This is a genomic window from Methylobacterium sp. WL9 (genome assembly GCF_008040035.1).
Lineage (GTDB): Bacteria > Pseudomonadota > Alphaproteobacteria > Rhizobiales > Beijerinckiaceae > Methylobacterium > Methylobacterium thuringiense.
In genome coordinates, this window is the sequence record NZ_VRVE01000017.1 from 1 (window position 1) to 52,430 (window position 52,430).

The following is a 52,430-nucleotide window of genomic DNA, read 5'->3' on the forward strand; positions in this document are numbered from 1 at the left end:
GGGCGACGGGCGCCGGCGCGGTCGGCGCCCGGCAGAGCAGCGAGAGGCCGGCGACGGCCAGCGCTGTGGCGAGCGTCGGCAGAAACGGGAGTGCCGAGCCGCGGCCCGGCGTCAGCGTCTCCACACCGGGATCGTGAGGGCCACATCCGCTCATCGGCTCAAACCTCCCTGATGGTTCGCGACGTGAGCGCATTTGCCGACCCGTTTGCGGCGGAACCTGGGCCGTTTCGTCTCGGGACCGTAACAATGCTGCACGCGACGTCGCCGTCAGCCGTCGGCGGGCACGCCGCTTGCAATCCCGGCCATGGCCACGCTACCGCCAGCCGCACCGTCCCGAACAGCGAAAAAATCCGGCCTCGATGACCGAGACCAGCCTCACCGTCGCCGTGATCGATCCGAGCCGGGTGCGCGCCGCGATCCTCGAAGAGGGATTGCGCGCGGCCGGCGTCGGCACGGTCGTCCTCGTGTCCGACGGCCCCGACCTGCAGGCGCGGGTCGCGGCACTCAAGCCCGACGTGGTGGTGGTCCATCTCGAGAGCCCGAGCCGGGACATCCTGGAGCAGATGTCGGGCATCTCCCGGCACGTCGAGCGCCCGGTGGCGATGTTCGTCGACCGCTCCGACGCCACCATGATGCAGGCGGCGGTGGATGCCGGCATCTCGGCCTACGTCGTCGACGGACTGCGCACGGAACGGATCCGGCCGATCCTCGACATCGCGATCCTGCGCTTCAACGCCTTCGCCCGGCTCCAGCGCGAGTTGCTGGAGGCCAAGAGCGAACTCGCCGACCGCAAGGTTATCGACCGCGCCAAGGGAATCCTGATGAGCCGCAAGGGCCTGTCGGAGGAGGAATCCTACAAGCTGCTGCGCCGCCAAGCGATGAACGAGAAGCGCAAGATCATCGACATCGCCAAGGCCATCGTCACCGCGGCGGACCTGCTCGGATGAGGGTCGATCTCGGATACGTTCCCCTGACCGATGCCGCCCCGGTCCTGGCCGCGGCCGAACTCGGCTTCGCGCGGGACGAGGGGATCGACCTCGTGCTCACACCCGAGCCGTCCTGGGCGACGCTGCGCGACAGGTTGGCCCTCGGGCATCTCGATGCAGCGCACATGCTGGCGCCGCTGGCGCTGGCGACGCGGCTCGGCCTGTCCGGCCCCCGGGCCGACCTCGTGGCGCCGATGGCGCTGAACCTCAACGGCAACGCGATCACGCTGTCGCTGCCGCTCTGGGAGGCGATGGCGCCGGAGACGGACGACCTCGACACGGTCGCCACCGCCTTCGCGCGCATCGCCCGCGACCGGGCGGGGCAGGGCAGGCCGCTGACCCTCGCCACGGTCCACCCGTTCTCCTGCCACAGCTACCAACTCCGGATCTTCGCCGAACGCGGCGGCCTCGACCTCGCGCAGGCCGTACGCATCGTCGTGGTGCCGCCGCCCCAGACCGTGGAGGCGCTGGCGAGCGGCGAGATCGATGGGGTCTGCGTCGGAGCGCCCTGGAACAGCATCGCGGTCGCCGCCGGTCTCGGCCGCATCGCCGCGCTCGGTTGCGCGATCGTGCCCGATTGCCCGGAAAAGGTGCTGGCCATCCACGCCTCGCAGATCGAGGCGCTGGCGCCGCTGGTCGAGGCCGTCCAGCGGGCCGGGATCTGGTGCGCCGACCCGGCCAATGTCGGCGAACTCGCCGAACTGCTCTCGGAGCGGGGCGGCCTCGGCCCGGATACCGACCTGATCCGGCGCTCGCTCACCGGTCATCTCGTGATGGATTCCGCCGGACGGCGCCACACCGATCCCGATTATCTGCGGCTCGGCGCCGACGTGCACCGGCCGCGGCCCGAGCACGGGCTCTGGCTCGCCGAGCAGATGGCCGCCTCAGGGCAGATCGCGGACGCCGCCGGTATTGCGGCGGCGTGCCATGCCTTCTACCGCACGGATCTGCTCAAAGCGTAGCCATTGACTCCGGCCTGCCGCGGCATTGTGCGGGCCGATGCGCCAGACGCCTCATTTTTGTGCAGCGCACCGTAGAAGGAGGGCCGGTCGGCGCCAGCCCCGCAAATCATGAATTCACTCCGGCGCGACAGCGGCTTGGAGGCGTTCCAGCCTGATGGCACGGTTCGTGCGAGCCTCCCTCCATCCTGTCAACGGCGACGGGTTCTAGCCGTCAGCAAGGCCGCTGATCCGGATCATCCCTCCGCGATGCATCATCGCGCGGACGATCTCGACCAGCGGCTTTTTTCGTTCTTTTTCCGCGTTTCGATGCGGCAGGGCTTGGGGACAGAATGCATTTCGATCGGGGCAACACGCGTCGCGGGCTCCTCAAGGGCGCCGTCGCTACGCTGGCACTGACGGCCGCCGCCCGCGCGGCGCTGCCGGGGGGCGCCTTCGCGCAGGGCGCCGGGCCGGAGGTGAATGGGGCCAAGCTCGGCTTCATCGCGCTGACCGACGCCGGTCCGCTCTTCGTCGCCAAGGAGAAGGGCTTCTTTGCCAAGCACGGCATGCCCGACGTCGAGGTCCTGAAGCAGGCATCGTGGGGCACGACTCGCGACAACCTCGTGCTCGGCTCCGAGGGCAACGGCATCGACGGCGCGCATATCCTGACGCCGATGCCCTACCTGATCACCGCCGGCCGGGTGACGCAGAACAACGTGCCCGTGCCGATGCAGATCCTGGCGCGGCTCAACACCAACGGCCAGTGCATCTCGGTGGCCAAGGAATACCTCGACCAGAAGGTCGCCCTCGATTCGAAGGTGTTCAAGGCGGCGATCGAGAAGAAGAAGGCGTCCGGCAAGTCGGTGAAGGCGGCGATGACCTTCCCCGGCGGCACCCACGACCTCTGGATCCGCTACTGGCTCGCCGCCGGCGGCATCGACCCCGACAAGGACATCGAGACCATCGTTGTTCCGCCCCCGCAGATGGTGGCGAACATGAAGGTCGGCACCATGGACTGCTTCTGCGTCGGCGAGCCGTGGAACGCGCAGCTTGTGCAGCAGGGCCTCGGCTATTCGGCGCTGACCACCGGCGAGCTCTGGAAAGACCACCCGGAGAAGGCCTTCGCCATGCGCGCCTCCTGGGTCGAGAAATATCCCATCGCCGCGAAGGCGCTGACCATGGCCGTGCTCGAAGCCCAGATGTGGTGCGACAAGCCGGAGAACCGCGACGAGTTCGCGGCGATCGTCGCCAAGCGCCAGTGGATCAACATTCCCGTCGGCGACGTCGCCGGCCGGATGAAGGGCACCATCGATTACGGCGACGGCCGCGTCGTCGAGAACAGCCCACACGTGATGAAGTTCTTCGCCGACAACGCCTCGTACCCGTACCAGTCCCACGACCTCTGGTTTCTCACCGAGGACATCCGCTGGGGCAAGTTCGACGCGCAGACCGACACCAAGGCGCTGATCGCAAAGGTGAACCGCGAGGACATCTGGCGCGAGGCGGCCAAGGCGCTCGGCGTCACCGCAATCCCCGCCTCCACGTCCCGCGGCAAGGAAACCTTCTTCGACGGCAAGGTCTTCGACCCGGCCGATCCGGCCGCCTACCTGGCCAGCCTCGGCATCAAGAAGGTGGCGTGATGGCATCCTCCTCCGCTCTCGCCCTCGGCACCGCCGGCCGCGACAAGGCCTCGGCCAAGTCGCGCGGTCCGTTCGTCACGATGAAGGGCATCAAGGGCGTCGCCGCCCGCGTGATCCCGCCGCTCGTCGTGCTCGCCGTCTTCATGCTGCTCTGGGAGATGCTGTGCTCGTCCCCGACGGCCGGCCTGCCGCCGCCCTCGCGCGTCGTCACCGAGGCCTGGGAGGTCATCGCTCACCCGTTCTACGACAACGGCGGTACCGACAAGGGGCTGTTCTGGCACCTCGCGGCGAGCCTCCAGCGCGTGGCGCTGGGCTTCTCGCTGGCGGTGATCGCCGGGGTGATGCTCGGCACGCTCGTCGGCCAGTCCGAATGGGCGATGCGGGGGCTCGACCCGATCTTCCAGGTGCTGCGGACCATCCCGCCGCTGGCATGGCTGCCCCTCTCGCTTGCCGCATTCCGCGACGGACAGCCCTCGGCGATCTTCGTGATCTTCATCACCTCGATCTGGCCGATCATCATCAACACGGCGGTCGGCATCCGCAACATTCCGCAAGACTATCGCAACGTCTCGGCCGTCATCCGGCTGAACCCGATCGAGTTCTTCTGGAAGATCATGCTGCCGTCCGCCGCGCCGTACATCTTCACCGGTCTTCGCATCGGCGTCGGACTGTCCTGGCTCGCCATCGTCGCGGCCGAGATGCTGATCGGCGGCGTCGGCATCGGCTTCTTCATCTGGGACGCGTGGAACTCCTCGCACATCAGCGAGATCATCGTCGCCCTCGTCTATGTCGGGCTCATCGGCTTCGTCCTCGACCGGTTGGTGGCCGGCTTAGGGATGCTCGTGACCCGCGGCACCAGCGTAGCCTGAGGAGACCGAGCATGGCCCATCTCACCCTCTCCCAGGTCGGCATCAGCTTCACCCGCGGCGGCAAGACGTCGGAAGTGCTGCGCACGGTCGACCTCTCCATCGCCAAGGGCGAGTTCGTCTCGATCATCGGGCATTCGGGCTGCGGCAAGTCGACGGTGCTGAACATCGTCGCCGGCCTGCTCAAGGCCTCGACCGGCGGCGTGCTGCTCGGCGGCAAGGAGGTCAACGCCCCCGGCCCCGACCGCGCCGTGGTGTTCCAGAACCACTCGCTGCTGCCCTGGCTCACCGTCCGCGAGAATGTCGCGCTCGCCGTCGACAAGGTGTTTCGCGGCAAGAAGACGCGACCTGAGCGCACCGAGTGGATCGAGCACAACCTCGCGCTCGTGAACATGATGCACGCCGCCGACAAGCGGCCGGCCGAGATCTCCGGCGGCATGAAGCAGCGCGTCGGCATCGCCCGGGCGCTGGCCATGGAGCCGAAGGTGCTGCTGATGGACGAGCCCTTCGGCGCCCTCGACGCGCTCACCCGCGCCCATCTCCAGGACTCGATCATGGAGATCCAGATGCGGCTCAAGAACACCGTTATCATGATCACCCACGACGTGGACGAGGCGGTACTGCTCTCCGACCGCATCGTGATGATGACGAACGGCCCGTCCGCCACCATCGGCGAGATCCTGACCGTGCCGCTGAAGCGTCCGCGCCGCCGTCTCGACCTCGTCGAGGACGCCACCTACGTGCATGCCCGCGCCGCCGTGCTGGAGTTCCTCTACGCCCGCCACGCTCAGCCCGCCGTCCTCGCCGCGTGAGTCTGGAAAGCGGCATGAGAACGAAAGAAAAACTCGTCGTCGTCGGCAATGGCATGGCCTCGCTCCGCTTCCTGGAGCGGCTGACCGAGCGCGCGCCGGGCCGGTTCGACATCACCGTCGTCGGCGCCGAGCCGGTCGCCGCCTACAACCGCGTGCTGCTGTCCTCGCTGCTCGGCGGCGAGGTCGACGAGGCGGCCTGCGGATTCCGTGGGCTCGACTGGTACGCGGAGCACGGCATCCGCCTGATCACCGGCGCGCCGGTCACCGCGATCGACCGGGCCAAGGCCACGGTTCATGTCGGCGACACTTTCGTCACCGGCTACGATCACCTCGTGCTCGCTGTCGGCTCCCTGCCGATCCGCCTGCCGCTGCCCGGCGGCGATCTGCCCGGCGTCGTTACCTTTCGCGATTTCGCGGATGTCACTACGATCCGCAAGGCGGCGGTCGAGCACGCCAGGGCCATCGTCATCGGCGGCGGCCTGCTCGGTCTCGAGGCAGCCGTCGGGCTCGCCCGGCTCGGCGTCGACACCACGCTGCTCCACGTCATGGACCGGGTGATGGAGCGCCAACTCGATCATACCGCCGCCCGCCTCGTGAAGGCGGCGATGGAAGAGCGCGGCGTAAAGATGCTGCTCTCGGCCAACACCGCCTGCATCGAGGGTCACGGACGGGTCGAGCGCCTGCTCCTCAAGGACGGCACGGTGCTGCCGGCCGACCTCGTGGTGATGTCGGTGGGCATCAAGCCCTCCACCGCGCTCGCCGCGGCCTGCGGCCTCGAGATCGGCCGCGGCATCAAGGTCGACGACCGTATGGCGACCTCCGACCCGCGCGTCTTCGCGCTAGGCGAATGCGCCGAGCATCGCGGCGTGAGTTACGGCCTCGTCGAGCCCGCCTACGAGCAGGCCGAGGTGCTGAGCCGCTGCCTGCTCGGCGAGGACGCAGCCTATACCGGGACCTCGCTCGCAACGAGCCTGAAGGTCTCGGGGCTTCCCGTGTTCTCCGCCGGCGTGGTCGACACCCCGGACGGAGCCGAGGCGATCGTGCTGCACGATGCCACCGCCGGCCTCTACCGCAAGCTGACGATCCAGGACGGCCGGCTGGCCGGCGCCGTCTTCGTCGGCGACATCTCCGAGCAGGCCCGGTGCAAGGACCTTATCCGCACCGGCGCACCGCTCGCCCCGCACGACCGGGACGACCTGATGTTCGGGACGCCCGCTCCATCCCCCGCCAAGACATCCCTCGCAGCGTGAAGGACGCAAGGAATGGCTGACGATTCCGTTGCTCTCGACTTCAACGCCGAGCAGAAGCGCTACCTCGAAGGCTTCGCCTCCGGCATCGCCGCAGCCCGCATGACCGGTGGCCTTGCCGGCGGCGGCGCGGCGTCAGGGCCGCCGGCCGAGCCGACGGGGCCGGACGCGATCCACATCAAGGCGCAGGACCGCACGATCAAGGACGGCAGCAAGCTCGCCGATCAGGAGAAGTGGAAGCGCGCGGAAAATCCCTTCGAGGGCCACAACCGGCTGATCGCCGAGGCGGCGACAGGCAAGGCCCCGAAGCCGGAGGACAATTTCCGCTGGCGCTACCACGGCCTGTTCTGGCTCGCACCGAACAAGACCCACTACATGTGCCGCCTGCGCATCCCGAACGGCATCCTGCATCACTGGCAGTTTTCTGGGATTGCCGATCTCGCCGATGCGCATGGCAGCCCGTACGCCCACGTCACCACACGCGCGAACCTCCAGGTTCGCGAGATCGCGCCCGAGCACGGTCAGCCCTTCCTCGATGGCCTGACCGATCTCGGCCTCACGGCGCGGGGCTCGGGTGCCGACAACATCCGCAACGTCACCGGCTCGCCCACCGCCGGCATCGACGCGCAGGAGATCCTGGACACGCGGCCGCTCGCCAAGTCCTGGCACACCTGGATCCTCAACGACCGCTCGCTCTATGGGCTGCCCCGAAAATTCAACGTCGCCTTCGACGGCGGCGGCGTGATGCCGGTGCTGGAGGAGACCAACGACATCGGCTTCCAGGCGATCCAAGTACTGGAGGGCGCGAGCGTCGCGCCGGGCGTCTGGATGCGCCTCGTGCTCGGCGGCATCTCCGGCCATAAGGACCTCGCCCGCGATACCGGCGTGGTGCTGAAGCCCGAGGATTGCAACGCGGTCGCCGACGCGATCCTGCGCGTCTTCATCGAGCACGGCGACCGGACCAACCGCAACAAGAGCCGGATGAAGTACGTCCTCGATGCTTGGGGCTTCGAAAAATACCTCGCCGCCGTGGAGGAGAAGCTCGGGCGCAAGCTCGACCGGGTCGATCCCGCTCATGTCGCGCCGCGCAAGATCACGAACCGCTTCGCCCATGTCGGCGTGCACAAACAGGTGCAAGAGGGCCTGAACTGGATCGGCGTCGTACTGCCCGTCGGCAAGATGACGACCGACCAGATGCGGGAACTGGCCAAGATCTCGTCCGAGTGCGGCGACGGCCAGATCCGGATGACCGTCTGGCAGAACTTTATCTTCTCCGGCGTTCCGGACGCGAAGGTCGCCGAGGTCGAGAGCCGCGTCGCCGCGCTCGGCCTGACTACTGCGGCCTCCAGTATCCGCGCCGGTCTCGTCGCCTGCACGGGCATGAACGGCTGCAAGTTCGCCGCCGCCGACACCAAGGGCGACGCGATGATCATTGCCGCGCATGTCGAGCAGACGGTGATCGCCCTCGACGTGCCAGTGAACGTCCACGTCACCGGCTGCCACCATTCCTGCGCCCAGCACTATATCGGCGATATCGGACTGATCGGGGCCAAGGTCCCCGTCGGCGAGGAGGGTGACACCGTCCCGGGCTACGACATCGTCGTCGGCGGCGGCTTCGCCGAAAACCCGAAGATCGGCTCCGAGATCTGGAAGGCCGTGAAGGCGGAGGACGCGCCGTCCCGCGTCGAGGCCCTCCTCAAGACCTACCTCGCGTTGCGCAGCGACAAGGACGAGAGCTTCCAGGCCTTCACGGCCCGGAAGGGGCCGGACGCCCTGCGTGACGCCGCCGAAGACCAACCTGCCCTCAAGGCCGCCGCATGACCCAACATGTCTCGCCCCCGCTCGTCCTGATCCCCGAGAATGCGCCGTTCAATCCCGACCAGCGCTCGTGGCTCTCGGGCTACTTCGCGGCCCTGCTCGGCCCAGCCGTCGAAGGCGCAACCGCGCTCGCACCGGGTGAAATGCCCGGAGGCGGCCCGCGGCTCGCCGACAACGACGACGCGCCGTGGCACGACCCGTCCATGCCGATCGTCGACCGCATGGACATGGCCAAGGAACGGCCTGAGCCCCAAAAATTCATGGCGGCGATGGCGCAGCAGGATTGCGGGCAATGCGGCTACAACTGTGCCGACTACGCCAACGCGATCTTCTTGAAGAAGGAAGAGCGGCTGAACCTCTGCGCGCCGGGCGGCAAGGAAACGCTCCGGATGCTGAAGAAGCTCGACGAGGAGTTCGGCGCCTCGGGCGGCGCGGCTCCCGCGAAGGCGGATGACGCCGATGCTCCGAAGCCGGCGGCCGATCTCGGTCCCCTCGGATTCTGCCGCGAGAACCCGGTCGAGGCGCTGTTCCTGTCGCGCCGCCGTCTCAACGAGCCGGGCGGCGAGAAGGAGACTTGGCACGTCGAGATCGACCTGACGGACACGCCGATCGACTACGTCGTCGGCGACAGCCTCGGGCTGTTTCCCGCCAACGCCCCGGCGCTGGCCGACGCGGTGATCGCCGAACTCGGCGCGCGCCCGGAGCGGATGATCGGCGGCAAGACCCTACGCGACCGCCTGCTGACCGACTACTCCCTCGGCGCGGCGCCGGACGGGCTCTACCAGCTCCTCTCGCTGCTGACCTCGGGACCGGCCCGCAAGAAGGCGCAGGCGCTCTCGGCCGGCGAGGATCCGGACGGCGACGCCGCCTATCTCGACGTCCTCGGCGCGCTCCACAAGTTCCCCGGCGCCCGCCCCGACGCCGAGGTTTTTTTGGAGTCCCTCGATGAGCTGCAGCCGCGGCTCTATTCGATTTCGTCGAGCCCCAAGGCCGATGTCGGCAAGGTCTCGCTGACCGTCGACGCCGTACGCTACAACCACCGCTCACGCCTGCGCCTAGGCGTCGCCTCGACGCATCTCGGCGAGCGCATCCCCGAGAAGACGAAGGTCAAAATCTACCTGCAGAAGGCGCACGGCTTCGCGCTGCCGGAGGATCCGTCGAAGGATGTGATCATGTGCGGACCAGGCACCGGCATCGCGCCGTTCCGGGCCTTCCTGCGCGAACGTGCGGCCATTCAGGCCCGCGGCCGCAACTGGCTGTTCTACGGCCACCAGCGCCAGGCTTCGGACTTCTTCTACAAGGACGAGCTGAACGCCCTGAAGGACCAAAAGGTGCTCAACCGCCTCTCGCTCGCCTGGTCGCGCGATGGCTCGGAAAAAACCTACGTCCAGGACCGCATGCGCGAGAACGGCGCCGATCTCTGGAAGTGGTTCGAGGGCGGCGCGCATTTCTACGTCTGCGGCGATGCCAAGCGCATGGCCAAGGACGTCGAGCGCGCGATCATCGATGTCGCCGCCCAGCATGGCGGCAAGTCGCCGGACGAGGCCGTGGCCTATCTCGCCGGTCTGAAGAAGAGCGGGCGGTATCAGGCGGACGTGTACTGAGCCGGGCACCTTCCCACTCTCCTCTGCGGGGTAGGGTGCCCCTGCTTCAGCAGGGGTCGGGAGAGGAGAGCGCCCTTTCCGGATGAACCCGAGCGCGTCCCCCTCTCCCGCCTGCTCCGCAGGCACCCTCTCCCACAGAGGGGAGAGGGCTTCGCGGGCAGCCCGGCCCGACTTTTGCTGCCGCAAACCAAGAATCCGCCGAGGCTCACGCCATGACCGTGCCCGCGTCCGACGCCGTCGTGAAAACCACCTGCCCCTACTGTGGGGTCGGCTGCGGCGTGCTGGCCAGCCCGGACGGGCAGGGCGGGGCGGGCATCGCCGGCGACACCGAACACCCGGCGAATTTCGGCCGTCTCTGCTCGAAGGGCTCGGCGCTGGGCGAGACGCTCGGCTTCGAGGACCGGCTGCTGCACCCGATCGTCGACGGGGCGCGCGTGTCCTGGGAAGGCGCGCTCGGCACGGTGGCGGGCGGCCTTAAGAAAATCGCCGAACAGCACGGGCCGGATTCAATCGCCTTCTACCTCTCCGGCCAGCTGCTGACGGAGGACTATTACGTCGCCAACAAGCTCGCGAAGGGCTTTCTCGGAACGCCCCACGTCGACACGAATTCCCGGCTCTGCATGTCGAGCGCCGTGGCGGCCCATCGCCGCGCGTTCGGCTCGGACACCGTGCCCGGCTGCTACGAGGATCTCGACGAGGCCGACCTGCTGGTCCTCGTCGGATCGAACACCGCCTGGTGCCACCCGATCCTCTATCGCCGCATGGCCGACGCAAAGGCCAAGCGTGGCACCACGATCGTCACGATCGACCCCCGCCGCACCCAGACCGGCGAGGAAGCCGACCTGCATCTCGGGCTGAAGCCCGGCAGCGACACCGCCCTGTTCTCGGGGCTCCTCGTGCATCTGGCGGGGCAGGGCGCCGTCGACCGGGCTTACGTCGCCGAGCACACCGCCGGCTTCGACGCGGCGCTGGAGCGGGCCCTCACCATCGCCCCGACCATCGCCGCTACCGCCGCCGCGACTGGCCTGAGCGAGGCCGATGTCGGCCGGTTCTTCGCGCTGTTCACCCGCACCCGCCGGGTCGTGACCTGCTTCAGCCAAGGCGTGAACCAGTCGGCCCAGGGCACCGACAAGGGCAACGCCATCATCAACTGCCACCTCGCCACCGGGCGGATCGGGCAGCCGGGTATGGGGCCATTCTCGCTGACCGGGCAGCCCAACGCCATGGGTGGGCGCGAGGTCGGGGGACTCGCCAACATGCTCGCCGCCCACATGCATTTCGACAATCACGAGGTCGACAAGGTCCGCCGCTTCTGGAGCGCGCCGAACATCATCACCGGCGAGGGCATGAAGGCGGTGGCGATGTTCGAGGCCATCGCGCGGGGCAAGATCAAGGCGCTCTGGGTGATGGGCACCAACCCCCTCGTCTCGATGCCGCGCGCCGACGAGATCCGCGCGGCAATCGCCGGCCTCGACCTCTACGTCGTCTCCGAAGTGCTCGCGACGAGCGACACGGCGCGCGCGACGGCGAAAAAGACCGTGCTGCTGCCGGCTCTGGCCTGGGGCGAGAAGGACGGGACGGTCACGAATTCCGAGCGCCGCATCTCGCGCCAGCGCCGCTTCCTGAAAGCTCCCGGCGCGGCCCGGGCCGACTGGGCGATCATGAGCGATGTCGCCAAGCGCCTCGGCCACGGCGCGGCCTTCGCCTACACCTCCGCCGCGCAGATCTTCCGCGAGCACGCCGCGCTGTCGGCCTTCGAGAACGACGGCACCCGCGACTTCGACATCGGCGGCCTCGCCGATCTCAGCGACCGCGCCTACGACGCGACGGCGCCCGTGCAATGGCCGCTGACGAAGCGCGGCCCGGATCCGCGAAAAGGCCGGGCGCGGATGTTCGCCGACGGGCGCTTCTACACCTTCGACAAGCGCGCCCGCTTCGTCGCCGTGCAGCCGCCGGCCCTGGCCCAGCCGGCGACCGCGGAGCATCCGCTGATCCTCAACACCGGCCGGGTGCGCGACCACTGGCACACCATGACGCGCACCGGAAAGAGCCAGCGTCTCTCCGCCCACCGTGCCGTGCCGTTCGTGGAGATCCATCCCGACGATGCCGCACGCTATCGCCTGACCGAGGGCGGTTTCGCCCGGGTAACGACGGCCAATTCCAGCGCGATCCTGGAGGTGACGATCAGCGACGGCGTGCGGCCTGGCGACATCTTCGCGCCAATGCACTGGAGCGACATGACCGCCTCCAACGGTCGCGTCGTGGCGCTGGTGCGCGGCACGCCCGATCCGGTCTCCGGCCAGCCCGAGCTGAAGGCGACGCCCGCCGCAATGGAGCCTGTCGCCTATCGCTCGCGCGGCTACCTGCTGACCCGCGCGGCGACGGCGGCCCCCTCCGGCTGGTGGTGGACCCGCGCGACGGTGCAGGGCGGCTCGGGGCTGATCTTCGCGACGCAGGACGGTTCTCGCGAAGTCGCGATGGCGCTGCGCGGGCTGTTTCCGGCGCACGAACTCGCCGAATATTCCGACCATGCGCGGGCCCTCTACCGGCTCGCGGCCTATCGCGACGGCCGGCTCATGGCCTGCCTTGCCGTCGAAACGGGCGAGCGGCGGCCGGACTGGGAACTCGCCAAGCAGGTTTTTGCGGCCCCCGAGATCGAGGCGGCCGATCGGCGCAGCCTGCTCTCCGGCCGGACCCAGACGGCGTCGGCCGGTCCGGTGATCTGCGCCTGCCACGGCGTCGGCCTCGACGTCATCACCGCGACGATCGCGGCCGGCGCCGGCTCCGTCGAACAGGTCGGCGCGGCCTGCAAGGCCGGCACGAATTGCGGCTCGTGCATCCCAGAGATCCGCAAGCTGCTCGCCCCGGCGCTTGCGCGCGACGCCGCGTGAGGTCAGGTTCGGGACCGTCACGATGTCGAGACCCACGCTTTCCGCGATGAGCACGCCCCGTCAGCCACGCGAAACCCGCTCCGCCGGCCTCGAGCCGCTGGCGGTGCTGCCCGTCTTCGTGCCGCTGCAGGGCAAGCGCGCGGTGCTCGCCGGCTCGAACGGCGGCGCGCCCTGGAAGGTGAAGCTGCTCGCCGCCGCCGGGGCAAACGTCGATGTCTACGCCCCCGAGCCGAGCGAGGAATTGCTTGCCGTGCCAGGCAATATCGCCGCCGGCTCCGTGACCCTGCATCACCGCGCCTGGACGCCGGCCGATCTGGCGGGCGCGGCCTTCGCCATCGGCGCGATGGAGGATGAGGACGACTGCATCGCCTTCGTCGCCGAGGCACGGAAAACCGGGGCGATCGTCAACGCCGTCGACCGGCCGCATCTCTGCGACGTGAAGTTCGGCGCCATCGTCAACCGTTCGCCGCTGGTGGTGGGCATTTCCACCGAGGGGGCCGCCCCCGTCTTCGGGCAGACCGTGCGCGCCCGCATCGAGGCGATGCTGCCGCGTGGGTTCGCCCGCTGGGTCGGGGCGGCGCGCGACTGGCGCGAGGCCGTCACCGGCCGCTTCCACGGCTTCTCCGAACGTCGCGGCTTCTGGGAGCGGTTCACGGACCGCGCCTTCGCCGAGCCCGATCGGGCGCCGACCGAGACAGACCTCGAAGAGCTCCTGGGCCAGGCTGAGGCGGCCCCGAAGGGCGGCGCGGTGACCCTCGTCGGCGCGGGGCCGGGCGATGCCGAGTTGCTGACCCTCAAGGCGCTGCGTGCCCTGCGCAACGCCGACGTCATCCTCTACGACGACCTCGTCGCCCCCGAGATCCTCGATTATGCCCGCCGCGAGGCCCGCACCATGCTCGTCGGCAAGACCGGGCACGGGCCATCTTGCCGCCAGGACGATATCAACGCGCTGATGGTCTCGCTGGCGAAGGCCGGTAAGCAGGTGGTTCGCCTGAAATCCGGCGACCCGCTCGTCTTCGGTCGCGCCGGCGAGGAGATCGACGCCTGCCGTCTGGCCGGCATTCCCTGCGCCGTCGTGCCGGGCGTGACCGCCGCCCAGGGTGCCGCCGCCTCGCTCGGCATCTCGCTGACGCACCGTGACGCCGCGCGCCGCCTGCAATACGTCACCGGTCACGACCGCCGCGGCGCGCTCCCCGAGGACCTGAACTGGGGGGCGCTGGCCGATCCGAGCGTCACCACCGTGGTCTACATGCCCAAGCGCACCCTCGGCGTGCTGCTGGAACGCGCCATCGCCGAGGGACTCGCCCCCACGACGCCGGCCCTCGTGGTCTTCAATGCGACCCGGCCCGAACAGGCCACGGTCACCGGCACCGCCACCGACCTCGCCGCGCGGATTGAGGCCGCCGGCTTTGAGGGTCCGGCGATCCTGATGGTGGGCGAAGCGCTCGGGCGCCGCGAGGCGGGGGTCATCGTCGAGAGCGGGCAGGATCGGCTGGCGATCTGAGCGGCTCGGGCGAGGGTCGACCGGACGCATGAGGCGGGCCTTGGCGTTCCGTCGCCGCCGCGGGTAGAGGTGCGTCCCTCATCGTCGGACTGCTACCATGATCGCCAAGCCTCGCGCTCTCCTGATCCTGCTCGCCTTCACCGCCGGCCTGGTGGCGCTCTCGGCGGGCGCGGTGATGTACCTCACGCCGAAGAACGACCAGGCGGTTAGGAGCGCCGTCGGCGGACCCTTCACCCTGGTGAACCAGGAGGGTAGGACCGTCACCGAGCGCGATTTCGCCGGGGCGACGCATCTCGTGTTCTTTGGCTTCACCCATTGCCCCGACGTGTGCCCGACGACGCTGCAGCAGATCAGCGACGTGCTCGCCGCCCTCGGACCGAAAGCGGACAAGCTGAAGGTCGCCTTCGTCACCGTCGATCCCGAGCGCGACACGCCGGAGACCCTCAAGACCTACCTGTCGAGCTTCGACCCGCGCATCACCGGGTTGACCGGAACGCCGGAGCAGGTCGCGGCGGCGGTGAAGGCCTATCGCGGCTATTCCCGCAAGGTCGAGGGCAAGGACGGCGACTACGTCATGGAGCACACCGCGCTGGTCTACATCATGGATGGCCGCAACGATTTCGTCGGCGCGCTCAATCTTCAACGGACGCCGCAGGAGACGGCGAAGGAGCTGGCCGGTCGGATCTGACTCTTTTTGCTGGTTCGCAGGCTTTCGACGCAGAGCCGCGAGGCACTTTTGCGAAGCCGGCTCATGGCCCCCGCCGGCGCTTCAGATGCAGCGCGCCGCTGCGGGAGGTGCGCGACAGGCCGTGCTCGGTCTTGTTCCAGCGATGGGGATGCCGGGCGAGTTCGAAGACCGCCAGCCATGCGGCGATGCTGACGAGGGCGAAGTAGATCGGCATCAAGGCGGCGAAGATCAATAGATTGGGCCAGCCGCGCCGAAGGCAGCCGACGGCACCGGGAAGCCACATGGCGACGAAGCCCGCGGAAGCGACCACCAGCGCCCCGGCTCCGGTGAGATGCGCGATCAGCCCCGCACCGGGCTTCGCGTCGAGAGCCGTCCACTCGATCCCCAGCCAGATCGTCAGGAGCGGGTAGAGCAGAGCCGAGAGGACCGTGCCCGGCACGACCGCCACCGCACACAGGCTATCGAGCAGCCCCAGCCTGCGGACCACGTCGAGAGGACGGCGTCCATGGGTGAAGCTCGTCTGCATGAAGCCCTTGAGCCAGCGAGTCCGCTGGCGCAGCCAGGCACGCAGCGTCTTGGGGGCTTCCTCGAAGGTCGGGCTCGGCAGGTCGCCGACGCGATAGCCCGCCAGCGCCAGCCGGATGCCGAGATCGGCATCCTCCGTCACGTTCCAGGCGTCCCAACCGTGCAGTTCCCGCAGCACCCGCGTGCGGAAATGCGTCGAGGTGCCGCCGAGAGGCGTCGGCATCCGCCACGCCGTCAAGGCCGGCAGCAGCACGTCGAAGAGGCCGGCATACTCGATCGCGAACAGCCGAGTCAGCCAGCTCTCGGCACAGTTGTCGATGACGAGCCGCCCCTGGAGGCAGGCGGTCGACGGGGGCTCGTCCGCAAACCGGCTCGCCGCCTCGCGAAGCTGGCCGGGATCGACCTGATCCTCGGCATCGAAGACGACGAGCAACTCGCCGCGCGCCAGCGGCAATCCGACATTGAGTGCCCGCGGCTTGGTGCGGGGTAGACCGGGCGGAACGACGACGACCTCGAAGCGGGCCGGCAACACCGCCGCGCGCAACGCCGCGGCCGTCTCGCCGTCGTCGGCTTCGATCAGGATCTTTATGTCGAGCTTGGCCTCCGGATAGTCGAGCCGCGCCAAGGTGTGGATCAGCCGCGGCAAGATCACGGCTTCGCGGTAGAGCGCGACCAGGACCGTGTAGGTCGGCAACGCGCGATCCGCGAGCCGGCGTGCACCGGCGGCGGGCTCGGTGCGCGCGGGGACCGTCACCGCGGCGAGGCGGAGCGCCAGCATGCCCAGCACGGAGCACTGGCCGAGCGCGATCAGTCCAAAACCGATCGTGTCGGGTAGCCGGCCGGCCATGAGGAACAGCAGGAAGACCAGCCCGAAGAGGCAGAGACTCGGCCAGGCCGGGCCGGGTGTGCAGGACCATTCCGGGTAGTGCCGCGCCAGATCGTTGGCGGCCTCGTCGGCGATCGTCTCCGCGAACCGTTCGAAGGCGGCGAGCCGCAGCCGGCGCGGCGACGTGATGGCCGGCGGCGGCGCCAAGCGCGCATATCCTGCGATCAATCGCGCGATGGCCGCGCCGCGCGGCGCCACGACGAGCGACTGCGCCGAGCCGGTCGCAAGCGGTGCCGCGCCGACTTCGAGGATCTGCGGATAGCGCGCGGTCTCGTCCAGAGAGACACGTTCGAGGAACACCGTGCCCAAGGTCCGTGCGAGGGCACGGTAGAACAGGTCCTCGTCCATCAGCCCGCGATTGACGAGGACCGTCGCGGCGTCGGTTCCGCAGGCGCGGGCGAGGGCGGCTGCCTGGGCGAGCGTGGCATGGGGGACGCCGGCATCCAGCAGGAAGCCGATCTCGGGCGGCAGGGATAGCCGACTTGCCGCTCCCCTTGCCGATCCGCTCTCCGCTTCGCTCGCCACTCGCAGGGACTCGCAGACGTGCTAGGAAGCAAGAGTGAGCCAGACCTCTTCTTCACACGCGCATTGCCGACGAATTTCCGCCTTCGGGTCAAGGCCCCGGCTGCGGCTAGCTGTGGGTCTCTGCCTAGCCGCGACGACACTCCTCGCCGGTGTGGCGGATCGGGCGCTGGCGCAGGATCCGGCGCCGGCGGCCACGCCCGGCGTCGCGATCCCGAACTTCTGGAATCCGCGCGCCCGCGGCGAACGAGTCGAGGCGCCGCAACTCGGACGGGCCGTCCGCTTCCTGACGGACGACGAGTTTCCGCCGCTGCATTTCGCGGGACCGGACGGCAATCCGACCGGCTTTTCGGTGGAGCTGGCGCGCGCGGTCTGCGACCGGCTCGCCGTGACCTGCACGGTCCAGGCGCGGCGCTTCGATACGCTGCTCGATGCGCTGAACGACAAGCAGGGCGACGTGGTCGCCGCAGCGATCCCGCTGACGGCGGGCTTGCGCAGCCGCTTCCTGGCGACACGCCCCTATTTCCGCTGGCCGGCACGATTCGTCGCCCGGACCGACAAGGGGCTGCCGGCCCCCTCGACCCAGGCTCTCGCCGGCAAGAGCGTCGGCGCGATCGAGAGCAGCGCGCACGCGGCCTACGTGACCGCGTTCTTCCCCGGCGCGGCGCTGAAACCCTTCCCCGATCTCGCGGCGGCGGAAGCTGCCCTGAAGCGGGGGGAGGTCGACTACCTCTTCGCCGACGGCCTCAACCTCGCCCTCTGGATCGGCGGCCAGGATTCCGAGCGCTGCTGCGCGTTCATCGGCGGCGACTATCTGGAGAACCGCTACTTCGGCGAGGGGATCGGCCTCGTGACCCGGACGGAGGACGCCGCGCTCTCCCGCGCCCTAGACGATGCGCTCCAGCGGGTCTGGGACGACGGCAAGTACGCGGAGATCTACTTGCGGTTCTTCCCGGTCAGTCCGTTCTAGAGCGCTCTCCGCCGAAGTGGTTGCCGGTTCGTCGAAAGAGAGCGCGACAAAACCGAAAAACCAGAGCCGGGATCCGATCCGGATGGATCGGGCACGGCTCTGATCCCTCGCGTTGACCGGCCCGGAGCCGGTCCATAGGGTGCGGCCCCTCGCGCCGGCCCGCCCGTCGGCGCTCCTGCTTCCTCGCTCAAGCCCCCGATCATGACCGCCCCGCTCGCCCTCGACCCCGACATCCTCGACGCCGCCGCCACGGCCGCCGCCTGGCCGTTCGAGGAGGCGCGCAAGCTCGTGGCGCGGCTGGAGCGCAAGCCGAAATCCGAAGTGCTGTTCGAGACCGGCTACGGCCCGTCGGGCTTGCCGCATATCGGCACCTTCGGCGAGGTCGCCCGTACCTCGATGGTGCGCCACGCCTTCCGCGTCCTGACCAACGACAGCGTGCCGACGCGGCTGATCGCGTTCTCCGACGACATGGACGGCTTGCGCAAGGTGCCGACCAACGTGCCGAACCAGGACCTGCTGGCAAAGGCGCTGAACCTGCCGCTGACCCGGGTGCCCGACCCCTTCGGCACCCATGACAGCTTCGGCGCGCACAACAACGCGGAGCTGCGCCGCTTCCTCGACGCCTTCGGCTTCGACTATGAATTCCGCTCGGCGACCGCGTGCTACGAGGCGGGGCTGTTCGACGACACGCTGCGTCTCGTGCTCGACCGCTACGAGGCGGTGATGGCGATCATGCTGCCGTCGCTCAGGGCCGAGCGCTCGGCCTCCTACTCGCCGTTCCTGCCGATCCACCCGGTGACGGGCCACGTCATGCAGGTCTCGATCGACGAGGTCAGGCCGTCCGCCGGCACCATCGTCTGGCGCGATCCGGCCACCGGCGAGGGCTACGAGACGCCGGTCACCGGCGGCCACGTGAAGCTGCAATGGAAGCCCGACTGGGCGATGCGCTGGGTCGCGCTCGGCATCGATTACGAGATGGCCGGCAAGGACCTGATCGATTCCGTGAAGCTCTCGGGCAAGATCGCGCAGGCCCTCGGCGCCGAGCCGCCGGAGGGCTTCAACTACGAACTCTTCCTCGACGAGAACGGCCAGAAGATCTCGAAGTCGAAGGGCAACGGCCTGACCATCGACGAGTGGCTCGCTTATGGCACGCCGGATTCGCTCTCGCTGTTCATGTACAACAAGCCGCGCGAGGCCAAGCGCCTGTTCTTCGACGTGATTCCGCGCAACGTCGACGAGTACGACAACTTCCTCGGCCGCTACCCGCGGCAGGACGCGAAGCTGCGCCTCGGCAACCCGATCTGGCACCTGCATGCCGGCGCGCCGCCGGCACCGGAGGCGATCGACGCCGCCGGCACGACGATCAGCTTCGCCATGCTGCTCAACCTGGTCTCCGTGGCCAATGCCGAGACGCCCGACGTGCTCTGGGGCTTCATCCGCCGCTACGCGCCCGATGTCGGGCCCGGGACGCATCCACGCCTCGCCGCGCTCGTCGACCGGGCGCTCGCCTATTATCGCGATTTCGTGCGCCCGCAGAAGCAGTACCGCGCGCCCTCCGAGGAGGAGACTGCGGCTTTTCGCGACCTCGCCGAGGCGCTTGGCCAGCACGAAGGCTCGGCCGATCCGGAGGCGTTGCAGGCCGTGGTCTACGAGGTGGGGCGGCGGCATTTCCCCGATCTCTCGGGCAAGTCGAAGAGTCCCGATGGGCGGCCGGGGGTGGCCAAGACCTGGTTCGCCTCGATCTACAACGTGCTGCTCGGCGAGGCGCAGGGACCGCGCTTCGGCTCGTTCATCGCGCTCTACGGCGTAGCCGAGACGCGGGCGCTGATCGGAAAGGCCCTGGAAGGAGCGTTCGTCGGCGAGCCGGCCTGAGGCCGCGCAGCGTTCGGATCAGCGGACGAGCGGGACGCTCGTCCCGCCTGTCCCAGGGCGTCCCACGGTCGCTTGTCCCGGCCGACTCCGCCTCACTTCGCACGTGCGCGAAAACGAGCTTGACGAGCGCGACGCAAATCAGCTAATATTCCTATATTCTCCTAAGCCGTGTCCGATCCGGTCAGGATCGTCGACGGATGCCGGAGTTGGCTTCGGGCTCACCGAATCGGCTGGGTTTTCAACGCGCGGCGTCATCGCCTCTGCCCTGCACGATCAACCCCTGCTGCGACGGCGATGTCCACGGCATAGGCGATGAGGTTCCAGACCGAAAATATCCGGCCGAGCAGGAGCTGGCCGGTGAGCGTGAGGCGGAACGCATCGAGACCGGGCGTGTGAAACAGGCGAAGGCGCTCGCCACGGCGCGGGCGAGCGGCTTTACGCACGCGGGATCGGCACAGTTCGAGCTCTTTCGGAATCTTCAGTTGCGAGAAGGCATTTCAGGAGGCCGTGTCCAGGATCGACATTTGCTGGTAGTCGACGCAGCGGCAGGACTCGAACCTGCGACCTTCTCGCCCGCACATTGCTGTACGTAGGAAGCGAGTGCTCTTTCCGCTGAGCTACGCTGCGACGACGGCCTTCTTTTACAAACTCTCACGGCACGCGGTTGACGCGATTTGGGCGCTAGCTATGAATTGCTGTCAATCGTCGGCGGGATCCTCACGGCGAGACCTTCCCAAGGAAATCACAAGCTTTTTCATCTCCAAGCGCAATCTATCATATTCTTTTATACGATCTTTTGCATCAAGAGAGGGGTTAATCTCAGTGTTTTCTACGAACGGCCCAAATTTCTTCTTTGAATCCTCGCTCAGAGATATCATTCTCTGCCACAGTTTCCAGACTACCATTTTGGCTTCACTTGATGAAGTTGGCACACCCGGCATATTTGTGTATCGAATATACTCATTAGCCAATTGAATTATCGGCAGATTCACTGACCTAAAGTTATTGCTTTGCAGAGCAACGTCGTCATTACCTTCAGATTCTGCATTGTAATTATCGTGCCCTTGCTTCTCTTTGCTTCTTGCAAATCTATTTATCGCACCAGCCAAACTCACATCAGATTTTCCACTGACAATTTCGAATAACACGCTAGCACAGGCAGAAAAGTTTGATCCAGGCGTCGTTCGAAATGGCGGCCCTGAATAATATAAAGACATTGTATAAGCGGTTTCGACAACATGAGTACGAAATTTTGAGTCTGACAGTATCAAGAATTCCCCATCTTCCCGAGCACGTATTGCACAAAGATCAATTACGCCGTAAGCAAATTTTATTTCTACAACTAGATTATCAAAATTCATGTGGGGCGACTGGGAAAGATGAGACTCCTCGAAGACCAGTCGACGAAGATTATTGTATTCAATATCAACAAAGGTTTTTGCATCTCCTAGCGCCCCAATTAATTCAGAAAATTTTTGCCGCGCTAGATCGATCGCCTCGATTGCTTGCCGTCGCGACTTATCACGCCTATTTGACCCTTGAATAATCCAAAAATCATGATGGCAATCGTCAATAATTTCCATGAATGACAAAATTTGCTCGTCTCGTTCAAATTTAAATTATTGCGAAAATTCTGGAAGTAAATCTTGCAATCTCTTGAAATATGATTTTTGCTTTCTTACCTCCTCTATGACAAAATCATCTGAGATATCAGCAGAAACAAACTGCTCCATATGCTTTGAGTTCAAAAAAACCCCTGAATCTGGAACTAATTCGTTGGAAATTTTTGCATAATCTACGTCAATACTCCTAGAAGCTCGCATCAAATCTATCACGTCGCTATTAGATATAATCGGCTTATTTATTATATTCTTTAAAATAGCAACACGCTCGTTTCTTGTGATATCTGTGTTGCTAGACATAGTTCTGTCCCCTCAGCGGCATCATTATGAGGCGATGACGAATGCAACGCCCTTAGATCGCCCCCTTCGCTCGCGATGATTGCGGTCCGCACTCGCCCCTTTTCATCCGTTCCAGGGATCGAGCAGCGGGACGCCGGTCGGATGGAAATCCGCGACGTTGCGGGTGACGACCGTCATGCCGTGAACGAGCGCGGTCGCCGCGATCAGGGCGTCGCGCTCGCTTCGCCTGTCGGGACTGTGCAGCCGGGCACAGCGCCGCGCTACGGCCGTATCGATCGCCAGCGTCCGATCCGCGAACTCGGGCAGCACCTGCTGTTCGAGCCAGGAGCGAAGCAGGGCGCCTTGGGCGGTATCCCGGCGCTCGATCGTGAGGACGCCGAGTTCCAGCTCCAGGATCGTGATGGCCGAGACGAAGAGATCGCCGGCATCGACGGTCTCGAAGAACGCCACGACGTTCGCATTCGCCTTCCCGAGCCGCACTTTTCGCAACTCGGACACGACGTTGGTGTCGAGGACGTACATCACAGCAGGTCGGCCGGCCGCGTCCCGATCTCCACGCGCGGCGGATCGAAGGCGACATCCGCGTGATCGGTCATCGCCAGGGCGTCGGCGATGCTCCGCCTCTGTCCGGTCAGCCGCTGATACGCCTCGATGCTCAGCAGCACGTGAGAGGGCTTTCCGCGATCGGTGATCAACACGGGCCCGGTCTTGGCTGCCTTCTTGGCGCGGCTGACGTCCTGATTGAGCTCACGGCTGGACATGGTCGTGACGGTCATCGCGACGCCTCGCATGGGCCAATCGATGTAGGCACGTTACTACCTCTCGGCGGGCGTCTCAATCGTCCTTCCCAGTCGCGCCCGGCCGACTTGCGTGGTGCGGGCGGCGCGGTGCCGAGCACCGACGGTTTACACCGCCCGGAGCGCTCGCTATCACCCCCGCTCACACCGACAATCGAGTTTCACACCAGATGCGCGCCGAGATCGAGCAGGCCTCGGATGCCGCCAAGCAGTCTATAGGACTGCTGAGGAGGCATCTTTGACTGGGATACAGTCGACAAACGCCTCGCGGAGCTGAACGCCGCTTCGGAGAATCCGGAGCTGTGGAACGACGCCGAAGCCGCGCAGAAGGTCATGCGCGAGCGCCAGCAACTCGACGAGGCCGTCAGCGCCATCCGCAAGCTCGAGCAGGATCTCGACGACGGGGCGATGCTGATCGAACTCGGTGAGATGGAGGGCGACGACGCCTCCATCCGCGAGGGCGAGGCCACGATCAAGGCCGTCGAGAAGGAAGCGGCCGGCCGGCAGGTCGAGACGCTGCTCTCGGGCGAGGCCGACGGCTTCGACACCTATCTCGAAGTCCATGCGGGCGCCGGCGGCACCGAGAGCCAGGACTGGGCCAACATGCTCCAGCGCATGTACGGCCGCTGGGCCGAGCGCCGGAAGTACAAGGTCGACATCGTCGAGTGGTCGGACGGCGAAGAGGCCGGGATCAAGGGCGCGACGCTCCTGATCAAGGGCCACAACGCCTATGGCTGGCTCAAGACCGAGTCCGGCGTGCACCGGCTGGTGCGGATCTCGCCCTACGATTCGAGCGCGCGGCGGCACACCAGCTTCGCCTCGGTCTGGGTTTATCCGGTGATCGACGACCGGATCGAGATCGAGATCAAGGAATCGGACTGCCGCATCGACACCTACCGCTCGTCGGGCGCGGGCGGCCAGCACGTCAACACCACCGACTCGGCGGTGCGCATCACCCACAACCCCACGGGGATCGTGGTGGCGTGCCAGCAGGAGCGCTCGCAGCACAAGAACCGGGCGACCGCCTGGAACATGCTGCGCGCCCGCATGTACGAAGCCGAGCTGAAGAAGCGGGAAGAGAAGGCCAACGCCGAGGCGGCCTCCAAGACCGATATCGGCTGGGGCCACCAGATCCGCTCCTACGTGCTGCAGCCCTATCAGCTGGTGAAGGACCTGCGCACCGGCACGCAGTCGACCGACCCGGACGAGGTGCTCGACGGCGACATCGACCCGTTCATCGAGGCCTCGCTGGCCCAACGGCTCTACGGGGCGACGGAGAACGTCGAGGACATCGACTGATCGTGTCGAAGCCGACGAGGCCTATTGCGGCCGAGCCAGCTTCTGCAACTGGGCCTTCGACCAGGCGACCCAGGATCCGGCCGCCAGACCGTCCTGGCCCGGCGCGGTGTCCGCAGCCTCTCCGGTGAGGGTGGCGCCCGCCCTCAGGAAGCGCTCCGGATCGACGGGCTGCCCGTCGATCCGGACCTCGTAATGCAGGTGGTTGCCGGTCGAGCGTCCCGTCGAGCCGACCCGGCCGATGACGGCGCCGGCCTCGACCCGCTGTCCCGGTGAGACCCCATAGCTCGCCAGATGCGCGTAGCGCGTGACGAAGCCCTGGCCGTGGTCGATCTCGACCATGTTGCCGTAGCCGCCGCCATATTCCGCCGCCGTGACACGGCCGGCCGCCGTCGCGCGGGCGGCGGTGCCGAGATCGGCCCGCATGTCGAGCCCGGTATGCATGGCGAGCCCGCGGGTGAACGGGTCGAACCGGGGGCCGAATTCGCTGGTGAAGACGGCCTCTTCGGCCAGCGGCCGGCGGAAGGGCAGGGCGGACACGCTCCGGCGCAGCCGCCTTTCGTCGTCGGCCGAGCGCTGGGCCTCGGCCAGCGCGCGATCGAAGGCGTCGCCGCTCAGAGGAACCAGCGGGCCGCCGACGCCGCGCTCGGGCCGGTCGAAACGGCCCGGATCGAGGCCGGCCTGCAGGATCGCGCTGCGGAAGCGGGCGGCGTTGCGCATCGCCTTCGCGGCGATGTCGCCGAGCACCTGCGATTGCCGCTGCGCCAGACGATCGAGCCGCCCGTCGAGGCCGGCGATATGACGGTCGAGCCGGTGCTCGGGCACCTCCACGCGGTCGCCCCCGCGCATGCGCAGGTCGAAGGCGCCGCCGGGTTCGCCGGGTGTCGGGAACGGCTTTTGGGGTTGTGCGGCCGGGGCCTGTTCCGGCGCCGGCGCGGCCGGGATCGAGCCCGTGGTCTCGGGCTCGATCGCACCGAGTCCGGCGAGCACGCCCTGCCGCTTCTCGATCAGCACCTGCCGCTCGGCGAGCGCCGCGATCCGGCCCTCGAAGCCCTCGCGGGTCCGCACGCGCTCGGAGACCGAACGCTCGACCTGGGTCTGAAGCGCGCCGACCTGCGCCTCGTAGGCGAGTTGCACTGCCCGCACCTGACCGAAGAAGCGGCCGAGCATCTCGTCGTGGAACACGATGTAGTAGCTCGTGGCCCCGGACCAGATCGTGCTCGCGGCGAGCGCCACCGCCAGCACCGGAACGAGCCGGCTCCCGCGCCGCGATGCCGCAGGGTCGCCCGGACGTCCGCGCCGCCGGGACGTGTCGGCCCCCGGAATAGTCGATGTTGGGATGGGTCGCATGCAGCCCGAACCGGAAAGCCAGGTGCGCCCACCACACAGCGTCAAGGTTAAGGAAGGGGAAAAGCGCGCCCTTCGCCACCGAAAGGATCGGGCGCCTCAGCCGAGCGCGCGGGTCGCCTCCAGCACCTCCTCGGCATGGCCCGGCACCTTCACCTTCGGCCAGATCCGGGCGATCCGGCCTTCCGCGTCGATCAGCATCGTGGTGCGCTCGACGCCCATGTACTTGCGCCCGTACATGCTCTTCTCGACCCAGACGCCGTAGGCCTCGAGCATGCCCTTGGCCTCGTCGGAGGCGAGCGGGAAGGTCAGCCCGTATTTCGCGCGGAACTTGTCGTGGCTCTTCACCGAATCGGGGGAGACGCCGACCACCGTGGCGCCGGCCTCGGCGAAGGCGTCGCCGAGCGCGTTGAAGCCCTGCGCCTCCAGGGTGCAGCCGCTGGTGTCGTCCTTCGGATAGAAATACAGCACGACCTTGCGGCCCTTGAGGCCATCGAGGGCGATCGTCTCGCCTCCTGCGCCGGCTAAGCTGAAATCGGGAGCAGTTTGACCCTGTTCGAGAGGCATCATGCCTTCCTTTCGGCTGATTGATGGTGTGCCTCGGGACCGCGCGCCAGAGTTGCGGCGCGCCACGCCGACAGACGCGACAGCCCAAGGCGTATCGCTCGATTAACCCGGGCGCGTAGGCCGATCCAGCGGCGAAGGATTGATGGACCAGGAAACGGCCCACTCGCTCCTCAAGGAGGCGGTGACCGGCGAGGCGGCGCCGCGATGCGCTCCGCTGGAGCGCGGGCGCACGGCGTCCGGCCGCGTCCGCCAGTCCTGCTTCTGGACCGCGTTCGCACTGGTCCTCGTGCTCGGCCTCGGCGGCGGCCTCGCCGTCTACCGCCTGTCCCAGGGACCGCTGCGGATCGACGGCATGTCCGAGCGGGTCGCGGCCAGCCTCGCCGGCAGCATCGGCCCGGGCTGGCGGGTCGACCTCAAGGACAGTGCGCTCGAACTCGATTCCGAGAATTCCCTGGCCTTGCGCGTGGCGGGGCTCGACGTGTTCAACCCGGAGGGGGCGCTGGTGGTGCGCGCGCCGCTCGCCGTCGTCAGCATCGACACCTGGGGCCTGCTGCGCCTCTCGGTGCAGCCGCGCTCCATCGAATTCCGCGACCTGCGGATGACGGCCCTCGTGCACGGCGACGGCTCGATCGCCTTCGCCGCCTCGTCGCCCTCGCAGGAGGGCGCGGCCAAGCCCCATACCCTGCCGAGCGTCGACGCCGCCCGCGGCACCGTCTCGCCGCTCTCGGCCGCCGTCGCCTCGATCTTCGGCGTCGTGCTCGATTCGGCCGGCGTCGTCGGCGCGCTGGACCGGGCGCGGATCACCAACGGCCGCCTGACCCTGATCGACGACTCGGCCCGCGAGCGCGCGGTGTTCGAGCGCGTCAACGGCCTGTTCCGGCGCGACGCGGTGCGCGACGCCCGCATCTTCGAGCTGCGCATCGACGGCCCGCACGGCGAGTGGCGCTTCGGCGGCAACCTGCACGAAGAGGGCGGCGGCAAGCGCACCGGCACCATCACCCTCGACGACCTGCCCGTCACCGACATGCTCCTGCTCGGCGGCCTCTCGAAGCTGCCCGTCGAGACCGACCTGAAGCTCTCGGCCTCCGCCGACGTCGCGATCGATCAGGGCCGGATCGAGACCATGAAGGCCGGGATCCACTCCAGCGCCGGCAACCTCCTCATCGAGGAGAAGGACTTCAACCCGGTCACCATCGAGACGCTGAACGCCGCCGTGAGCTGGGACGAGGCGCATCGCGCCCTCAAGCTCGATTCCCTGGTCTATGCCGGGGCCGGCAACAGCGCGCAGCTGGAGGGCGCCTTCGCCCAGAGCCCGACGGGCTCCAACAGCGACTGGACCTTCCGCTTCGGCGGCCGCGACGCGGTGATGCGCGGCGCGGCGGCGAGCGATCCGCCGGTCAAGATCGGCGAGATCGAGGGCCACCTCACCGGCCGGGCCGGCGGCATCAGCATCGACACCCTCGCGCTGAAGGGGGAGGGGCTCGACGGGCGCGTCTCCGGCACGATCGGCACCACGGCCGACGACGACGGCGTGACCTTGCACATCGCCGCCTCCGACACCGAAGGGCGGCTCGCCCTGCGGCTCTGGCCCGAGCACATCGCGCCGGGCGTGCGCAATTACCTCGTCGACTACCTGCGCGCGGGCAAGGTCGACACCACCGACATCACCATCGACATGAGCGGGGCCGAGGTCGCGGCGGCCACGAAGGGCGATCCGATGCCCGACCAGGCGCTGAACATCGCCTTCGCCGTGTCGCAGGCGGGGCTCACCGTCTCGAAGGACGCGCCGCCGCTGAGCCGCGGCAAGGTGACGGGCACCATCACCGGCCGCACCACGACGATCACCGGCGCCACCGCCGACATCCGCATGGCCGACAACCGCGCCCTCGGCGTCAGCGACGGCTCGTTCGTGATCCGGGATCCCCAGCCCGGCCGGATCATGGCCCAGATCGGCCTGCGCCTCGGCGGCGGCGCCGACGCGGTCGCGGCGCTGCTACAGACCAAGATGTTCAAGGGGCTCACGGGCACCGACATCGATCCCGGCACCGTGAAGGGCCATGCGGATCTCCGCATCGATTTCCCGTTGAACCTGAAGCACGTGCCGGATCTGGCCGACATCCCGATCACGCTGAGCGGAGCCCTGTCCGACCTCTTCGTCGACAAGGCCATCGGCAAGGAGCGCTTCGAGGCCGGGCACTTCGCCCTGAACTACGACCGCAGCGGCTTCGTCATGAAGGGCGACGGCCGGGTGCTCGGCGCCCCCGTCGCCATCGACCTGAAGCAGCCCAAGCCCGGCGCGCCCGGCGAGGCGCTGGTGACGATCGTTCTCGACGAAAGCTTCCGCGCCAGGAAGGGGCTCCCCGTCGCGCCGCAGCTGACGGGGCCGATCCCGGCGCGGATCACCGTGCCGATCGGCCGCCCCGGCCCCGGAAAGCCGCCGATCCGGATCGAGGCGGACCTCGCCAAGGCCGGCATCGACGGCGTGCTGCCGGGCTGGTCGAAGGCCGCCGGCAAGCCGGGCAAGCTCGGCTTCACTCTGGTCGAGACCGCCTCCGGCGGCTCGGAACTGCGCGACATCGCCCTCGACGCCGCGCCGACGCTGGTCCGCGGCAGCGTCGCGATCACCGCCGAGGGCGGCTTCGACCGGGCCGACATCACCAGCCTTAAGCTCTCACCGGGCGACGACATGCGCGTCTCGGTGGACCGCACCGGCAGCGTCTACAAGGTCTCGGTGAAGGGCGCGGTGGCCGATGCCCGCCCCTTCCTGAAGTCGCTGACCAGCTCGGACTCGAAGAAGGGCAAGGACAAGGACGGCAAGGACGTCGAGGCGGACATCGCCCTCAACATCCTCACCGGCTTCAACGGCGAGGCGCTGACCGGCGCCAACCTCAAGATGACCATGCGCGACGGCGACGTGCGCAGCGCGCAGATCAAGGGCCGCTTCGGCAGCGCCCCCTTGAGCGCGACGATCCGGCCCGAGCGCGGCCAGCCGCTGCTCGCCCTCGATTCGGAGGATTCCGGCGCGACGCTGCGCTTCTTCGACGTCTACAAGCGGATGTACGGCGGCAAGCTCGACCTCGACCTGTTCCTCAACGACGGGCCGCAGGCGGGCGTGGTGAAGATCACGAACTTCGTGCTGCGCGACGAGCCGGCCCTGTCGCGGATCATGGCCTCCGGACCGGCCGCGGGCGACGCCGTCGACGCACGCGGCCGCCGGGTCGCCGCCGCCAACGACGTCGGCTTCGACCGCATGCGCGCGAACTTCTCCCGCGCCGGCGCACGGGTGACGTTCCGCGACGCGGCGATCTCGAACGCGGCGATGGGCTTCACCATGGGCGGTTGGCTCGACACCGCCAAGGAGCGCACCCAGATCGACGGCACCTTCGTGCCGCTCTACGCCCTGAACAACGTGGTGGCGCAGATCCCCGTGGTCGGCCCGCTGCTCGGCGGCGACCGCAACGAAGGCCTGTTCGGCGTCAACTTCGCCGTCTCGGGTCCGATCGCCAAGCCGACGGTGAGCGTGAACCCGCTCTCGGCCGTCGCGCCGGGCTTCCTGCGCCAACTCTTCGGCGCGGGGGGAGGCTCGGGGGAAGCCTCCGCCAACGGCCAGCCGGAGCGCTGAAGGGCTCTTCGCCTCAGCCCTTCCGCAGCAGCACGTGCTTCTTCTTGCCGAAGGACAGCTTGATCACGCCGTCCTTCATGTCGGCGGCGCGCAGCACGGAGCGCTCGTCGCTGACCTGGACGTCGTTGACGCGCAGGCCCCCGCTCTTCACCTGCCGCCGCGCCTCGCTCGTCGAGGGCAGGAGCCGGGCGTATTCCGGCCCGAAGGCGGTGAGCACGCCGATGCCGGCATCGAGCAGGTCGGCCGAGACGGTGACGGTCGGCAGATCCGCCGCGACGGTGCCCTCCACGAAGGTTTTCCGAGCCGTCTCGGCGGCGACGTCCGCCGCCTCGCGGCCGTGCATCAGCGCCGTCGCCTCCGTGGCGAGCGTCTTCTTGGCCTCGTTGATCTCGGCGCCGGCAAAAGCCTCGAGCCGGGCGATCTCGTCCATCGGCAACAGCGTGAACAGCTTGAGGAAGCGGCCGACATCGGCGTCCTCGGTGTTCCGCCAGAACTGCCAGTAATCGTAAGGGCTCAGCATCCCCTCATCGAGCCAGACCGCCCCGGCGGCCGTCTTGCCCATCTTGGCGCCGGAGGCCGTGGTCAGCAGCGGGCAGGTCAGGCCGTAGAGTTGGGGCGTGCCCATGCGCCGGCCGAGATCGAGCCCCATGACGATGTTACCCCACTGATCCGAGCCGCCCATCTGCGCGATGCAGCCGTAGCGGCGGTTCAGCTCGACGAAGTCGTAGGATTGCAGGATCATGTAGTTGAACTCCAGGAACGAGAGTTCCTGGTCGCGCTCCAGCCGCATCCGCACGCTGTCCATCGACAGCATCCGGTTTACCGAGAAGTGGCGGCCGGCGTCGCGCAGCATCTCGATGTAGTTGAGCTTGGTCAGCCACTCGGCGTTGTCGACCATCAGCGCCTCGCCCGGCGCTTCGCCGAAGCTGAGGAACTTGGCGAAGGTCTTGCCGATGCCTTGCTTGTTCGCCTCGATCTGCTCGAGCGTCAGGATCTTGCGGGTTTCGTCGCGGCCCGAGGGGTCGCCGACGCGGGTGGTGCCGCCGCCCATCAGCGCGATCGGCTTGCCGGCCTTCGTCGCTTGGAGCCAGTGCAGCATCATGATCGAGAGCAGGTGGCCGATATGCAGCGAGGCCGCCGTGCAGTCGTAGCCGACATAGGTCGTCAGCCGGCCCTCCAGCGCCGCCGTGTCGATGCCTTCGAGATCGGAGGTCTGGTGGATGTAGCCGCGCTCGGTCAGCACCGCCAAGAAATCGGATTTCGGCGCGAAGGGCTCGGCGGCGGTCATGTCGGGTCGGTCTCGATGCTGGGCGTTGGTGGCGCGACAGGGCCGCGGCCGGCATGGTAGCTCCCCGAAACACGAGGAACGTCGGGCGGCTCTGCGTGCCTCTCACACGACGACCGCGGATCGGGCGTCGTGTGAGAGGCACTTAGCAGGGCCACCCGGGAAAGACGACGGGGCGTCACGGCATGACGATGAAGCGCGCGATCGGCCTGATGAGCGGCACCTCCCTCGACGGGGTCGACGTCGCCCTGATCGAGACGGACGGCGAGCGGGTCCAGATCACCAAGGGCCGCAACAACTTCCTCGATCCGCTGGGGCCGACCGGATACCGCGGCTACGAGGAGGAGGAGCGGGCGCTGCTGCGCAAGGCGACGCGCGATGCCGAGAGCGTGACCCTGCCGAGCGACCGGCCCGGGCACCTGCCGGAGGCCGAAGCCTTCGTCACCCGGGCGCATGCCGAGGCGGTGGAGCGCTTCCTCGCCGATAACGGCCTGAGCGCGGCCGACATCGAGGTGATCGGCTTCCACGGCCAGACCGTGATCCACCGGCCGCAGGCGCGCATCAGCATCCAGATCGGCGACGGACAGGCGCTGGCTGACCGCGTCGGCATTCCTGTCGTCTCCGACCTGCGCCGGGCCGATATCGACGCGGGCGGGCAGGGGGCGCCGCTGGTGCCGATCTTTCATAAGGCGCTGGCCGAGGCCGCCGGCTTCGAGGGCGCCTTCGGCATCCTCAACATCGGCGGCGTGGCGAACGCGACGCTGATCGATTCGAAGGGCGGCGTCATCGCCTTCGACACCGGCCCCGGCAATTCGCTCATCGACGAGTGGATGCAGGAACGCGAGAACAAGAACCTCGACGACGGCGGCCGCACCGCCGCGCGCGGCAAGCCCGACGACCAGCTGCTCGCCTGGCTGTTGCAGCACCCGTTTTTCGCCAAGACGCCGCCGAAGTCGCTCGACCGCAACTGGTTCTCCCACAAGCTCGCCGGCCAGCTCTCCACCGAGGACGGCGCGGCGACGCTCACCGCCTTCACCGCCCGCGCCGTGTTGCTGGCCCTCGATCACGCGCCGGAAAAGCCGACGCGCTGGGTGATCGCAGGCGGCGGGGCCAAGAACGGCGAGCTGATGCGGCTCCTGACCACGCTGCTCGACGCCGAGATCCTGATGGCCGACGCCATCGGCTGGTCCTCCGCCTTCCTCGAAGCGCAGGCCTTCGCCTATCTCGCCATGCGCACGCTGAAAGACCTGCCGATCACGTTCCCGAGCACCACCGGCGTGAGCCAGCCGATCTCGGGGGGCGTGCTGTCGCGGCCGCGGTGAAGCCCGTGCAGCGCAACAGGTCTGCCATCCCCAACGATCCTCATGCTGAGGCGCCCGCGCCAGCGGGCCTCGAAGCACGGCCGACGCTCCTGCAGGCCGACGCGCGGCTCGTGATCCTGGATGAGCGGATGCCGTGCTTCGAGGCCGCTCCGCGGCACCTCAGCATGAGGGGCGTGGTGGGTGCCACTGATGGCTTCGGCTGAGGACAGGGCCTTGCGTTCGGTCACACAAGCGCGATGGGTCTCGCGCCGGATCGCCGCGGCAGCTACGCTTGGCCGAAGGTCGAGCCGGAGACGATGACATGGGGCAGCAGCTTCACACGGGTGCCGGCGCGCTCGGATTGCTCCTCTGCACCGGCCTGACGGCCGCGGCCTTCGACTGCGCCAAGGCCCGGCTCCCGATCGAAAAGGCGATCTGTGCCGACCCCGCCGCCAAGGCCTCCGACGACGCCATGGAGGCGGCCTTCGAGACCCTGCGCCCGGCCCTCGCCGGTCCGCAGAGGCAGGCCGCCCTCGACGACCAGCGCGCCTGGCTCAAGCAGCGCAACGCGAACTGCCTGCAGAACAAGACGCCCGCCTCCTGCGTCGCCGACGCGAACGGCGCCCGCACCGGAGTTCTCACCGCCCGGCCGGAATCCGGTCCCGGCCTCGAGCGGCGGCCGCAGCCGTTCTTCGTCCGTCAGGCCGGCAGCCGCGACAAGGTCGACGTCGCCCTCCAGCTCTACAGGTTCGCGGATCCGGCCACGCCCGGCGAGCGGTTGCTCAACACCCGCGCCGACGAAACCGTCGCCAAGACCGACTTCAAGAAGGAGGAGCCGGAGGATCGCGACTGGAGCCGCGAGGAGAGCTGGTCGATCGCCTACGCCTCGCCCGCCTTCCTCTCGGTCTGGGCCACGAGCTACGAGTACAGCGGGGGCGCCCATGGCGGCGCCGGCGGCCAGGGCATCCACATCGACCTGCGCCGGGGCCGAATCGTCAGCTTCGCCGACCTGTTCGACGCCAAGGCCGCCGCGGAGATCGACCGGCGCTGTCTCAAGCAGATCAAGGCCGAGAAGACCGAGCGCGGCGTCGGCGACGACGAACAGCCCGATCTCGGCAAGCAGGTAGCCGATGTGGTGAGGAACCTCGGCAGCTGGTCCTTCAAGGAGACGGCGGCCTCGGTGTATTTCGGGCAGTACGCCCTCGGCTCCTATGCCGAGGGCACCTATAACTGCGACCTGCCGATGGACGTGCTGAACACGCTGTCGAAGGTGCCTCTGCCGCCGCGCTGACGGCACGCAACGGACAAGGATCCGGCATGACGCGGGCGATACGCTGGGCGATGTTCGGGATCATCGCCGCGCTGGCTTTGGGCGGTATCGTCCTCGCCTATCCGGCAGCCGCCGCGCTGTCCTGTCCCCAATGCTTCGGCTTCGAGCCCGTTGACGGATCGATCTTCGTTGACCGGGAGGCGACTCCGGACGACCGCACGCGCATCGTCAGTCTGGTCGCCGAGGGACGGGGCAACGTCGAAGCGTTCTACGGCCGGCCCGAGCCGCTGCCGCGCATCCTCGCCTGCACCACCGAGGCCTGCTACCGGCGCCTCGGCGGCGGCGGATCGCGCGGCATGGCGCTGATGGATGCCGGCCTCGTCCTCTCCCCGCGCGCCGACGCGACGATCGCCGCGCACGAACTCGCCCACATCGCATTTCACGCCCGGATCGGCCGGATCGCCACCTGGGAACGAACGATCCCGCAATGGTTCGACGAGGGGCTTGCTGTCTTCATCTCGGAGGATGCCCGCTACCTGGCCCCTGCGAGCGTTTCGGACCGCTGTCTGGTCGAGCCCGACGGCCCGCTCCCGACCGACCGCGCCTCCTGGATCGAGCGTGCCGAGAGCCAGGCGCTCTACGCCAAAGCCGCGTGCCGGGTCGGTCGCTGGGTCTCGCGCATGGGCGGCATGCCTCAGGTGCGCGCCGCGATCACGCGCTGGGGGGAGGGCGCGCCCTTCGATGCCGCCCGGCCCTAAGCGGATGCTGGCCTGACGCGCCGCACCGCGCTAGAGCGGGCCTCACGATGTCCCACAACACGTTCGGCCACCTGTTTCGCGTCACCACCTTCGGCGAGAGCCACGGGGTCGCCCTCGGCTGCGTGGTCGACGGCTGCCCGCCCGGCCTCGCGCTGGAGGCGGAGGAGATCCAGGCCGAGCTCGACCGGCGCAAGCCCGGCCAGTCGCGCTTCACCACGCAGCGCCGCGAGCCCGATCAGGTCAAGATCCTGTCCGGCGTGTTTGCCGACGACCGTACGGGCGGGCGCCAGCTCACCACCGGGACGCCGATCGCGCTGATGATCGAGAACACCGACCAGCGCTCGAAGGACTATTCGGAGATCCGGGACAGCTACCGCCCGGGCCATGCCGACTACGCCTACGACGCCAAGTACGGAATCCGCGATTATCGCGGCGGCGGCCGCTCCTCGGCCCGCGAGACGGCAGCCCGCGTCGCGGCCGGCGCCATCGCGCGAAAAGTGCTGCCGGGCGTCACCATCCGCGCCGCGCTGGTGCAGATGGGGCCGCACGCCGTCGACCGCGCGAACTGGGACTGGGACGAGGTCGGCCGCAACCCGTTCTTCTGCCCCGACGCCAAGGCGGCCGCCCTCTACGAAACCTACCTCGACGAAATCCGTAAGGACGGCTCGTCGATCGGTGCGGTGATCGAGGTGGTTGCCGAGGGCGTGCCCGTCGGCCTCGGCGCGCCGGTCTACGGCAAGCTCGATGCGGATCTCGCGGCGGCGATGATGTCGATCAATGCGGTCAAGGGCGTCGAGATCGGCGACGGCTTCGCGAGCGCCGCGCTCCGCGGCGAGGACAACGCCGACGAGATGCGCGCCAGCAACGATGGCCGCCCGAGCTTCCTCGCCAACCATGCCGGCGGCGTGCTGGGCGGCATCTCCACGGGCCAGCCGGTGGTGGTGCGCTTCGCCGTCAAGCCGACCTCGTCGATCCTGACGCCGCGCCGCACCGTCACCAGAGACAACCGCGACGTGGACCTCATCACCAAGGGCCGCCACGACCCCTGCGTCGGCATCCGCGCCGTGCCGGTGGCGGAAGCCATGATGGCGTGCGTGCTCGCCGATCACTATCTGCGCCATCGGGGGCAGGTCGGCGAGCCGGTCCGCGGCGCCTAAGAACTCGGAACAGACAGTGACCCAGCATTCCCGCGTCTCCGAGGCCGTCGAGGCCTTCGCCCGTGGCGAGATCGTCGTCGTGACCGACGACGACGACCGCGAGAACGAAGGCGACCTCGTCGTCGCCGCCTCGCTCTGCACGCCGGAGAAGATGGCGTTCATCATCCGCAACACCTGCGGCATCGTCTGTGCGCCGATCACCTTCGACGAGGCGCGCCGGCTCCACCTCGCGCCGATGGTCGCCTCGAACGACGCGCCGCTCGGCACGGCCTTCACCGTGACGGTCGACGTCAAGCATGGGCTGACCACCGGCATCTCGGCCGAGCAGCGCTGCAACACGGTGCGCGCGCTGGCCAACGGCAACATGGGCGCGGCCGACTTCGTCCGCCCCGGCCACGTCTTCCCGCTGATCGCCCGCGACGGCGGCGTGCTAATGCGCTCGGGCCATACCGAGGCCGCCGTCGACCTCTGCAAGCTCGCCGAGCTGCCCCCCGTCGGCGTGATCTGCGAACTCGCCAACGACGACGGCACCGTGATGAAGGGGCCGCAGATCGACGCCTTCGCCGAGACGCACGGCCTCAAACGCATCTCGGTCGCCGAGATGATCACCTACCGCCAGGCCCGCGACCGGCTGGTCGAGCGCGTCGGCAGCTTCCCGGTGAAGACCGACCACGGCCCGATGACGGGCTACGCCTACGTCACGCCGTTCGAGACCATCCAGCAATTCGCCTTCGTGCACGGCGAGATCGGCGACGGCCGCGACGTGCTGGTGCGCCTGCACCGCTCCAACGTCGTCGCCGACGTGATCGAGGGCGGCCGGCAGATCGATTGCGTGATGCGCCGTTTCGCGAAGGAGGGCAGGGGCATCCTGGTCTACCTGCGCGACGGCACCGCCGGCGTTCCGCTCTCGCGCATCGCGGAGGACGAGGGCGCCGAAGCGCAGCGCGTGCGCCAGTGGCGCGAGGTGGGCCTGGGGGCCCAGATCCTGCGCGATCTCGGCGTCAGCTCGATCCGCAACCTCGCGACTTCGTCGCGCGCCTATGTCGGGCTCTCGGGCTTCGGCATCGAGCATCTGGGGGACGAGCCGCTGGAGGGGTGAAAACCCATCCGGAGTGCGATGCGGTCCGGGCCGTGAGCCTCTCCTCCCCCTTGTGGGGAGGAGCCGGAGGTGGTGCAGACGGCACCGTTCCGCTCGATCCTGCACCACCCCCCACCCCTACCCCTCCCCACAAGGGGGAGGGGATATGCGCTGCGAAGGCGACGATTGGTTCGCCATCTCGCAAGCAAACCCGGAGTCGTTTCATGACCGAACGTCCCGTGTTTCCGGGCCGCCGCTTCGCCGCGTTCCTGTTCGACATGGACGGCACGGTCCTGACCTCCATCGCCTCGGCCGAGCGGGTCTGGTCGCGCTGGGCCGCCGCGCACGGGCTCGACGTCGCGACTTTCCTGCCCACGATCCACGGCGTGCGCACGGTGGAGACCATCGCGCGGCTCGGCCTGCCGGGCGTCGATCCGCAAGAGGAAGCCGACGCGATCATGCGTGCGGAGATGGCGGACGTGGCCGACATCGACCCGATCGCGGGCGCCGCCGCCTTCCTCGCCGCGCTGCCGCGGGAGCGCTGGGCGATCGTGACCTCGGCCCCCCGGAAACTCGCAGAGTGCCGGCTCGCGGCCGCCGGCCTGCCCCCGCCGCCGCTGATGGTCGCCGCCGAGGATGTCGCGCGCGGCAAGCCCGCTCCCGACTGCTTCCAGCTGGCCGCAGACAAGCTCGGCGTTTCGGCAGTGGACTGCCTCGTCTTCGAGGATGCGCCGGCCGGCATCGCGGCGGCCGAGGCCGCCGGCGCGGCCGTTCTCGTGATCACCGCCACGCACACCAAGGCCATCGCAACGCCGCACCCGACGCGGGCGGGCTACGAGGGCCTGGCCTCGCGGTGCGATCCGGACGGACGGCTCGAACTGGTCCCGGTCGCATAGGCGACGGGGCCTACCGCCCCATCAGCGCATCCACATGCGCGGCCACGGAGCGGCTCAGACCTTCGAGGTCGTAGCCGCCCTCCAGCACCGAGACGACGCGGCCGCCGCCGTGCTTGTGAGCCACCTCCATCAGCCGCCGCGTCGCCCAGCCGAAATCTGATTCGTCGAGGCGTAGATTCGCAAGCGGATCGAGGTGATGGGCATCGAATCCGGCCGAGATCACGATGAGATCGGGCGCGAAGGCGTCGAGCCGCGTCAGGATGCCGGCCTCGAACACCTCGCGAAACACCGCGCCGTCGTCGCCGGCCTTCAGCGGCACGTTGACGATGGTGTCGTGGGTGCCGCGCTCTCCCTTGGCGCCGGTGCCGGGAAACAGCGGCATCTGGTGGGTCGAGGCGTACATCACGGCCTTGTCGTCCCAAAAAATGTCCTGGGTGCCGTTGCCGTGGTGGACGTCCCAATCGACGACCGCGACGCGGGTGGCGCCATGCGCCTTGCGGGCATGGCGTGCGGCGATGGCGGCGGTGTTGAACAGGCAGAAGCCCATCGGCGTGGCGCGCTCGGCGTGATGGCCGGGCGGGCGCATCGCCACGAAGGCGTTGGCGCATTCGCCCGTCATCACCGCGTCGACAGCGTGCGTCGCCCCGCCGATCGCATGCAGCACCGCCTTGAGGGTGCCGGGCGACATCAGCGTGTCGGAATCGATCTGGACGAAGCCCTCATCCGGCGAGGCCTTGGCGATCATCTCGACATACTCGGCCGGGTGGGCGAGCTCCGCCGTCGCGAGCTCGGCCCGCGGGGCGAGGCAGCGGACGAGCGCGGAAAAGCTCTCGCGCTCCAGGGCGCGTTCGACCGCCTGGATGCGGGCGGGGCGCTCCGGGTGCCCGTCCGGCATGGCGTGGTCGAGGGCGCAGGGGTGGCTCACGTACAGCGTGGTCACGGATCATCCTCCCGGCAGCGGAGCCGATCCGACGGCCGGCGCGCGCTGTCTCATCTCGGCAACAAGCGCAGCAAATGCGCCACGGTTCCGCTTGGTAGGACCAGCTTGCCACAGTCCTGGCCACGAAGCTCAGCAAGATAGCGCAAACCCCGTCGTGCGATCCGGCGGGGACCTTCGCCTATCGGGGCAACCACGTCATGCGTTCCCATCTCGCGCTCCTCGCCCTCGCCCCGCTCGGCGCGTCGCTCGCCGGCTGCATGTCGGAGCGGGCCGCGCTGCCTCCGGTTCAGCTCGCCGCGCTGACGCCGCCGGGGGCCGTCGGCCCCGGAGGCGTGACGCCGATGGCGGTGCCCCCGCCGCCGCCGTACTTTCCGCCGGGGCCCGAGCGCGACCGCGAATGGCTGAAGCTGGCGCCCTCCGCCCAGATCAACGATCCCGAGCTCCGGCGCACCGTCATCGACTATCCGACGAAGGAGAAGCCCGGGACGATCATCGTGTCGACGGCCGAGAAGCGCCTCTACTTCGTCATGGCCGGCGGTCAGGCGATGCGCTACCCGGTCTCCGTCGGCAAGGAGGGCGCCTCCTGGTCCGGCACGGCCAATGTCGACCGCAAGATGGAATGGCCGGACTGGAACCCGCCCAAGGAGATGCTCGCGCGCAAGCCCGAGCTGCCCACGCGCCTCGAAGGCGGCCCGCTCAACCCGATCGGCGCACGCTCGCTGTTCCTGGCGCAGAACGGCAAGGACACGCTGTTCCGCATCCACGGCACCAACGAGCCCGAGAAGATCGGCCAGTCGGTCTCGTCGGGCTGCATCCGCATGCTCAACGAGGATGCGATGGACCTCTACACCCGCGTTCCGATCGGAACGAAGGTCGTGGTGCTGTAGGCACGGACCCACCGGACATGAGACGCGGATCGACGGGGCGGCACAGGGTGCCGCCCCGATTTGTTTTGGGCTGCACCGTCCTGCACCTGCGCCCGCAGGTGGGAATCGGCAAAAAGCGGCGGATTGCCGACACCATTTCGAAAGCACCAATCGTGATGGCGCTTTAACCTGAAATTCCGTTCAGATTTGCCCGTTAACCTCTGAGAGCAATCCCGGCTCGTACAGTCACGACATAGAGAAACACGGGACCGGCAGAACACAGGCCGGAGGGAAGCAGGACATGAGCAACCTTTCACTTCAACTCTTCTGCAACCGTATTGCCGCGGCCGGCCGCATGACGCGCGACGACGTGCGGAGCCTCAGCGAGGACCACCTCGCCGACGGCCTGGCGCATCGCGACGAAGTCGACCTGCTGCTCGCCCTCGATCGGGCCGTCACCGACAAGGACGCCGGCTTCGCCGACCTGCTCATCGCCCTCGTCGTCGATTTCGTGGTTTGGGCCGAGCGCTCGACCGGCACCGTCGGGAACGATGCCGCGGGCTGGCTCGCCGCCTCGATCGCGGGCCGCTCGGGGCCGACCCCGACGGGTGCGCGGATCGCGATGGAGGTCGTGCGCGAGGCCCAGACGAGCGACGAAGACCTGATCTCCTTCGCCCTGGAGGCGAACAGCTGGACCCGCCAGCCCGTCGCCATGCGCCGCCAGCATTTCGCCCTCGCCGCCTGAGCCGTGGCCTGTCCCTGCCGGCCAGAGCGCGGGGCAGGATTGTATTCACTTTCGCCGGTCGCCCGGCACAGCTTTCGCCGGCTGCGCAAGTGCTTTATCGGAATGCAGCCGGGGCTTTGCTCCGCCACCTGTCCGACGACGCTTCCTCCCACTTGCGGCCTGCGATGTTCGAAAAGATCCTGATTGCCAACCGGGGCGAGATCGCCTGCCGCATCATCAAGACCGCCCGGCGGATGGGCATCAAGACGGTGGCGGTCTACTCGGATGCCGACCGTGACGCCGTCCACGTCGCCATGGCCGACGAGGCGGTGCATATCGGTCCCGCTTCGGCCGCGGAATCCTACCTCGTGATCGACAAGATCATCGACGCCTGCAAGCAGACCGGCGCACAGGCGGTGCATCCGGGCTACGGCTTCCTCTCCGAGCGCGAATCCTTCCCGAAGGCGCTGAAGGCGGCCGGGATCACCTTCATCGGGCCGAATCCGGGCGCGATCGCCGCCATGGGCGACAAGATCGAGTCGAAGAAGGCGGCGGCCGCCGCCAACGTCTCGACCGTCCCCGGCTTCCTCGGCGTGATCACCGACGCCGAGCACGCCGTGAAGATCGCCGACGAGATCGGCTATCCCGTCATGATCAAGGCGTCCGCCGGCGGCGGCGGCAAGGGCATGCGCATCGCGGAATCCGCGGGCGAGGTGAAGGAAGGCTTCGACCGCGCGAAGTCCGAGGCCGCATCCTCCTTCGGCGACGACCGCGTCTTCATCGAGAAGTTCATCGTCGACCCGCGCCACATCGAGATCCAGGTGATCGGCGACAAGCACGGCAACGTGATCTATCTCGGCGAGCGCGAGTGCTCGATCCAGCGCCGCAACCAGAAGGTCATCGAGGAAGCCCCGAGCCCGCTCCTCGACGAGGCGACCCGCAAGACGATGGGCGAGCAGGCCGTCGCCCTGGCGAAGGCCGTGGACTACGACTCCGCCGGCACGGTCGAATTCGTCGCCGGCCAGGACAAGTCCTTCTATTTCCTCGAGATGAACACCCGGCTCCAGGTCGAGCATCCGGTCACCGAGATGATCACCGGCGTCGACCTCGTCGAACTGATGATCCGCGTCGCGGCGGGCGAGGAGCTTCCGCTGACGCAGGACGAGGTGAAGCTGAACGGCTGGGCCGTCGAAAGCCGCGTCTACGCCGAGGACCCGACCCGCAACTTCCTGCCCTCCATCGGCCGCCTCACCACCTATAGGCCCCCGGCCGAGGGGCCGGTCGGCGAGGCCATCGTGCGCAACGATACCGGCGTGGAGGAGGGCGGCGAGATCGCGATCCACTACGATCCGATGATCGCCAAGCTCGTCACCTGGGCGCCGACCCGGCTGCAGGCCATCGAGGCGCAGGGCACCGCGCTCGACGCCTTCGCCATCGACGGCATCCGCCACAACATCCCGTTCCTGGCGACGCTGATGGCGCATCCGCGCTGGCGCAAGGGCGATCTCTCGACCGGCTTCATCAAGGAAGAATTCCCGGACGGCTTCGTCGCGCCCGCTCCCGAGGGTGCGGTTGCCCTGCGGCTCGCGGCCGTGGCGGCGGCGATCGACCACAAGCTCAACGTGAGGAAGCGCGGCATCTCGGGCCAGATGCGCGATCCGGGCCTGCTGCATTTCGAGCGCGAGCGCGTGGTGCATCTGGGAGACGAGACCTTCGACGTCACCGTCGCGAACATCGGCAACGACCTCGTGGTCACGAGCGCGGACGGCACGGTGACTCCGGTGCGCAGCGACTGGCATCCGGGGCAGCCGGTCTGGACCGGCACCGTCGGCGAGGAAAGCGTGGCCATCCAGGTCCGCAGCGTCCTCAACGGCGTCTTCCTGCAGCATGCCGGCGCCGCCGCGAACGCCCGCGTCTACACGCGCCGCGAGGCCGAACTCGCCGCCCTGATGCCGGTCAAGGAGACCGGCGATTCCGGCAAGCAGCTGCTCTGCCCGATGCCCGGCCTCGTGAAGCAGATCCTGGTCGAGGAAGGCCAGGAGGTGAAGGTCGGCGAGCCGCTCGCCATCGTCGAAGCCATGAAGATGGAGAACGTGCTGCGCGCCGAGCGCGACGGCAAGATCGCCACGATCGCGGCCAAGGAGGGCGACAGCCTCGCGGTGGACGAGGTGATCCTGGAATTCGCGTGAGCGTATGCCGCGAGGACAACGGCCGCCCGGAATATCCGACCTCGCCTACAATGAGCAGGCGAAGCTTCTGGCCACGGGACTCAACAACGTGGCTGTTGCGTTCATCGTGGTTGGCGTGGTGACGCCGATCACCGCAGTGAGTTTCGGCGTTCCGTCTGCACCGGCCATCAGCGTCTGGACGGCGATCTTTGCCGGAATTTGGTTCTGCGCCGCAGCAGGCCTACATTGGTTGGGACGACGCGTTTTGCGGAGCCTCAAGCCGTGAATTCCGGGCAGATCTTCGTCACTTTCGTGATTCCGGCTTTCGTTTTGACGGCAGCTTACTTGGCCGTGCTCGCTCACGAGCGCGCCGGCAGGCGGCTCGATCGCAAGCCACCGGGCGAATAGCGGCACGGTCCGCAATCCGCTTACCGTCGATCGATCAGAGCCCTTGCCGCTGCCGGACACCCCGTCTCTGCCGAAGGATGAGAGCGTGCGGATCGTGTGTTCCGCGCCCTGGCGGAGGGCGCGGACATGAGGCTCGAAGCGGCGTCGGCGGTCCCCGATCTCTCGCCCGCCGCTTGCGTGACCTCATCGTGTCCGCGAGGCGCCTCGGGCCCAGCTCTCGCGGCGCAAGGAACGCATGCCCCTCTACTTCGCCTACGGCGCCAACATGGACGCGGCCGAGATGGCGATTCGCTGTCCGGCCTCGCGGCTGATCGGCCGCGGACGTCTCAACCGGCACCGCTTCATCATCATGAAGGAGGGCTACGCCTCGGTGGTGCGGGCGCCCGGCTCCACCGTCTGGGGCGTGCTCTGGGAGCTCTCGCTCTCCGACGTGCCGGCGCTCGACCGCTACGAGGGCGTGGCAGGCGGACTGTACGTGAAGGCCTCGCAGCCGGTGACGACGGATGTCGGGATCCGTCGGGCGCTGATCTATTTCGGCCGCAGCACCGCGCCCGGCATCCCGCGGCCGGGTTATCTCGAGGATGTGCTGGCGGCGGCTCAGGCCGCGCAGTTGCCCGGTCCCTATGTCCAGGAAGTCCGCGGCTGGCTGCGGCGCGCGCGGGCTTGAACGGGCGGCGCTGACGGACCCGAAAATCGCGCTACCTGATCCCCCGAACGCGACAGCCGGAGCGGCCCCTTGAGCGAGACCAAATCGATCCGTGTGGTGATCCGCGGCCGGGTCCAGGGCGTGTTCTATCGCAAGTGGACGCAAGGGCGTGCCCGCCAACACGGCGTTGCCGGCTGGGTCCGCAACCGGGAGGACGGGGCCGTCGAGGGCGTTTTTTCCGGGCCTGCCGACGCGGTCGATGCCCTCGTCGCCGAGTGCCGCCAGGGACCGCCCGCGGCGCGGGTCGAGGGGATCGACGTCACGGCGGCGGAACCGGTGCTTGAGCAGGGCTTCGCGGTCGTCGACTGAGCGTGCATGGCTGGCACGGGCTTGCCGAGAGCCCGCCCGCTCTATAGCCGCCCCTGATGACCGATTCCGCCTGCGCCCTCGAAGGCGCCCGACGCCATGCCTGACATCAGCGTCTTCTCCCTGCTCGACGTCGTCGCCGTGCTGTTCTTCATCGGCGCATGGCTAATCTACGGCTTCGCGGTGCAGGGCCGCAAAGGCCATCGCAGCCTCAGCCGGATCATGCATGCCCAGCGGCGGATCTGGGCCGAGCAGATGATCGCGCGCGACAACCGGGTCGTCGACACCACGATCAACGCCTCGCTGCAGAACGGCACCGCCTTCTTCGCCTCGACCTCGCTGATCGCGCTGGGCTCGGTGCTGACGCTATCGCGCTCGGGCGACGACGTGCTGTCGCTGTTCGGCTCGCTGCCCTTGGGCGTCGTGACCACCCGGGCGACCTGGGAGATCAAGGTCGCGGGGCTGGCGATCGTGTTCGTCTACGCCTTCTTCAAGTTCTCCTGGGCCTATCGCCTGTTCAACTACGGCGCGATCCTGATCGGCGCGGTGCCGCCGAAGGGGTCCGGCGTCGACTACGAGACGATGCAGCGGGCCGCGTATCGCGCCGCGGCCATGAACATCGCGGCCGGCAACCATTTCGACCGGGGCCAGCGGGCCTTCTTCTTCGCGCTCGCCTACCTCGGCTGGTTCGTGAGCCCCGCGGTGCTGATCGCCGCCACCGCCGCCGTCTTCTGCGTGATGTGGCGCCGGCAATTCGCCTCGGAGATCCGCTCCGCCCTGATCGCCGACGAGGATACCCACGATGGCCGATGATGCCGAGATCGAATCGACGATGCTGCGCCTCGTCGCGGAGCGCGGACCGGGCAAGACCTGCTGCCCCTCGGAGGTCGCCCGTGCCCTCGGCGGCCTGCATCCGGAGGGTTGGGGACCGCTGATGCAGCCTGTGCGGCGGGTCGCCGTGCGCCTGACCAAGGAGGGCCGCATCGCGATCCTGCGCAAGGGCAAGCCGGTCGATCCCGACGATTTTCGCGGGATCTATCGGCTCGGGCCTGTCCCGGAGCAGGGCTGACGCTACGGCGCCGGCATCCACGCGTCGGTGTAGCCGGCGAGCTTGTAGGCGACGAGGCCGATCCATTCCTTCACGGCGAGGTCGAGCTCCAGCAGCCCGTCCGAGGCGAAGGTGTTGAACCGCGCGGCGTCGCGCGGGCCGGCCGTACGGTAATCGACCGGATAGGCCGTCACCGGGAACCCCGCCCGGCGGAAGCAGCCGACGGCGCGCGGCATGTGCCAGGCCGACGTCACGAGGAGCCAGCGCTCGCCCGGCTTCGGGGTCGCGAGTTCCGCGCTGAAGCGGGCATTCTCGCGGGTGTTGCGCGAGCGCTCCTCCAGGATCAGCCGGTCACGCGGCACGCCGAGGGTGTCGGCGAAGCGTCCGACCGTGCCGGCCTCCGAGACCGTCCCCTCCTCGATGTTGCCGCTGCCCCCCGAGAACAGCAGGCGGGCCGCGGGATAGCGCCGGGCGAGGTCGGCGAGGGCGATCTGCCGTTCGCCGGCGGCGTTGACCGTCAACTGGCCGCGCTCGTCGGAGATCGTCGTCATGAGGCCGCCGCCGAGGACGATGATCCCGTCGATCGGGGTACCGTCGTCGACGAAGGCCGGAAAACGGTTCTCCAGCGGCAGCAGGGTCACGGCCGCGAGGGGAAGCAGCCCCCCCGCCAGCAGCCCGAGGAAGCCGGTGATCGCGAGGATACGTCCGAAAACCCAGCCTCCCTGCGTGAACAGCAGCAGGCATCCGAGCAACCCCACGAGGATGAAGAAATTCGAGGGGGTGATCAGGAAGAAGATGATCTTCGAGAGCGGGAAGAACATGGCTGTTCCGGATCTTGCGCCGTTGGGCGCGGGGGAATGAGTCTCGGCCATGGTGGTCCGGCGACGATCGGGGTCAGGTCATCGGCCCTGCCAGGGCAACCAAGGCGGCCGGGCGCTGCGCGATCTCACGGTACCATCGCACGAGATTCGGACGCTCATCGCGTGGAATCGGCAGATGCAGCCAGCGATGGACGGCACAACCCACCGCGATGTCGGCGATGCTGAAAAGCTCGCCCGCCACGAAGGCCGTGCCGGCGAGATGGGCGTCGAGGAGCGCGGCTCCCGCTTCGGTCCTGGCGCGCGAGGCCTCGATCGCCGGCAAGTCCCGTTGTCCTTCGGGCACCCGGATCAGCTGCCAGAAGCAGTCGCGCATACTGGGCGTGAAGGTGGTCGCCTGCCAGTCGAGCCACTGGTCGACGCGGGCGCAAGGACGGGGCTCGTCCGGCAGTGCCAGCGGCGAGCCGGGCTGGCGCGCGAGGTAGCGCAGGATCGCGTTCGACTCCCACAGCACGAAGCCGCCCTCCTCGAGGGTCGGAACGAGGCCGTTGGGGTTGAGGGCGCGGTAGGAGGGCTCGCCGACGACGCCGTGCGCCCCACCGGCGTCGCGCCGCTCGTAGGGCAGGCCGAGTTCCTCGAGCCCCCAGATCGCCTTCTGCACGTTGACGGAATTCGCCCGTCCCCACAGCCGCCGCATCACACCGCCTCCACTCGATCGCACCGGGTGCCGTGTCTCTTCCCCTCCCAACGAGGGGGAGGAGAGTGCCCGCTTCGATCGCACCCCTCATCAGGAACTCGCATCAGGCGTCCTCGTCTCGCTCGGGCGGATAGGCGTGCTCGACGCCTCCCGGATCGGTGACGCGGTGGCCCTCGCCGGCCTCCTGCAAATAGCCCGGCCCGACAGGCACCTTGCCGTGGCCGCCGGGGATGTCGAGGACGTAGGTCGGCTGCGCGAGGCCGGACAGGGTCGCCCGCAAGGTCCGCATCAGCGCCTGTCCCTGGGGCAGGCTCGTCCGAAAGTGGCCGGTGCCCGGGGCGAGATCGCCGTGGTGCAGGTAGTAGGGCTTGATCCGGTTCTCGACGAAGCCGCGCATCAGGGCGGTCAGCGTCTCGGAATCGTCGTTGATTCCGGCGAGCAGCACGCTCTGGCTCACCATCGGAAGCCCTGCATCGACGAGCCGGGCGATGGCTTGTCGCGCGGCCGGCGTGAATTCCCGCGGGTGGTTGGCGTGGAGCGCCACGAAGACGGCGCCGCGAAAACCCTTCAGGGCGGCGACGAGGGCGTCGGTGACGCTTGCCGGGTCCACCACCGGCACGCGGGTATGGATGCGAAGCACGCGGACATGCGGGATCGCACCGAGCGCCTCGGCGATCGCCGCGAGCCGGCGCGGCGACAGGGCGAACGGATCGCCCCCGGTGAGCACGACCTCCCAGATACCGGGGTCGCCGGCGATATACGCATACGCTGCAGTCAGTTGCGCGTCGCTCAGGGTCCCGAGCCCGTCGGGTCCCACCATCTCGCGGCGGAAGCAGAACCGGCAATAGACCGGGCAGACATGCAGGGGTTTGAGCAGCACGCGGTCGGGATAGCGGTGGACCAGACCGGGCAAGGGCTCGTGAACGGAGTCGCCGATCGGATCGGCCCGCTCGGTGGGATGCGTCTCCAGTTCATCGGTGCGTGGCACGAACTGGCGCGCGATCGGGTCGGCCGGATCGGCCGCGTCGATCAACTCGGCCATGTCGGCGGTGAGCGAGACGGCGTAGCGCGCCGCGACGGCCTCGAGGCCCGGAAGGTCCTCGGGCCGGGCCAGCCCGGCGCGGGCGAGGTCGGCGGGACTGCGCAAGGCCCGGGTCACGCGTCGCTTCCTCGGGTGACGGGCGTCCAGACCACGTCGTCGATGCGCGGCGCGCCTGTGGCCAGCATTACCAGCCGGTCGAAGCCGAGGGCGATGCCCGACGCCTCCGGCATGATCGCGAGGGCGTCCAGGAAATCTTCGTCGATGGGATAGCGCTCGCCGTAGACGCGGGCCTTCTCGTCCATCTCGGCCTCGAAGCGGCGGCGCTGCTCGGCCGGATTCGTCAATTCGCCAAAGGCGTTGGCAAGCTCGACACCGCAGGCGTAGAGCTCGAAGCGCTCGGCGACGCGCGGGTCCGACGGGCTTGGCCGGGCCAGCGCCGCTTCGCTCACCGGATATTCGCAGAGCAGGGTCGGACGCCCGTCGCCGAGATGCGGCTCGATCAGGCCGACCAGGATGCGGGAATAGAGATCGGCCCAGGTGTCGTCCTCCGCGACGCGCAGGCCGCGTGCGGCGATGGCCGAGGCCAGCGCATCGCGGTCGGTGCCGCCGTCGCGCGCCATCGTGGCGAGCAGATCAATGCCGGCATGACGCGCGAAGGCCTCGGCCACGCTCAGCCGCTCGAAGGGGGCGAACGGGTCGGCCTCGCGGCCCCGATAGGTCAGGCGCGGCACGCCGGCCGTCTCGGCGGCGAGCCCCAGCACCTCGGCGCAGTCGCGCATCAGCGCCGCGTAGCCCTCGTTCGCCCGGTACCACTCGACCATGGTGAACTCGGGATGGTGCAGCGGGCCGCGCTCGCGGTTGCGGAAGACCTTGGCGATGCTCAGGATCTTCGTCTCGCCGGCCGCCAGCAGCTTCTTGCAGGCGAATTCCGGCGAGGTGTGGAGATAGAGTGTCTCGCGCAGGCCGTCGTGCCGGATCGCCTCGGTCGCGAAGGCCGAGAGATGCGCCTCGTTGCCCGGCGAGACCTGCAGGCAGGCAGCCTCGACCTCGACGAAATCCCGAGTGGAAAAATGCGCCCGCAGGGCCGCCTGGATGCGGTTGCGCGTCAGCAGGAGCGGGCGGCGATCCGCATGGATCCGCGGCTGCCACCAGGGGGAGGGGCAGGGGGAGGAAGACGTCACGCTTCGCCGGCTCTTCTGTTGTCGGGTCTCGGCTGGCACGAACGCGGCGGATGGGCTAGGGGCTGCAAGAATATCTCGCTCCGGCGCCGCCGCACCGGCCCGGCGCCCTCGTCAAAACAAGGTCTACGCTCGTGAAGGTGATCGCCTCGACGCTCCGCAAGGGCAATGTCGTCGACAAGGACGGCAAGCTCTACGTCATCCTGACGGCGGAGAACATCCACCCCGGCAAGGGCACGCCGGTGACGCAGCTCGACATGCGCCGGATCAGCGACGGCGTGAAGGTGTCGGAGCGCTACCGCACCACCGAGCAGGTCGAGCGCGCCTTCGTCGAGGACCGCGAGCACACCTTCCTCTACAGCGACGGCGAGGGCTTCCACTTCATGAATCCCGAGACCTACGAGCAGCTTGCGGTCCCCGAGGACGTGGTCGGCTCCTCCGCGCCCTACCTGCAGGAGGGCATGGCCGTGATGCTCTCGCAGCACAACGGCGTGCCGCTGACGATCGAGCTGCCCCAGCGCGTGACCCTCGAGATCGTCGAGACCGAGCCGGCCATGAAGGGCCAGACCGCCTCGTCCTCCTACAAGCCGGCGATCCTCTCGAACGGCGTGCGGACCTCGGTGCCGCCCCATGTCGCGACCGGAACCCGCGTCGTCATCCTGACCGCCGATGGCTCCTACGTCGAGCGCGCCAAGGACTGATTTCTCTAAGAAACCAAGAGCTTACGGCGGAGGCGCGGTGCCCTCCGCCGCCTCGTAGCATTGCCGCGAGAGGTTCTGCGCCTTCGCCCGCTCCTCCAGGGTGAAGGCCGCGCCTGTCGCCCACAATCCCTCCCGGCGGAGCGCGTCGGCAACGCAGCGGCTGGCGATCCGGCAGGCATCGGGACCGCCGCCGGTGCGGACGCAATTGCCCTGGAATTCCTTGCGGAACTCGGCGACGCCCGCCTTCGGATGCGGCCCGGTCAAGCTGACGAGGCCGTAGACCAAGCCGAAAAGTACGGGCTGGTGAACGAGATAGACGGCGAGGCTGTGACGCCCCGCGAAGGCCGCAGCCCGGCCGATCCGCCCCGTTGCCCGCCATGTCGCGAGGCGTGAGCGCAGGAAGACCGGCAGTCCGGCCAGGGCCAGGGCGATGCCGGCGAGGACGATGCCGAACCAGGGAAACAGCGGCACCCAGTCGTTCGTCTGTGGCAGGCGGCTGCCGAGACCCAGGAAAAACAGCTCCGGCGCTTCGAGCAGCGGGTGCCGCAACGCGGTGCTGCCGAGGATGAACACGATGCTCGCCAGGACGCTTGCCGGGAGGCTCACCGCACTGGGCATGAGGAGCAGCGGCAGGGCCAGGATGCTGGCCACGGCGATGCAATGCAGGATCCCGAAGAAGATGAATCCGTCCGGCATGAACCCGTAGGTCACGGCGGTGATCAGGATCGCGGCGCCGCCGATTCGGCCCAAGCGGAGCAGGTAGGGGCGCGGGCGCAGGCCGTCGCGGGTCGCGAGGACGAGGCCGATTCCGACGAGCAGCAGGAAGCTGCCGGCGATCGCGTGGGCGGCGAGGCGGCCGGCGGGGGTCAGCGCGGCGTTGAGCGGCGTGACCTTCAGGAAGCCGAGATCCCAGGTGAGATGGTAGGCCGCCATCGCCAGCAGCGCCGCGCCGCGGGCGGCGTCGATCGCGTCGATGCGGCGGACGGGGCGGGAAACGTGCGGGGCCGGATCGGCCTTGGCGGTCGGGCTGGCGTCGAGCATGGCGTTGCGCCTAGCATTCCTGCGGGGCGCGAGCGATGCCCCGGAGGGGCGGGCGGGCTCTCTCGAAAACGTGACCGGCCTCTCCCACACTCGCCAATACCGCGAGTTCGCGCCGCGAAAACGCGTACCGGTCGTAAGTTATCCCGGCCATGACTGTGGCAAGACTGCCGAATCACCGAAAAATGCAATGTTCGAGGGCAGTCCTGCCGAGCGAACGGGCTTCCGCCGATTCCGGACTTTGTTAATTTACCGTGAGAATCGCACGACGTGATTCGGTTCGGTGCGGGTTGCTTACATGTCGAACGATCACGGAATGGGCGATCTCGGGCTGTTCGGGTCGAGGCTGGCGGACGACGCCGTGCCGTCGGGCCATGACGCCGAGCGTCCGGTCGACCTCGTCGAGGTCGCCGGCCACATCAAGTGGTTCGACGTCTCCAAGGGTTTCGGCTTCATCGTCCCGGACGACGGCTCGCCCGACATCCTGCTGCACGTCACCTGCCTGCGCCGCGACGGCCACCAGAACGCCAGCGAGGGCGCCCGCATCGTCGTCGAGGCCATCGAGCGGCCGCGCGGCTGGCAGGCCTTCCGCGTGATCTCCATCGACCAGTCGAGCGCCACCCACCCCTCCGAGCTGCCGCTGCCGCGCACCCATGTCAGCGTCACGCCGACGAGCGGGCTCGAGACCGCGGTGGTGAAGTGGTTCAACCGCCTGCGCGGCTTCGGCTTCCTCTCCTGCGGGGAGGGCACGCCGGACATCTTCGTGCACATGGAGACCCTGCGCCGCTACGGCATCGCCGAGCTGAAGCCGGGCGATACCGTCCTGGTGCGCTACGGCGACGGCTCGAAGGGTGCTATGGCGGCGGAAGTCCGCCTCGTCGACGGGGCGCTTCCCAGCTCCCACTGACGGTTTGCCCTTCGCGATGGTTTCACAAAGCCCGCTTCGCCGCCGCCTCGCCCAGGCCCTGATCGCCGCCCTGCTCGCCGGCCCGGCCTTCGCCGTCGCCGTTCATGCCGAGATGCCTGCCGACGACATGGCGGCGGCGCGCACCGAGCCCCTCGGCATCGCATCGAAGAAAAACGGCCGCCACGCCTTCAAGGTCGAGGTGATGCGCAACGACGCCGACCGCGCCCGCGGCCTGATGTTCCGCAAGGCCATGGCGGCCGACCGCGGCATGCTGTTCGATTTCGAGCAGGTGCAGCCGGTCAACATGTGGATGAAGAACACCTACCTGTCCCTCGACATGGTGTTCATCCGGCCAGACGGCACCATCGCCCGCATCGCCGCCGACACCGAGCCGCTGTCGACCAAGGTGATCGCGTCCGGGGAACCGATCCTCGCCGTGCTCGAACTCAATGCCGGCACCACCGACAAACTCGGCATCCGGCCCGGCGACCGGGTCGAGCACGCGCTGTTCAAGGGCAGGGGGCGCTGATCCTCGCGGCGCCACGCACCGACGGCACCTTCGGAATGCGCGAAATCCGCGTCGGTATGCCCGTGCTGGCGCCGATCGGCCTTCTCGCCGGGGCCACCCTCGCCAGGACGCCCTGAAGCCAAGACGCCCTTAAGCCAGGCCGCGGGGCGAGCCGGTCCGATCAAGCGAAAACGCTCCGAGCCGACGGGCTCTGCGCTTTCAGCCTTCGGCCGCAACCCCGATCGCGTCGGCGCCCAGGGAGAGGCGCAGCGTCACCCGCGCCGGGCCGCCTCGATCGCCGCGACGTCGATCTTGCGCATGGTCATCATGGCGGTGAAGGCGCGTTTCGCCTCGTCGCCGCCGGCCGCCATCGCCGCGGTGAGCATGCGCGGCGTGATCTGCCACGAGATGCCCCAGCGGTCCTTGCACCAGCCGCAGGCGCTCTCCCGGCCGCCATTGCCGACGATCGCGTTCCACAGACTGTCCGTTTCCGCCTGGTCGTCCGTGGCGATCTGGAACGAGAAGGCCTCGTTGTGCCGGAAGGCGGTGCCGCCGTTCAGGCCGATGCAGGCGATGCCCGCCACCGTGAACGCGACAGTCAGCACGTCGCCCGCCTTTCCCGACGGGTAGTCGGCCGGCGCCCGGTGGACCTCCCCCATCGCGCTCTCCGGGAACGTCTCGACGTAGAAGCGGGCGGCGGCCTCGGCCTCCGTGTCGTACCAGAGGCAGACCGTGTTCTTGGCGACCCCCGAGTTCTTGGCGACCATGGCGGCTCCTCCCTCGCGCTGCCGGCAACCGGACACCGCCTCCGATTCGCAGGGAGGCTGCGGCAGGACGTCCATCCAACCATCGGCCGGAGGACTTGGAAAGGGCAGGGGACGCCATGCGCCGGCTGGGGCGATTCGTGAGCGGCGCCCTCGATTCTGCGATCGTTTCACGGCGACCGCGACCGAGGCGGATCGAATCTCTGCGGCCGAGGGCGACCGCAGGTCCGGTTCGCCGTCCCCGCCATACGCCTCCCACCCTCTCCGGCGACGACCCAGGTTTCGCTTCGCCGGAGAGCAGATCGGGGCGGTCCGCGATGCGCATCATGGAGGCCACCGTGGACCGCGACGGCCTTTAGGATTGGCCGAGTGTCTTACCGGAAGCGGCAGATCCCGCGGATGCGGTAGCGGCCGGGCGGGCAGCCGCCGGGGGCGCCGGTGAGGGCGCGGCGCATGTCGCCGCGTGGGCCGTTGTTCAGGCGACAGCCGCCGAACGGGCCGCGATGGGCTCCGAAGCCGCAGCCGCCGCGCACGAGGGTGATG

The 52,430-nt window shown here is 68.5% G+C and carries 47 protein-coding genes, 1 tRNA gene and 1 pseudogene; 31 read left to right on the top strand and 18 right to left on the bottom strand.

What is annotated here, in order from left to right; genetic code table 11:
- Positions 1 to 359 precede the first annotated feature (359 nt).
- The 11 genes from FV217_RS08280 (at position 360) to FV217_RS08330 (ending at position 14,997) form a co-directional block, all read left to right on the top strand.
- Positions 360 to 947, top strand: a complete 588-nt coding sequence (locus FV217_RS08280) for an ANTAR domain-containing protein (protein ID WP_147816722.1) — start codon at positions 360 to 362, stop codon at positions 945 to 947.
- Positions 944 to 1,948, top strand: a complete 1,005-nt coding sequence (locus tag FV217_RS08285; protein WP_147816723.1) for a CmpA/NrtA family ABC transporter substrate-binding protein — start codon at positions 944 to 946, stop codon at positions 1,946 to 1,948. Before FV217_RS08280 ends, FV217_RS08285 begins: the two co-directional genes overlap by 4 nt.
- A 329-nt stretch (positions 1,949 to 2,277) precedes the next feature.
- Positions 2,278 to 3,567: a CmpA/NrtA family ABC transporter substrate-binding protein gene (locus tag FV217_RS08290; protein WP_147816724.1), complete on the top strand. Its 1,290-nt coding sequence runs from the start codon at positions 2,278 to 2,280 to the stop codon at positions 3,565 to 3,567.
- Positions 3,567 to 4,436, top strand: a complete 870-nt coding sequence (gene ntrB / locus FV217_RS08295; RefSeq protein ID WP_147816725.1) for a nitrate ABC transporter permease — start codon at positions 3,567 to 3,569, stop codon at positions 4,434 to 4,436. The genes FV217_RS08290 and ntrB overlap by 1 nt, the downstream gene beginning before the upstream one ends.
- 11 nt (positions 4,437 to 4,447) lie before the next feature.
- Positions 4,448 to 5,245, top strand: a complete 798-nt coding sequence (locus FV217_RS08300) for an ABC transporter ATP-binding protein (RefSeq protein WP_147816726.1) — start codon at positions 4,448 to 4,450, stop codon at positions 5,243 to 5,245.
- A 14-nt stretch (positions 5,246 to 5,259) separates the two neighbouring features.
- A complete protein-coding gene (locus tag FV217_RS08305; protein ID WP_147816727.1) occupies positions 5,260 to 6,495 on the top strand; it encodes an FAD-dependent oxidoreductase in 1,236 nt (411 codons plus the stop codon).
- A gap of 12 nt (positions 6,496 to 6,507) precedes the next feature.
- On the top strand, positions 6,508 to 8,313 hold the full coding sequence (locus tag FV217_RS08310; RefSeq protein ID WP_147816728.1) for a NirA family protein: 1,806 nt from the start codon (positions 6,508 to 6,510) through the stop codon (positions 8,311 to 8,313).
- Complete coding sequence (locus FV217_RS08315) at positions 8,310 to 9,914, top strand: sulfite reductase subunit alpha (protein WP_147816729.1); 1,605 nt, start codon at positions 8,310 to 8,312, stop codon at positions 9,912 to 9,914. The genes FV217_RS08310 and FV217_RS08315 overlap by 4 nt, the downstream gene beginning before the upstream one ends.
- Before the next feature lie 212 nt (positions 9,915 to 10,126).
- Entirely contained in the window at positions 10,127 to 12,805 is a 2,679-nt protein-coding gene (locus FV217_RS08320; protein WP_147816730.1) for a nitrate reductase, read from the top strand.
- A gap of 46 nt (positions 12,806 to 12,851) precedes the next feature.
- The gene (cysG, locus tag FV217_RS08325) at positions 12,852 to 14,309 is read left to right on the top strand and encodes a siroheme synthase CysG (RefSeq protein WP_147816731.1); all 1,458 of its coding nucleotides are present in this window, start codon (positions 12,852 to 12,854) and stop codon (positions 14,307 to 14,309) included.
- A gap of 97 nt (positions 14,310 to 14,406) precedes the next feature.
- Positions 14,407 to 14,997: an SCO family protein gene (locus tag FV217_RS08330; protein WP_147816732.1), complete on the top strand. Its 591-nt coding sequence runs from the start codon at positions 14,407 to 14,409 to the stop codon at positions 14,995 to 14,997.
- 61 nt (positions 14,998 to 15,058) lie between these two features.
- Here FV217_RS08330 and FV217_RS08335 read toward each other — a convergent pair whose 3' ends face one another.
- Positions 15,059 to 16,933: a glycosyltransferase family 2 protein gene (locus FV217_RS08335; protein WP_246682742.1), complete on the bottom strand. Its 1,875-nt coding sequence runs from the start codon at positions 16,931 to 16,933 to the stop codon at positions 15,059 to 15,061.
- A 151-nt stretch (positions 16,934 to 17,084) separates the two neighbouring features.
- Between FV217_RS08335 and FV217_RS08340 the strand changes: the two genes are divergently transcribed.
- Together FV217_RS08340 and FV217_RS08345 are read left to right on the top strand one after the other, a co-directional pair.
- Positions 17,085 to 17,900: a transporter substrate-binding domain-containing protein gene (locus tag FV217_RS08340; protein ID WP_238231837.1), complete on the top strand. Its 816-nt coding sequence runs from the start codon at positions 17,085 to 17,087 to the stop codon at positions 17,898 to 17,900.
- A 201-nt stretch (positions 17,901 to 18,101) separates the two neighbouring features.
- A complete protein-coding gene (locus FV217_RS08345) occupies positions 18,102 to 19,772 on the top strand; it encodes a lysine--tRNA ligase (RefSeq protein ID WP_147816733.1) in 1,671 nt (556 codons plus the stop codon).
- 251 nt (positions 19,773 to 20,023) lie between these two features.
- On the opposite strand, the pseudogene FV217_RS08350 reads toward FV217_RS08345, so the two are convergent.
- From FV217_RS08350 to FV217_RS08375, 6 genes and pseudogenes are all read right to left on the bottom strand, one after another.
- Positions 20,024 to 20,176 (bottom strand): annotated as a pseudogene (locus FV217_RS08350) (DUF2809 domain-containing protein); the annotation flags it as partial.
- A gap of 133 nt (positions 20,177 to 20,309) precedes the next feature.
- Positions 20,310 to 20,399, bottom strand: a tRNA-Arg gene (locus FV217_RS08355).
- 71 nt (positions 20,400 to 20,470) lie between these two features.
- Positions 20,471 to 21,364 (bottom strand): hypothetical protein, encoded by an 894-nt coding sequence (locus FV217_RS08360; protein ID WP_210245128.1) that lies wholly within the window; start codon positions 21,362 to 21,364, stop codon positions 20,471 to 20,473.
- Positions 21,365 to 21,391: 27 nt separating this feature from the next.
- Positions 21,392 to 21,694: a hypothetical protein gene (locus tag FV217_RS08365; protein WP_147816736.1), complete on the bottom strand. Its 303-nt coding sequence runs from the start codon at positions 21,692 to 21,694 to the stop codon at positions 21,392 to 21,394.
- 102 nt (positions 21,695 to 21,796) lie between these two features.
- Positions 21,797 to 22,219 (bottom strand): type II toxin-antitoxin system VapC family toxin, encoded by a 423-nt coding sequence (locus tag FV217_RS08370; protein WP_210245129.1) that lies wholly within the window; start codon positions 22,217 to 22,219, stop codon positions 21,797 to 21,799.
- A complete protein-coding gene (locus FV217_RS08375) occupies positions 22,216 to 22,470 on the bottom strand; it encodes a type II toxin-antitoxin system Phd/YefM family antitoxin (RefSeq protein ID WP_147816738.1) in 255 nt (84 codons plus the stop codon). Before FV217_RS08375 ends, FV217_RS08370 begins: the two co-directional genes overlap by 4 nt.
- Positions 22,471 to 22,661: 191 nt before the next feature.
- Between FV217_RS08375 and prfB the strand changes: the two genes are divergently transcribed.
- A protein-coding gene (prfB, locus tag FV217_RS08380) for a peptide chain release factor 2 (protein ID WP_147816739.1) occupies positions 22,662 to 23,790 on the top strand; the annotation gives its coding sequence in 2 pieces (ribosomal slippage) (positions 22,662 to 22,730 and positions 22,732 to 23,790; 1,128 coding nt in all).
- A 21-nt stretch (positions 23,791 to 23,811) separates the two neighbouring features.
- On the opposite strand, the gene FV217_RS08385 is transcribed toward prfB, so the two are convergent.
- Both FV217_RS08385 and FV217_RS08390 read right to left on the bottom strand, forming a co-directional pair.
- The gene (locus tag FV217_RS08385) at positions 23,812 to 25,032 is read right to left on the bottom strand and encodes a M23 family metallopeptidase (RefSeq protein ID WP_246682743.1); all 1,221 of its coding nucleotides are present in this window, start codon (positions 25,030 to 25,032) and stop codon (positions 23,812 to 23,814) included.
- Positions 25,033 to 25,233: 201 nt separating this feature from the next.
- Positions 25,234 to 25,701 (bottom strand): peroxiredoxin, encoded by a 468-nt coding sequence (locus FV217_RS08390; RefSeq protein WP_147816767.1) that lies wholly within the window; start codon positions 25,699 to 25,701, stop codon positions 25,234 to 25,236.
- Between the two features lie 142 nt (positions 25,702 to 25,843).
- On the opposite strand from FV217_RS08390, the gene FV217_RS08395 reads away from it, so the two are divergent.
- Positions 25,844 to 29,323 carry an AsmA-like C-terminal region-containing protein gene (locus FV217_RS08395; protein WP_147816741.1) on the top strand — a complete coding sequence of 1,160 codons (3,480 nt, stop codon included), beginning with the start codon at positions 25,844 to 25,846 and terminating at the stop codon, positions 29,321 to 29,323.
- A gap of 13 nt (positions 29,324 to 29,336) precedes the next feature.
- On the opposite strand, the gene tyrS is transcribed toward FV217_RS08395, so the two are convergent.
- Complete coding sequence (gene tyrS / locus FV217_RS08400) at positions 29,337 to 30,611, bottom strand: tyrosine--tRNA ligase (RefSeq protein WP_147816742.1); 1,275 nt, start codon at positions 30,609 to 30,611, stop codon at positions 29,337 to 29,339.
- 182 nt (positions 30,612 to 30,793) lie between these two features.
- Here tyrS and FV217_RS08405 point away from each other — a divergent pair, with 182 nt between their 5' ends.
- From FV217_RS08405 to FV217_RS08430, 6 genes are all read left to right on the top strand, one after another.
- A complete protein-coding gene (locus tag FV217_RS08405; protein ID WP_147816743.1) occupies positions 30,794 to 31,930 on the top strand; it encodes an anhydro-N-acetylmuramic acid kinase in 1,137 nt (378 codons plus the stop codon).
- A gap of 301 nt (positions 31,931 to 32,231) precedes the next feature.
- Positions 32,232 to 33,200: a lysozyme inhibitor LprI family protein gene (locus tag FV217_RS08410; RefSeq protein ID WP_147816744.1), complete on the top strand. Its 969-nt coding sequence runs from the start codon at positions 32,232 to 32,234 to the stop codon at positions 33,198 to 33,200.
- A gap of 26 nt (positions 33,201 to 33,226) precedes the next feature.
- Positions 33,227 to 33,937 carry a hypothetical protein gene (locus FV217_RS08415; RefSeq protein ID WP_147816745.1) on the top strand — a complete coding sequence of 237 codons (711 nt, stop codon included), beginning with the start codon at positions 33,227 to 33,229 and terminating at the stop codon, positions 33,935 to 33,937.
- A 47-nt stretch (positions 33,938 to 33,984) separates the two neighbouring features.
- A complete protein-coding gene (gene aroC, locus FV217_RS08420) occupies positions 33,985 to 35,094 on the top strand; it encodes a chorismate synthase (RefSeq protein ID WP_147816746.1) in 1,110 nt (369 codons plus the stop codon).
- A 16-nt stretch (positions 35,095 to 35,110) separates the two neighbouring features.
- Positions 35,111 to 36,193, top strand: a complete 1,083-nt coding sequence (gene ribB, locus FV217_RS08425; RefSeq protein WP_147816747.1) for a 3,4-dihydroxy-2-butanone-4-phosphate synthase — start codon at positions 35,111 to 35,113, stop codon at positions 36,191 to 36,193.
- A gap of 203 nt (positions 36,194 to 36,396) precedes the next feature.
- The gene (locus tag FV217_RS08430; RefSeq protein WP_147816748.1) at positions 36,397 to 37,068 is read left to right on the top strand and encodes an HAD-IA family hydrolase; all 672 of its coding nucleotides are present in this window, start codon (positions 36,397 to 36,399) and stop codon (positions 37,066 to 37,068) included.
- Positions 37,069 to 37,078: 10 nt separating this feature from the next.
- Here the strand turns inward: FV217_RS08430 and FV217_RS08435 are convergent, their stop codons facing one another.
- Positions 37,079 to 38,008, bottom strand: a complete 930-nt coding sequence (locus tag FV217_RS08435) for a histone deacetylase family protein (protein ID WP_147816749.1) — start codon at positions 38,006 to 38,008, stop codon at positions 37,079 to 37,081.
- A gap of 197 nt (positions 38,009 to 38,205) precedes the next feature.
- Here FV217_RS08435 and FV217_RS08440 point away from each other — a divergent pair, with 197 nt between their 5' ends.
- The 3 genes from FV217_RS08440 to FV217_RS08450 all read left to right on the top strand — a co-directional run bounded on the left by FV217_RS08440 (position 38,206) and on the right by FV217_RS08450 (position 41,787).
- Complete coding sequence (locus FV217_RS08440; RefSeq protein WP_238231741.1) at positions 38,206 to 38,895, top strand: L,D-transpeptidase; 690 nt, start codon at positions 38,206 to 38,208, stop codon at positions 38,893 to 38,895.
- Positions 38,896 to 39,175: 280 nt separating this feature from the next.
- Complete coding sequence (locus FV217_RS08445; RefSeq protein WP_147816750.1) at positions 39,176 to 39,619, top strand: hypothetical protein; 444 nt, start codon at positions 39,176 to 39,178, stop codon at positions 39,617 to 39,619.
- 164 nt (positions 39,620 to 39,783) lie between these two features.
- The gene (locus FV217_RS08450; protein WP_147816751.1) at positions 39,784 to 41,787 is read left to right on the top strand and encodes an acetyl/propionyl/methylcrotonyl-CoA carboxylase subunit alpha; all 2,004 of its coding nucleotides are present in this window, start codon (positions 39,784 to 39,786) and stop codon (positions 41,785 to 41,787) included.
- A 45-nt stretch (positions 41,788 to 41,832) separates the two neighbouring features.
- Here the strand turns inward: FV217_RS08450 and FV217_RS22795 are convergent, their stop codons facing one another.
- Positions 41,833 to 42,180, bottom strand: coding sequence for a hypothetical protein (locus tag FV217_RS22795; protein ID WP_187272483.1), 348 nt, complete (start codon positions 42,178 to 42,180; stop codon positions 41,833 to 41,835).
- Between the two features lie 229 nt (positions 42,181 to 42,409).
- Between FV217_RS22795 and FV217_RS08460 the strand changes: the two genes are divergently transcribed.
- The 4 genes from FV217_RS08460 to FV217_RS08475 all read left to right on the top strand — a co-directional run bounded on the left by FV217_RS08460 (position 42,410) and on the right by FV217_RS08475 (position 44,255).
- Complete coding sequence (locus FV217_RS08460; RefSeq protein ID WP_147816753.1) at positions 42,410 to 42,841, top strand: gamma-glutamylcyclotransferase family protein; 432 nt, start codon at positions 42,410 to 42,412, stop codon at positions 42,839 to 42,841.
- 69 nt (positions 42,842 to 42,910) lie between these two features.
- Complete coding sequence (locus FV217_RS08465) at positions 42,911 to 43,189, top strand: acylphosphatase (RefSeq protein WP_147816754.1); 279 nt, start codon at positions 42,911 to 42,913, stop codon at positions 43,187 to 43,189.
- A gap of 96 nt (positions 43,190 to 43,285) precedes the next feature.
- Positions 43,286 to 43,999, top strand: coding sequence for a DUF599 family protein (locus tag FV217_RS08470; RefSeq protein ID WP_147816755.1), 714 nt, complete (start codon positions 43,286 to 43,288; stop codon positions 43,997 to 43,999).
- Entirely contained in the window at positions 43,989 to 44,255 is a 267-nt protein-coding gene (locus tag FV217_RS08475; RefSeq protein ID WP_147816756.1) for a DUF3253 domain-containing protein, read from the top strand. The genes FV217_RS08470 and FV217_RS08475 overlap by 11 nt, the downstream gene beginning before the upstream one ends.
- A 2-nt stretch (positions 44,256 to 44,257) precedes the next feature.
- Here the strand turns inward: FV217_RS08475 and FV217_RS08480 are convergent, their stop codons facing one another.
- The 4 genes from FV217_RS08480 to epmA all read right to left on the bottom strand — a co-directional run bounded on the left by FV217_RS08480 (position 44,258) and on the right by epmA (position 47,972).
- On the bottom strand, positions 44,258 to 45,055 hold the full coding sequence (locus FV217_RS08480; RefSeq protein WP_147816757.1) for a YdcF family protein: 798 nt from the start codon (positions 45,053 to 45,055) through the stop codon (positions 44,258 to 44,260).
- Positions 45,056 to 45,128: 73 nt separating this feature from the next.
- A complete protein-coding gene (locus FV217_RS08485; protein ID WP_147816758.1) occupies positions 45,129 to 45,749 on the bottom strand; it encodes a glutathione S-transferase family protein in 621 nt (206 codons plus the stop codon).
- 103 nt (positions 45,750 to 45,852) lie between these two features.
- A complete protein-coding gene (locus FV217_RS08490; protein WP_147816759.1) occupies positions 45,853 to 46,908 on the bottom strand; it encodes a lysine-2,3-aminomutase-like protein in 1,056 nt (351 codons plus the stop codon).
- The gene (gene epmA / locus FV217_RS08495) at positions 46,905 to 47,972 is read right to left on the bottom strand and encodes an EF-P lysine aminoacylase EpmA (RefSeq protein ID WP_147816760.1); all 1,068 of its coding nucleotides are present in this window, start codon (positions 47,970 to 47,972) and stop codon (positions 46,905 to 46,907) included. Before epmA ends, FV217_RS08490 begins: the two co-directional genes overlap by 4 nt.
- Positions 47,973 to 48,103: 131 nt before the next feature.
- On the opposite strand from epmA, the gene efp reads away from it, so the two are divergent.
- Positions 48,104 to 48,670, top strand: a complete 567-nt coding sequence (efp, locus tag FV217_RS08500) for an elongation factor P (RefSeq protein ID WP_147076559.1) — start codon at positions 48,104 to 48,106, stop codon at positions 48,668 to 48,670.
- 21 nt (positions 48,671 to 48,691) lie between these two features.
- On the opposite strand, the gene FV217_RS08505 is transcribed toward efp, so the two are convergent.
- Positions 48,692 to 49,711: a heparan-alpha-glucosaminide N-acetyltransferase gene (locus FV217_RS08505; protein ID WP_147816761.1), complete on the bottom strand. Its 1,020-nt coding sequence runs from the start codon at positions 49,709 to 49,711 to the stop codon at positions 48,692 to 48,694.
- A gap of 295 nt (positions 49,712 to 50,006) precedes the next feature.
- Between FV217_RS08505 and FV217_RS08510 the strand changes: the two genes are divergently transcribed.
- Entirely contained in the window at positions 50,007 to 50,615 is a 609-nt protein-coding gene (locus tag FV217_RS08510; protein WP_147816762.1) for a cold-shock protein, read from the top strand.
- Between the two features lie 16 nt (positions 50,616 to 50,631).
- A complete protein-coding gene (locus tag FV217_RS08515; protein ID WP_147816763.1) occupies positions 50,632 to 51,144 on the top strand; it encodes a DUF192 domain-containing protein in 513 nt (170 codons plus the stop codon).
- A gap of 251 nt (positions 51,145 to 51,395) precedes the next feature.
- On the opposite strand, the gene FV217_RS08520 is transcribed toward FV217_RS08515, so the two are convergent.
- A complete protein-coding gene (locus FV217_RS08520; protein WP_147816764.1) occupies positions 51,396 to 51,890 on the bottom strand; it encodes a VOC family protein in 495 nt (164 codons plus the stop codon).
- Positions 51,891 to 52,430 lie beyond the last annotated feature (540 nt).

Coding starts and splice junctions, on each gene's coding strand:
- FV217_RS08280 (WP_147816722.1), top strand. CDS start 360: ATGACCGAGACCAGCCTCACCGTCGCCGTGATCGATCCGAGCCGGGTG.
- FV217_RS08285 (WP_147816723.1), top strand. CDS start 944: ATGAGGGTCGATCTCGGATACGTTCCCCTGACCGATGCCGCCCCGGTC.
- FV217_RS08290 (WP_147816724.1), top strand. CDS start 2,278: ATGCATTTCGATCGGGGCAACACGCGTCGCGGGCTCCTCAAGGGCGCC.
- ntrB (WP_147816725.1), top strand. CDS start 3,567: ATGGCATCCTCCTCCGCTCTCGCCCTCGGCACCGCCGGCCGCGACAAG.
- FV217_RS08300 (WP_147816726.1), top strand. CDS start 4,448: ATGGCCCATCTCACCCTCTCCCAGGTCGGCATCAGCTTCACCCGCGGC.
- FV217_RS08305 (WP_147816727.1), top strand. CDS start 5,260: ATGAGAACGAAAGAAAAACTCGTCGTCGTCGGCAATGGCATGGCCTCG.
- FV217_RS08310 (WP_147816728.1), top strand. CDS start 6,508: ATGGCTGACGATTCCGTTGCTCTCGACTTCAACGCCGAGCAGAAGCGC.
- FV217_RS08315 (WP_147816729.1), top strand. CDS start 8,310: ATGACCCAACATGTCTCGCCCCCGCTCGTCCTGATCCCCGAGAATGCG.
- FV217_RS08320 (WP_147816730.1), top strand. CDS start 10,127: ATGACCGTGCCCGCGTCCGACGCCGTCGTGAAAACCACCTGCCCCTAC.
- cysG (WP_147816731.1), top strand. CDS start 12,852: ATGAGCACGCCCCGTCAGCCACGCGAAACCCGCTCCGCCGGCCTCGAG.
- FV217_RS08330 (WP_147816732.1), top strand. CDS start 14,407: ATGATCGCCAAGCCTCGCGCTCTCCTGATCCTGCTCGCCTTCACCGCC.
- FV217_RS08345 (WP_147816733.1), top strand. CDS start 18,102: ATGACCGCCCCGCTCGCCCTCGACCCCGACATCCTCGACGCCGCCGCC.
- FV217_RS08365 (WP_147816736.1), bottom strand. CDS start 21,694: ATGTCTAGCAACACAGATATCACAAGAAACGAGCGTGTTGCTATTTTA.
- FV217_RS08375 (WP_147816738.1), bottom strand. CDS start 22,470: ATGACCGTCACGACCATGTCCAGCCGTGAGCTCAATCAGGACGTCAGC.
- FV217_RS08390 (WP_147816767.1), bottom strand. CDS start 25,701: ATGCCTCTCGAACAGGGTCAAACTGCTCCCGATTTCAGCTTAGCCGGC.
- FV217_RS08395 (WP_147816741.1), top strand. CDS start 25,844: ATGGACCAGGAAACGGCCCACTCGCTCCTCAAGGAGGCGGTGACCGGC.
- tyrS (WP_147816742.1), bottom strand. CDS start 30,611: ATGACCGCCGCCGAGCCCTTCGCGCCGAAATCCGATTTCTTGGCGGTG.
- FV217_RS08405 (WP_147816743.1), top strand. CDS start 30,794: ATGACGATGAAGCGCGCGATCGGCCTGATGAGCGGCACCTCCCTCGAC.
- FV217_RS08410 (WP_147816744.1), top strand. CDS start 32,232: ATGGGGCAGCAGCTTCACACGGGTGCCGGCGCGCTCGGATTGCTCCTC.
- FV217_RS08415 (WP_147816745.1), top strand. CDS start 33,227: ATGACGCGGGCGATACGCTGGGCGATGTTCGGGATCATCGCCGCGCTG.
- aroC (WP_147816746.1), top strand. CDS start 33,985: ATGTCCCACAACACGTTCGGCCACCTGTTTCGCGTCACCACCTTCGGC.
- FV217_RS08430 (WP_147816748.1), top strand. CDS start 36,397: ATGACCGAACGTCCCGTGTTTCCGGGCCGCCGCTTCGCCGCGTTCCTG.
- FV217_RS08440 (WP_238231741.1), top strand. CDS start 38,206: ATGCGTTCCCATCTCGCGCTCCTCGCCCTCGCCCCGCTCGGCGCGTCG.
- FV217_RS08445 (WP_147816750.1), top strand. CDS start 39,176: ATGAGCAACCTTTCACTTCAACTCTTCTGCAACCGTATTGCCGCGGCC.
- FV217_RS08450 (WP_147816751.1), top strand. CDS start 39,784: ATGTTCGAAAAGATCCTGATTGCCAACCGGGGCGAGATCGCCTGCCGC.
- FV217_RS08460 (WP_147816753.1), top strand. CDS start 42,410: ATGCCCCTCTACTTCGCCTACGGCGCCAACATGGACGCGGCCGAGATG.
- FV217_RS08470 (WP_147816755.1), top strand. CDS start 43,286: ATGCCTGACATCAGCGTCTTCTCCCTGCTCGACGTCGTCGCCGTGCTG.
- FV217_RS08475 (WP_147816756.1), top strand. CDS start 43,989: ATGGCCGATGATGCCGAGATCGAATCGACGATGCTGCGCCTCGTCGCG.
- FV217_RS08480 (WP_147816757.1), bottom strand. CDS start 45,055: ATGTTCTTCCCGCTCTCGAAGATCATCTTCTTCCTGATCACCCCCTCG.
- FV217_RS08485 (WP_147816758.1), bottom strand. CDS start 45,749: ATGCGGCGGCTGTGGGGACGGGCGAATTCCGTCAACGTGCAGAAGGCG.
- FV217_RS08505 (WP_147816761.1), bottom strand. CDS start 49,711: ATGCTCGACGCCAGCCCGACCGCCAAGGCCGATCCGGCCCCGCACGTT.
- FV217_RS08510 (WP_147816762.1), top strand. CDS start 50,007: ATGTCGAACGATCACGGAATGGGCGATCTCGGGCTGTTCGGGTCGAGG.
- FV217_RS08515 (WP_147816763.1), top strand. CDS start 50,632: ATGGTTTCACAAAGCCCGCTTCGCCGCCGCCTCGCCCAGGCCCTGATC.
- FV217_RS08520 (WP_147816764.1), bottom strand. CDS start 51,890: ATGGTCGCCAAGAACTCGGGGGTCGCCAAGAACACGGTCTGCCTCTGG.